This window comes from Nonomuraea cavernae (assembly GCF_014646355.1).
Classification (GTDB): Bacteria; Actinomycetota; Actinomycetes; order Streptosporangiales; family Streptosporangiaceae; genus Nonomuraea; species Nonomuraea cavernae.
Genome location: NZ_BMNH01000010.1, coordinates 57672 through 113596, shown reverse-complemented (window position 1 = coordinate 113596; position 55925 = coordinate 57672). Strand labels below are relative to the sequence as shown.

Genomic DNA, 55925 nt, shown 5'->3' with positions numbered 1-55925 from the left:
GTACTTCTGCTGGATGAATTCCTTGACCTTCGGGTCCTGGAGCAGCTTGCCGAGGGTCACGATGTTCGCGTCCTTCTCGTGCCCGGCCGGCACGACCAGCCCGTTGACGTACGGGTTGGCCTCGGTCTTCTCCAGCGCCAGGGCCTGCGACGCCGGCTTGAGACCGGCCTCGATGGCGTAGTTGCCGTTGATCACCGCGGCGTCGACGTCGTCCAGCGAGCGCGGCAGCTGGGCGGCCTCCAGGGGCTTGAAGACGAGCTTCTTCGGGTTGCCGGTCACGTCGCGCTCGGTCGCCGAGGTGCCGGCCCCCTCCTTCAGGGTGACCACGCCGTTGTCGGCGAGCAGCTTGAGCGAACGGCCCAGGTTGGTGGCGTCATTGGGCACGGCGACCGTGGCGCCCTCGGGCAGCGCGGCCAGGTCGGCGGCCTTCCTGGAGTAGAGGCCGAGCGGCTCCAGGTGGACGGGGGTGACGAAGCTCAGCTCGGTGCCCTTGGAGGCGTTGAAGTCGTCCAGGTAGGGCTTGTGCTGGAAGAAGTTGGCGGCCAGCCCGCCCTCGGCGAGCTGCACGTTCGGCTGCACGTAGTCGGTGAACTCGACGATCTCAAGCTTGAGCCCGGCGGCCGGGGCGAGGTCGTTCTTGACGAAGGTGAGGATCTCGGCGTGCGGTACCGGGCTGGCGCCCACCTTGAGCACGGTGTCCGCGGACTCCGCCGCCGGCGCGCCGGTGGCGGACTGCGACGCCCCGCACGCGGTGAGCGACACGGCAAGAGCGACAACTCCCGCGATGGCACGAAGTTTCATGATTTTTCCTTTACTTACTGTGTGATAGACGCCGGGCGACCGCGTCGCCCAAGCTCTGGATCAGCTGCACGATCACGACCAGCAGCACCACGGTCACGATCATGAGCAGGGTCTCGAACCGCTGGTAGCCGTACCTGACGGCCAGGTCGCCCAGCCCTCCCCCGCCGATGGTCCCGGCCATCGCCGAGTAGCCGATGAGCGCGACGACCGTGACGGTCAGCCCGGCCACCAGCCCGGGCATCGCCTCGGGCAGCAGCACCTTCCGGACGATCGCCGTACGGCTCGCCCCCATGGCCTGGGCGGCCTGCACCACGTCCGAGCCCACTTCACGCAGGGCGGTCTCGACGAGCCGGGCGAAGAACGGCACCGCGCCGACCGTGAGCGGCACGACCACGGCGGCGGTCCCGATGGTGGTGCCGACGACCAGCCGGGTGAACGGGATGATCGCGATCATCAGCACGATGAACGGCAGCGACCGGCCCACGTTCACGATGACGCCCAGCACGGACTTCAGCACCGGGAGGGGCCGCAGCCCGCCCCGGTCGAACACCACCAGCGCCACACCGATCGGCAGCCCGAACAGCACGGTGAACACGGTGGACCAGCCGACCATGAGGGCCGTCTGCCAGGTCGACTCCCACAGCAGGGGCGCCATCTCGTCCCAGGTCATCGGGCCACCTCCACCAGCAGGCCACGCTCGCGCAGGTAGGCCAGGGCGGGGGCGGCCTCCCCGGTGAGCGCGACGCGGAGGCGGCCGACGGCCCCTCCGGCGAGGTCCTCGATCGAGCCGCCGAGAATGCTGACCTCGACGTCGAACTCGCGCACCACCTCCGACACCACCGGACGCTGCGGGTCGCCGGTGAAGGTGAGGGTCACCGAACCCGCCGGAGCCGGCTCGGGCAGCGGGAAGATCTCCCTGGTCAGCCGCGAGCCGGGCGTCCTGATCAGGCCGGCGATGGAGCCCGACTCCTCGATCCGGCCGCCGGCCATGATGGCGACCGAGTCGCAGACGCTCTTGACGACGTTCATCTCGTGGGTGATCAGCAGGATGGTCAGGCCCAGCTCGGCGTTGAGCCGCTTGAGCAGGTCGAGGATCGACCGGGTGGTGGCCGGGTCGAGCGCCGAGGTGGCCTCGTCCGACAGCAGCACCGCGGGGTCGCCGGCGAGCGCCCGGGCGATGCCGACGCGCTGCTTCTGACCGCCGGACAGCTGGTGCGGCCGGTCACCGCCCCGTCCGCCGAGACCCACGAGGTCCAGCAACTCGGCGACCCTGCGCTCGCGCTCGGCCCGGGCGACGCCCATGACTTCGAGGGGAAAGGCCACGTTCGCCGCGACGGTGCGCGAGGACAGCAGCGCGAAGTGCTGGTGGATCATGCCGATGCGCCGGCGGGCGTGGTTCAGCTCGCCGCTGCGCAGCGCGGTCAGCTCCTGCCCGGCCACGGTGACCGTGCCGCGGCCGGGCCGTTCGAGCAGGTTGACGCAGCGCAGCAGGGTGCTCTTGCCCGCGCCGCTCCGGCCGAGCACGCCGTAGATCTCGCCTTCGCGTACGTGCAGGTCGACGCCGTCAAGAGCGACGGTTTCGCCGTACGACTTGTGCAGGCCGGATGCCTGGATCACGAAAAATCCCCATTTATGACAGCGGACACGCCGCTGGAAGCCGACAACGCCATCGTCGAGAGCCGGACGAGGTCAGTGCGTGCCCGGATGGAAGGGCAGATGGCTCAGCCTGCGCAGCACGAAAACAGGGGTGATCATGGGGGACCTATCGGAGGAGGAACGGGTCGGGGGTCGCTCAGCGGGCCTGACAGCCCATGGCGCACATTCGCCCCATACGCATGCGACAGCACATGACGCCACGGGCGCCCAGGTCGTTCGCGTATGCCTCGTTCACGCCCCTACTAACGATCGCCGCACCTGCCGCTATTCCGGACAGTGGGCGTGATCTGGCTCACCTGGCCTGGACGTAGGGATCGCGCAAGGGGGTCGCCCTGCCGGCGAACTCCGCCTTGATCTCGACCATGCGCGGGCCGGGGGCGTAGAAACGGCCCTTGGTCTCTCCGTAGGGCGACAGCCATCCCTTGGCGGCCAGGTCGCGCAGGTCCCGGGCCGCCTGTCCCTGGCTCAGGGACTCGTCGGCCTGATAGCGGCTCCGGCGCAGCCTCCGGGTGACGAAGACCTCGTACAGCGCCGACACCGTCCTGGTGTTGAGCCCGTCGGAGTCGACCTGCTTCTCCAGGAGCATCCAGATCTCGCCCGCCTCGGCGAGGCGCTGGCGTACGCGCTGGGCCTGCATGTGATGGGCGCGCAGACAGAACCGCACCCAGGCGAGCGTGTCGCCATGCGGGCTCCACTGCCGGCGGCCGACCTCTCCCAGGACGTCGTAGTAGGCGATGGTGGTGCGTTGCTGACCGAGCCATTCCTCGATAGAGCAGAACTCGGGCGTTGTGATCTGGTCCCGGCCCAGGACGAGCGTCTGCAGCGCCCTGGACATCCGGCCGTTGCCGTCTCGCCAGGGGTGGACCTTGACGAGGTTGAGGTGCGCCATGGCGGCTCTCACATAGCTCGGAACGCCCAGGTCACCGTCGTTGAGCCACTCGATCAGCTCATCCAGCAGCTTTGGCACCAGATCGGCGTCGGGCCCCTCGTAGACCACCGCGCCGGACACGGAGTCGCGAATGTAGATCCCGCCCGGGCGCACCACGCCCGGAGTCTTGTCGCGGTGGTGGCCGATCATCATGAAGTTCAGCGCGTTGAGCAGCCCCGTGTCGTAGCGGAACGCCGGAGCCCGTGAGAGCAGCTGGATGTAGGTCAGGGCCTGCTGGTAGCCGGCGATCTCGCGGGCCACGGACCCGGAGGTCTCCAGCGGCTCCTCCCCCGACATGATCGACTCGATGTCCTCGACACTGGCCCGGTAGCCCTCGATGGAGTTGGACCCCTGGATCGCGCGCGCCTGCAGCTGCCTGCGCAGCTGGCCGTCCCAGCGGTGGGTCTCGGCGAGCCGGTATTTCAGGTCGCGCCGCATGTCCTCGATCTCGGCGAGGACCGCCTGGTCGGCGGGGTCGAGCGAAGGCGTGGCGTAGAGCATGCCCTCATAGAAGCATGAACGAATCATCCGGTCAAAGCGATGAATGATTTGTCCATCTATGCGACTGCCCCGCCGTACCCCTGGAAGGGACACGGCGCGGCTGCCCCGCCGTACCCCTGAAAGGGACACGGCGGGGCAGGACGGAGATCAGGCCGCCGCCGTGGCGGCGACCTGCGCCGGGCTGAGGGCGATGTCGAGGACCTCGCGCACGTCGCTGACCGTGTGGATGGTCAGCTCGCCGCGCACCTCCTCGGGCACGTCGTCCAGGTCCGGCTCGTTGCGGGCCGGGATGAGCACCGTGGTGATGCCCGCCCGGTGCGCCGCCAGCAGCTTCTGCTTGACGCCGCCGATCGGCAGGACCCGCCCGGTGAGCGAGATCTCGCCGGTCATCGCCACGTCACCGCGGACCTGGCGGCCCGACAGGAGCGAGGCCAGCGCGGTGGTCAGCGTCACACCGGCCGAGGGTCCGTCCTTGGGCACGGCGCCCGCCGGGAAGTGGACGTGGATCGAGCGGTCCTTGAGCGCCGTGACGGGCAGCTCCAGCTCCGCTCCGTGGGAGCGCAGGTAGGACAGCGCGATCCGGGCCGACTCCTTCATGACGTCGCCCAGCTGGCCGGTCAGCGTGAGCCCGGTGTCACCGGTCTCGGGGTCGGCCAGCGACGCCTCCACGTAGAGCACGTCGCCGCCGGCGCCGGTGACCGCGAGGCCCGTGGCCACGCCCGGCACCGAGGTGCGCTGCTTGGCCTCGGGCAGCGACGACTCCGGCACGAACCGGGGCCGGCCGAGGTAGCCGGTCAGGTCGTCCTCGCCGACCGTGACGGGCAGCTCGCCGCCCGCAGCGATCTTGCGCAGCACCCGGGCGACCGAACGCTCCAGCGACCGGACCCCTGCCTCACGGGTGTATTCGGCGGCCAGCCTGCGCAGCGCGGCGTCCTCGACGGTGACCTCCTCGGCCGTGAAGCCGGCCTGCTCCAGCTGCCGGGGCAGCAGGTGGTCGCGGGCGATCGCCACCTTCTCGTCCTCGGTGTAGCCGTCGAGGGTGACGACCTCCATCCGGTCGAGCAGCGGCCCGGGGATGGCCTCCAGGACGTTGGCCGTGGCCAGGAAGAGCACGTCGGACAGGTCCAGCTCGACCTCGAGGTAGTGGTCGCGGAACGTGTGGTTCTGCGCCGGGTCGAGCACTTCGAGCAGCGCCGCGGTGGGGTCGCCGCGGTAGTCGGCGCCGACCTTGTCCACCTCGTCGAGCAGCACGACCGGGTTCATCGAGCCGGCCTCGCGGATCGCCCGGACGATGCGGCCGGGCAGCGCGCCGACGTAGGTGCGCCGGTGGCCGCGGATCTCGGCCTCGTCCCGGATGCCGCCCAGCGCGACCCGGACGAACTTCCGGCCCATGGCGCGGGCCACGGACTCGCCCAGCGACGTCTTGCCCACTCCGGGAGGGCCGGCGAGGGCCAGCACGGCGCCGCTGCGGCGGCCTCCCACCACGCCGAGCCCCTGGTCCTGGCGGCGCTTGCGCACGGCCAGGTGCTCGATGATGCGGTCCTTCACGTCAGCGAGGCCGGTGTGGTCGGCGTCGAGCACCGCCCGTGCGCCCGTGATGTCGTAGACGTCCTCGGTCCGCTCGTTCCAGGGGATGTCGAGGACCGTGTCGAGCCAGGTGCGGATCCAGCCGGTCTCCGGAGACTGGTCGGACGTCCGCTCCAGCTTGTCGACCTCCTTGAGCGCGGCCTCACGGACCTTCTCCGGCAGGTCGGCCGCCTCAACGCGGGCCCGGTAGTCCTCCTCCTCGGTCTCGGTGGAGTCACCGTTGAGCTCCTTGAGCTCCTTGCGGACCGCGGCGAGCTGCTGACGCAGCAGGAACTCCCGCTGCTGCTTCTCCATGCCCTCCTGGACGTCCTTGCGGATCGTCTCGGCCACGTCGAGCTCGGCGAGGTGGTCGCGCGACCACTCGATCAGCCTGGCCAGCCGGTCGGCCGGGTCGGCGGCCTCCAGCAGCTCGACCTTCTGGGCGGTGGTCAGCCAGGGGGTGTAGCCGGAGCTGTCGGCCAGCAGGGACGGGTCGTCGATCTGGTTGACCTGGTCGACCACCTGCCAGGCGCCGCGCTTCTGCAGAATCGTGGTGGCCAGGGCCTTGTACTCCTTGGCCAGCTCCTGGGCGCGCTCCCCCACGGCGACGGGCTCGATCGTGCTGGCCTCCACCCAGAGCGCGGCGCCGGGACCGGTCGTCCCGCTGCCCACGCGCACCCGGCTGACGCCGCGCACCACCGCGGCCGGCTCACCGCCGGGCAGCCTGCCGACCTGCTCCACGACGGCCTGCACGCCGATGGCGCCATAACGTCCGTCGATGCGGGGAACGAGAAGCACCCGCGGTTTGTTGAGCCCGGATGCCTGGGCGGCGTCGATCGCCGCGCGCACCTCGGAGTCGGACAGATCCAGCGGAACCACCATGCCGGGCAGGACGACCTCGTCGTCCAGCGGCAGCACCGGAAGGATCAAGCTTTCACTCATGCGAACTCCTCAAGGTTGAGTTATACAGACTCAATTCATTGGAGCCCATCGATGTTCCCTTCCCTGCCGGTGTTCGCTCACAGCGATCGTAATTTTGTAAGCTCGTACCTCTGATGGTCAGACCTGAGGAGGACGCCCGGCGAACCCCGCCCCCGTAGGCTGGTCGGGTGATCTCGGCCGTGGTGAGCCCCTTCGCGCTCGCGCTGTTACGGGGGGAGGCCGACCCGCCGTCGCCTCGTTCGCGGCGGCTCGACCTGCCCGTTCCGCGCCGGCTCCGCGTGATCGCGCCGTTCCAGAGGCTCGACCTCGTGGTGATGGCCGATCTGCTGCTGACCTGGGTCCTGTTCGGCGTCGTGACCGGCGACGTCATCGAGTGGAACGCGAGCGTCGGCGAGCCGTTGTGGGAGGGGCTGATCTACGTGGCCGCCGGCGCCGTGGTCGCGCCGGTCGCCCTGCGTGACCGGTGGCCGCTCGCGGCCTGGCGGACAGCCGTCGTGCTGGCGCCGTTCTGGATCCACGTGGGGTTCACGATCACCCCGGCGGGCGACATGCCCTACCCGGCCTGGGCGGCGATCATGTATCTCCTGGTGCTCTACTCCGTGTCCCTCCGCTGTGACCGGCGCATCACCTTCGCGGCCTGGACCATCACGGTCCTCGCTCTGTGGATCATCCAGCCCAACAGCATGATCGTCGGCACGGTGATGGTGACGGTGGCCGTCCTGTTCGGCTACAACGTGCGCGTGCGCCGCACCGCCACGGCCAAGCTGGTCGAGGAGGAGCACCGCACCCAGGTGGCCGAGAGCGCCCAGGCGGTGCTCGCCGAACGCGCCCGCATCGCGCGCGAGCTGCACGACATCGTCGCCCACCACATGTCGGTGATCGCCATCCAGGCCGAGGCGGTGCCGCTGGAGGCGGCCGGCGATCCCGCGCGGCTGGAGGCGGGCCTGGCCGAGATCCGCGCGCTGTCGCTGGCGGCCATCGCCGAGCTGCGCCAGGTGCTCGGCGTGCTGCGCGACCAGGACGGGCGCACCGACACCGCGCCGCTGCCCGGCCTCGACCGGATCGACGACCTGGTCGCCCACGCCCGCTCCGCCGGGCTGGCCGTGCTGATCAAGCGACCCGGCTCGCTCGACGGGCTGCCGCCCGCCGTCGGCCTGTCGGCCTACCGGATCCTGCAGGAGTCGCTCAGCAACGCGATGCGCCACGCGCCCGGCGCGACAGTCGCGGTCGACGTCGCCCGCGACGACCACGACCTGCGATTACGGGTCGCCAATGGGCCCGGCGAGACGCCCGGCGGCGCCCCGGGGGCCGGTCAGGGGCTGGCGGGCATGCGGGAGCGGGCGGCGCTGCTCGGCGGCGTCCTGGAGGCGGGGCCGACCAAGGAAGGCGGATTCCAGGTGACGGCCAGGCTGCCGATCGCGGGAGCGGAGGAGACGACGTGATCCGGGTGCTGATCGCCGACGACCAGGGCATGGTGCGGACCGGGTTCGGGGTGTTCCTGAGCGCGCAGCCCGACATCGAGGTCGTGGGAGAGGCGGCCGACGGCGCGCAGGCGATCCAGCGGGCCGCCGCCCTCGCCCCCGACGTGGTGCTGATGGACGTGCGGATGCCGGTCATGGACGGGCTGGAGGCGACCAGGCGGCTGCTGTCCGGCGGCGAGGGCCCCAAGGTGCTCATCCTCACCACCTTCGACCTCGACGACTACGTCTACGAGGCGCTGCGGGCAGGGGCCAGCGGATTCCTGCTCAAGGACGCCTCGGCCGCGCAACTGGCCGAGGCGGTGCGGGTCGTCGCGGCCGGCGACGCGCTGATCGCGCCGGCGGTCACCAGGCGGCTGATCCGCGAGTTCGCCCGGCTGGGCGGGCCTCGCGCTCCGGAGGCGCGGCGGCTGGCCGACCTGACGGAGCGCGAGACCGAGGTGCTCACCCTGGTCGCCCAGGCGATGTCCAACCAGGAGATCGCCGGCAAGCTGGTGGTGGCCGAGCAGACGGTCAAGTCACACGTGGGGCGGGTGCTGATGAAGCTCGGCCTGCGCGACCGGGCCCAGGCGATCGTCTACGCCTACGAGACGGGCTTGGTCCGGCCGGGCGAGTGACGCTTGTCGCCGGGCCGTCCCTGGGCGATCAGCACGATGTCGGTGCTGTCGATCGCCCCGTTCTCGATGGCGTGGCAGCCGAGCCTGGCCTGCAGCAGCCTCTCGTACGCCTCGACGGCCGCCGGGTGCACGGCCAGCTCCCTGGCCAGCCGGTCTCCCTGCCTCAGCTCCGCCCAGGCGGTCATCACGCGGGGCAGCTGCTGCCAGACGAGAGCCACGATCGCGAAGACGTAGCCGGCCGCCATCACCCCTCCGGCGTATTCCAGCGCCGCCGCCGACGGCGCGTCGAGCCAGACCTTGGCGGCGAGGCCCGAGCCGCCGCCCAGCGCGGTCGGCGAGACCAGCAGCCCGATCGCGGCGCCCCGGGATGAGCGCCCGACCCGCGTCCCTCGCGACGAGGCCATGCCGGCCGCCTACGCGGAGGAGTCGTCACCGTCGGCGGCCTCGTCCGTGTCGGGCTCGGGAGTTCGCGACACATGAGAGTGACCGAGCAGATACGCTGAGTAGCCGACAACGATTGGGATGACACCTGCCTCATTCGGGGTGACGAACATGGGGAATTGGTGTTGAGTCATGTCGAGTCGCCTTTGTTGTGCCTGACGGGGCGTCAACGGGACGAGGGGGACGACTCCTGCTGCAACAGGATGCCGTCGCCCCCCTCGTCCCACGAACGCACGAGTTGCCGTAATACGCATAACGGGCCTCCCGCTTTCCCTTTAAGGAACTCGAGAGACCCACGAGAAATGGATCTTAGATCCACTCCTCCTCCAGGTCGGGTGTTTCCCGAATAACAGCCGAACATGAAAGAGAATCTCGTTCACGTTCAGCTCAGAGGGCATGTTGGGCCCGCCTGACGGAAGAGTACATAACATCAAGTCCGCCTCGCTCGCGTACTCGTGAATCAAGCTCAGATCAATTCCGGCGCACATACCTCATTGATCACACTCCATTCCGCATCCCGCCATGTCCCCTCGATGCCATTACGGTCTGATGCGATATTTTCGGCGCGACGCGGGACACCGTCCGGAAAGTGCGCGATCGACGGGCAGGCCGTACGGTCGCCGACCGGTTCGAGGAGGTCAACATCGCCGTGGGCCTGGAGCGTCCTCCGCGGCTCAACAGCGAGTTCGCCCCCTGCGTGCCGGAGGCGCGGCGGATGCCGCCTCAGGAAGCAACCTGGACAGCGAAGTATGCATGGAAGAGATACGCGATTCGCGATGCAACGAGCGGTGGAGCGATCGGCGCCGCCGCCACACGAGGGGCCGCCTGCCGAGGCCACGGCCGAGGACGTCCTGGCCGAGCTGTTCCTGACTCAGCGGCTGGGCCTGGTCCGGTTGGCGTTCCTGCTGGTGGGCGATCAGGAGACAGCCGAGGACGTCGTCCAGGACGCCTTCGCGGCGCTCCATCGGCGATGGGGCTCGTTGACCGACCATGATCGGGTACTGCCCTACCTGCGGGCGAGTGTGGTGAACGGATGCCGCATGGTTCACCGGCGGCGATCCATCATGGGAAGGATCACCGGCGACCGGCAGACGCCGTTCTGGTCGGCTGAGGCGGCCACGCTGCTCGGAGAGACGCGCCGTGAGGTGTTCAAGGCGGTGCGCGGCTTACCCCGCCGCCAGCGAGAGGCCGTCGTGTTGCGTTACTACCTCGACCTGTCCGAGGCGGAGATCGCCGAGACCATGGGAATCAGCCGTGGAACGGTGAAGTCGACCGTCTTCCGAGCCCTGAAGGCACTCACCGTCGAACTGGAGGGAAACCGATGAGGCCATGGCTCGAAGACCAGCTCCGTGACGCCTTCAGCGCCGCCGCCGAGCAGGTCGGCCCGGAGACCTTGCGCCCCGCCGAAGAGGCGGTGCGAGCGAAACCCGGCTTCCTCACGCGCCGGTTCGCCCTGGCGGTTCCGCTGGCGGCCGCCCTTGTCGTCGTGGTCATCGGCACGGTCACCGCCATGGTGATCGGGGCGACGACTCCGGCCGGGCCCGCGGCGTACTCCCTCACCGGCCCGCGTTTCCTGCTGGTCGCCGACGGCGACGGCGTGACGGTCCGCGAGGCCCGCACGGGGAAGGTCGCGAGCCGGGTCGGGCTGCCCCCGGCCCCTGAGGGGAGCTTCCGGGAGCCCGGTGGATATCTGCTCGCGGGCGCCGGCGACGGTGAGACGTTCTACATCGCCCAGAGCGTGACGTCCCGCGAGACACAGGTGAGCAGCACGCGGTTCTACCGGGCGCGGGTCGACGAACGGGGGCGACCGGCCGAGTTGGTTCGCGACGTGATCCCCCAGGTGACCGGTACGACGGCGAGTTCCCTCTCCGTCACCGGTGACGGAACTCGGCTGGCGTACAGCCTCGACGGCACGGTGTGCGGTCAAGGGAGAACAGTGCGCTTCTGCCCCGGCGCCCAGCTCACGGTCGTCGATCTGCCCACGGGAACGACACGAACCTGGACGACGAACACCGCTGGACAGATCAAGAGCCTTTCCTGGGCGGCCGATCGCCGCCTGCTCGGCCTGGTGGTCAGCTCCGAGGCTCGGGTCCTGGACACGACCGCCCCCGGCGTCACGCTCGCGATCAGCCGGGTCGTGGCCCCGGGAGAGGAGGCCACCACTTCGGCGATCAGCCCGGACGGACGCAGCATGTTGATCGGCCACACCCGGCTGTCCGACGGCCGGCGACCCCACCGCTACGCCATCGACGAGTACTCCGTCACGGACGGGCGCAAGATCCGCACCTGGTTGAGCAGGGGCCGCGACGGCGACGTCATACCCCGGTGGGACCTGATCCGCTACGACGGTACCGGGCGCCATCTGCTGCTGGCGGGGAACTTCGATCCGCTGAGCAGGCTCGACGACGGACGGGTCACCTCCTTGATCCACCACGGATCTCCTGATCCGAAGCTCTTGGGGTCCCCGCCAGAGATCCGGGCGGCCTGGTGACCGGTCCCTGAACGGGCCGCATCGCCCCGTGTCCCCCTCCGGTACTACGGCGAGGTTCAACCCCTGCGGTGATGTGGGCGCACGGCCGCTCTTCGTACCTTCGAGCACATGTTTCGACACGTGGCGGCAGCGGGTCTGCTGGTGTTCGGCGCGGTCCTGGCGCTGCCCGGGCAGCAGAGCGGGCGTCTGGTGAGGGTGTACGGAGATCTGGCCACGGCCGAGCGGGTGGCGATCATCGTGCCCGGCGCCGACACCACGGTGGAGACGTTCGAGGAGGACACCAAGCGGCCGGGCGGCGCGGCGCGGGCGGTGCTGGCGGAAGCCGCCCGGGTGGCCCCCGGCGACCGCCTGGCCGTGGTCGCCTGGCTGGGCTACGACGCGCCGCCGACGTGGAGCCTGGGCGCCGTCACCGACGCGGCGGCCGGCCAGGGGGCCACGGCGCTCCGGCGCACCGTCCACGACCTGCGCACCCGGACGGCCGCGCCGATCGCGTTACTGTGCCACAGCTACGGGTCGGTGGTCTGCGCCAAGGCCGTCCCCGGGCTGCCGGTCGCCGACCTGGCGGTGTTCGGCAGCCCGGGCATCGGGCCGCTCCCGGCGACCGTACCGGCGACGACCATGCCCGAGCCGACGCCGAGCGCGAGGGTGCAGGCCGACGGCACGGAGACGGAGCGGGACAGGTCTAGGACGGCGCCGGTCGAGGCGACGGAGGCCGAGCAGTCTCCCGTCAGGTTGTGGGCGGGGCTGGGGGCGAACGACTGGATCAGATGGGTGGCCGGATTGAAGGCCGGGCCGCTCGGCTTCGACGGCGATCCCCTGAGCCAGAACACGAGGATCTTCGAGACCGGGGCCATCGGGCACAGCGACTACTTCGCCGTCGGCACAGCCTCATTACGCAACCTCACCCTGATCGCCCTCGGCCGCTCCAGCCAGGTGACCCCCGCTTGACCTGGCTCGCCGGTCCCGGCGCCTCGCGGGCCGGCGCGCGCCCGGCCCCCACATCCGCTCATGCCACCCGCGTCGCCGGTCCTCGTGTGACCGCCGTGATGCTGGGGAAGAGTTTAATGACGTAGTGTCGTCATCGGCTTGACGTCGTCGGCGAAGCTTTGTGACACTGTGTCATAAAACTACCGAACGCCCTGGGGTGAAGTGTGACGCCGTTCTCCGAAGCCTTGAAGCACGCCACCTGGAGCGACCACGAATCGGCCGAGGGCGAGAGCTACCTGACGGAGCTGATGGGCGGCCGGTTGAGCGCGCACGAGTACGGCGAGCTGGTCGCTCAGCACTATTTCGCCTATGTGGCGCTCGACGGCGTCTCCCGGACACTGGCCGATCATCCGGTGGCCGGGCCTTTCGTCTTCCCCGAGCTCTACCGTGAGCCGGCCCTGGTGCGAGACCTGATCACGATCTACGGCGAGGGCTGGCGTGACCGGATCACGCCGTCCAAGGCCACCCAGACCCTGGTCGCGCGGATTCACCAGGTCGCCGACTGGCCGGGCGGCTACATCGCGCATCACTACACCCGCTACATGGGCGACCTGTCGGGCGGCCAGTTCATCCGGATGGAGCTGCAGAAGATCTACGGCTACCAGAAGGGCGACGGCGGCGTCGACTTCTACGTGTTCGACGAGATCGGCAGCCTGCCCCGGTTCAAGAACGAGTACCGCGCCCGGCTCGACGCGCTGGAGCTCGACGAGCAGGAGCGGCAGCGGATCATCCGCGAGGTCAAGCTCGCCTACCAGCTCAACACCGAAGTGCTGACCGAGCTCCGGCACGTCCTCAACGCCGCCGCCTGAAACGTCGCCTAACGAGCCAGTCGCGACCGGACTGGCTCCCTGCTGGGAGAGCGACCGGCTTCGACGCCGAGCGCCACGAGAGGTGTCACGTGGCGGAACGCGCGGTCAACCGCCCCTCGACGGGACCCGGGTCATAGCAATCTCGCCAGAAGGGCGAGGGCGGTGACTGCCACCGCCCCCATGAGGGTCACCCCAAGGGCGTCCTTGTTTCGCCGGAAGAAGCCGGGCCGTTCTTGATCTGGCCCGTTGTAGATGTAGGCGTGGCAGACGACACGGCGCAGAATGAACTTGCAGGCAGGCACCAGGACCATGGTGGCGACCACGGTCGCGGGCAGGAGCCACCAGCTGAGTTTGGCACCCACAATCGCCGAGATGAGCAGGCTGGCGGCGGCGGCGATCAGCACCACGAAAACGTGTCCGACCACGGAACGCTCAAGCGCGAACCTGGTCCATTTCCGCGCGCGTGATCGGCTGATGCCGAGGATTTCCTCTGCGGCCTGAAGAACTTCTCCCGAGTCCTTGTTGTAGCGGAGTTGGGCACGTTCGCCGCAGAGCTCAACCGACAACGGCCGCGTACCGTCCTGGCGGACAGCGCACATGATGACGTGCTTTAGTTCCCGGCTTGCTGTTTGGTCCAGATTTATGAAGTCCTCATGCGAGGTCAGCCTGAACCAGTCGCCACGAGCGTCACGCACTCGGCAGTCGAGGTTGGCAACGCCGGAAACCGCTTTGCCCATCTCCATGAGCGCACTCTGGTCCAGCGCCACCGGCGGCAGGTCGCGCTTCTCCTGCAGCGAAAACTTCTTGATGCTCATTGATCACGTTCTCTTTTGAACTCCATGGCACCCGGTTAGGGTGCGGATCATTGATTCCGCCGGACGGGGGAAAGGTGCGCGTCTCCCGACGAATGGCCGCACTTCGGTATCATCACCGTGCAGCCCGACCTCGGAGCGCAGGACCTTCACAGAATCTCTTCTTCGTCACGGCTTAGCGGATCAGGTTACAGCTTCGTACTTAAGGTCAACTGCGGCCGGTCAGAACCGAGACGTCGACTCCTGATAGTTGTAGGCTTTTAAGTGCGGTCGACGACAGCCGGTGAACAGGTGACTCGAAACCTTCGTGAGTCGCGGCGAGGGCGGTGTAAGGGTGAAAGAGTCTGAGCTCTCAGCGGGCATGTGGCACAGGAGCAGCCACTGTGGCGCCACTGGGGCATGCGTTGAAGTAGCGATGCTGGACGACGACACCATCGCGATGCGGTCATCGAGGCATCCGGAACACCCAGTACTGATCTTCACCCCTGCCGAGTGGGCGACCTTTCTCGACAATCTCCGTGTTGATCATTAGCCGGCGGACATCCTCTCAATCAAGGAAGCGGACTCCTTGAGCGACAAGGCCATCGACTGGAGACTGCTGAAGACTCGCTCGTAGTCGGCGGTTCTGTCCACGTCGTCGAGCAGGTGTGACTCATTGAGATGCTCGAGATAGACGATTTTCGGTTCACTCGGGTCAGGAAAGCCGAGCATGACAAATGCCCGCCCCTCGGCCGGATGAAGGCCCACGTCGACGGAAATCACCTGAATGGAGATACCGGGCCGCGTGCCCATCTCAAGCAGTCGCCGGAGCTGCTCTCGCATCACCCAGCTATCGCCGACCGGCCTCTGAAGCACCTGCTCTTCGATGACGACCCGCAGCTGTGGCGGCGCGTCACCGGCTAAGATCGATTGACGCTGTTCACGCAGTGCGATTCTCTGCGCAGCCAGCGCAGGAGGCACCTTATACGCCTCCATGACCGCGCTCATGTACGACTCCGTCTGCAGCAGTCCTGGCACCAAGAACGGTTGATAGTCGCATATGACCGAGGCTTCGTCTTCGAGACTGATGAAGAACTCGTAGCCTTCGGCGATGACCTCCGCGTACGCTTTCCACCACCCTTTCTTTTCGCGGCTCTGCCGGACCAGCGCGAGCAGTGCCGCGCTGCGCGCACTGGACACCTCATACAACGAGAGCATTTCGCGAACGTCGATCGGGCGGACCGCCACTTGCCCCGTCTCGATTCTGCTCACCTTGGCCGGCGAACACTCTAGGTGCGCCGCGGCGTCTTCGAGGGTCTTGCCGCCCTCCTCTCGCAGTCTTCGTAACATCGCGCCGAGTTGGCGGCGATTCGCCGTCAACCTGTCCGTGACCACGCGGTCGGCTCCCTTCTGGCGGTTCGCCACCCCACTAGGTCCTCCCACACCTGGCGCTCGGAGCCCCAGTTCACGCCGGGGCAAAAGATATCAGAGCGCACGATATACCGAAATGCAAGTACTTGCACTTCGCGATGCTGTCGAGGTCCTGAATTACGGACGAGTCACCCAAAATCGAACTAATCGCCACAAATGGTTGTGTCGCTGATGATGCCTCCCCTGTGGATCCGGAGCGATGACCTGACGGGGCATCGCAGGTGAACCACGAGAACGACTCCTCAGCCGAGCGGCGTGGCTCCCTGGCGGGACAGGCGGTCGCGGCCGGAGGCGGATCGACGGCCGCGGCCCGGCCCTCCGGCCTACCATGGGCCTATGCCCCGCATCTCGGCCGCCACGATCGGCGAGCATCGCGCCCAGACGCGCGACCGCATCCTGCTGGCGGTCTCGCGCCTGTCGAGGGCGCAGGGGATCGACTCCATCTCGATGACCGACGTGGCCAGCGAGGCCGGCATCACCCGGACCGTCCTCTACAACTACTATCCGGACAAGGCGGCCCTGCTGCTCGCCTTCACCGAGCGGGTCACCCACTACTTCATCGAGAGCTACGAGCGGGAGCTGCCCGCCGGCGCCTCTCCCGCCGACCGGCTGCGCGCGTTCGTGCGGTTGCAGCTCGCGGGCCTGGTGGCGCACCCGCATCCGGGGGCGGCCGACCTGAGCGCGGCCCTCGGCCCCGACGCCTACCAGCGGCTGGCCGAGCACGTCGCGCCCATGCACCGCATCCTGGTGGAGATCCTGGAGGGTGGCGTGGCATCGGGTGACTTCCAGGTGGCCGAGGTGGCGGCCACAGCCCGCATGATCTTCGCGGTGATCGGCGCCGAGCGGCTGCCCCTGATCAACGGCACGGTCTCCGTCGAGAAGGCCGACGAGCTGGTGTCGGGCTTCGTGCTCAGGGCCCTCGGCAACGTCTCCTGAGCGCGGCGGCCGGGCGAAGGCGGGCCCGTTCCTGTCGTAGGACGGTGACAGGATGGGGCCCATGCGCAACGGGCAGGTCGAGCTCAGGTCGGCGCGGGGGCGGTGGATCCTGGCCGCCACGGTGCTCGGTTCCGGCATGGCCATGCTCGACGGCACGGTGGTCAACGTCGCCCTGCCGTTCCTGGGCGAGGAGCTCGGCGGCGGCATGGCCGGGCTGCAGTGGACGATCAACTCCTACACGCTCACGCTCGCCGGGCTGATCCTGCTGGGCGGCTCGCTCGGCGACCGCTACGGCAGGCGCAGGGTGTTCGTCATCGGCACGGTCTGGTTCGCTCTGGCCTCCGCGCTGTGCGCGCTGTCGCCGAACATCGAGTTCCTCATCGCCGCCCGCGCGTTGCAGGGGATCGGCGGCGCGCTGCTGACGCCGGGCTCGCTGGCGATCATCCAGGCGTCGTTCGTCCGGGGTGACCGGCCGCGGGCGGTCGGCGTCTGGTCCGGGCTGGGCGGGGTGGCCAGCGCCGTGGGCCCGCTGCTCGGCGGCTGGCTGGTGCAGACGGCGGGCTGGCGCTGGGCGTTCCTGATCAACCTGCCGTTCGCGCTGCTCGTGGTGCTGGTCACGGTGCGGCACGTGCCGGAGAGCCGCGACGAGCAGGCCGTCGGCCGTTTCGACGTGCTCGGGTCGGTGCTGGCCGCGCTGGCGCTGGCGGGGATCACCTACGGGCTGATCGAGGGGGGCGCGCCGGTGCCCCTGGTCGCCGGCGTGCTCCTGGGGGCGGCGTTCGTGGCGGTCGAGAGACGGCGGTCGCCCGACGCGCTGGTGCCCGTCGGGATCTTCCGCGACCGGGTCTTCACGGCCGTGAACATCGTCACGCTGATCATGTACGCCGCGATGGGCGTGGTGTTCTTCCTGCTGGTCGTGCAGCTGCAGGTGGTGTCGGGGTTCTCGCCGGTCGCGGCCGGGGCGGCGCTGCTGCCGGCGACCGTGCTGATGCTGCTGCTGTCACCTCGGGCCGGCGAGGTGGCCAAGCGGCACGGGCCGCGCTGGCCGATGACGGCCGGCATCCTGACGGCGGGGGTCGGCTTCCTGTGGATGAGCACGATCGGCCCCGGCGCGTCCTACCTGCTTCTGGTCATGCCCGCGGTGACCGTGTTCGGCCTGGGCCTGGCGGCGGCGGTGGCGCCGCTGACCGCCACCGTCCTGGCCAGCGCCGACGAGCGCTACGCGGGCACGGCGAGCGGCGTCAACAACGCGGTGGCGCGCACCGGCAGCCTGCTCGCGGTGGCCGCCGTGCCGCCACTGGTCGGCCTGGTGGGTGACGCGTTCAGGCAGCCGCAGGTGTTCGACGCGGGGTTCAAGGCCGCGATGCTGATCAGCGCGGCCATGATGCTCGTCTCCGCGGCGATCACGTTCTTCACGATCCGGGCCAACGTCCTCGCCCCGCAGGACCTGCCTGACCGGCCGCGCGTCGCCGACACGTAGGAGTCAGGTCGCGTGGCGAACAGGTCACGCGTGGCCTTCAGGTCGCGGACGCGTCGTGGTCAGGTCGTGGTCAGGTCGTGGTCAGAAGGTGAACGCCTGGCTGCGGACGCTGTTGTCGAAGTTGGACAGCAGCAGCTCGGGCTCACCGACCGAGCGGATGCCGGGCAGCCGGGTGAGCAGCTCACGGAACATCGTGCGCATCTCCTGCCTGGCCAGGTTTGCGCCCAGGCAGAAGTGGGGGCCCGGGCCGCCGAAGCCGACGTGGGGCTTGGTGTCGCGGGTGATGTCGAAGCTGTCGGCGTCGGGGAAGACGCTCTCGTCGCGGTTGGCCGAGCCGTAGAAGAGCACCACCTTGTCGCCCTTCTTCAGCTCCAGGCCGCGCAGGGAGTGGTCCTGCGTCACCGTACGGCGAAACTGCATGATGGGCGAGACGTAGCGGACCATCTCCTCGATGGTGTTGTTGATGTGCGCGTCGAAGTCGCTCGTCAGCAGCTCGCGCTGCGCGGGGTTGTCGGTGAGCAGCTTGATGCCGTGGGCCATCGTGTTGCGCGCGGTCTCGTTGCCCGCCACCAGCAGCAGCGCGAAGAACGAGCCGAGCTCCTTGTCGGTGAGCTTCTCGCCGTCGGGGTTGGCGGTGACCAGGAGCGAGATCAGGTCGCCCTGGGGGTCGGTGACGCGTTCGTGGCCGAGCTTGATGACCATGCGCTGGAGGGCGAGCAGGGCCAGCATGTTCTGGCCGGCCATCTGGACGCTGCGGGCGAGGCTCGGCCGCACGCCGGTGTAGGCGGTGGAGATGTCGACGTGCTGGTGGACCTTGGCGCGCAGCTCGTCGGGGATGGCCAGCATGTCGCAGATGACGTGGATCGGGAGCCGGGCCGCGACCTGGTCCACGAAGTCGCGCGGCCCGTCGTTCACGACGTCGTCGACGATCTGGGCGCACGCGGTCTCGATGTCGCTCTGCAGACCGGCCAGCATGCGGGGGCTGAACGAGCGGGTGACGATGCGGCGCAGCCTGGCGTGGCGCGGGTCGTCCATGTTGACCATCGACTCGCCGAACACCTGCTTGATCCAGCCCGGAGGTTCGGGGTTGGTGACGGCCGGCTCGCTGGAGAACACCTTGGCGTTGCGGCTGGCCTCGACCACGTCGGCATGGCGTACCAGGGCGTAGAAGCCCTTGCCCGAGCGCAGGAGCGGCACCTTCTTCTCCGGGAAGAACACCGGATGTTCCAGCTGTCTGAGCCGGGCGAACGCCTCGTGTCGCTCTTTAAGTGGTTTGCGCCAGAAATCTAGATCAGCGAGGTCGATGTCCACCCGCCTATCCTGGCACGTTCCCATGGAGTTCAGCCCAGGTTCGAGTAGGCGGTCGAGGTGCACTCCGGGCCGGACGGGCGCGCCGTCCGGATCGGGAGTGTCCGGGGCGGCGGCGTGTGGGTGAGGGCGTTGGTCACCAGGTCGCCCAGCACCTGCCCGAGCCGACGCCCACCCGTTCGACGAGGTAGCCGCAGGCCCGGCGGGCCACGTCACGGGACGGCGGGCCGCCGCGCCTGGTTGCTCAGACGGCCAGTGCCTCGCGCAGGGCCGCCGCCGAGGTGTAGTGGACGCCGGTCATGCCCGCCAGCCGGGCGCCCTCGATGTTCTCGGGGCGGTCGTCGATGAACACGACGTCGGCGGGATCGGTGTCGAGCTCGCGGGCCACCTCGTCGAAGATCTCCCGGTCCGGTTTCACCAGGCCCATCCGGCCGCTGTAGAAGCGCCGCTCGATGGCGGCGATCCACGGCAGCTCGTCCAGGCCGTCGGCGAGGCAGACGGGCGCGTTGGACAGCAGCGCCACGTCGCCTCCTCCGGCCAGCAGCTCGCCGAGCAGGGCGACGCTGCCCTCGTCGGGGTAGGCCCAGCTGGCCACGTCCATCGCGACCAGGCGGGCCAGCTCGCCGTGGGAGACGGGCCTGCCGAGCACCGCCGACCAGTAGCCGGCGGGTGTCAGCGAGCCGCGGTCGAACTCCAGCCGGTGCTCCCAGTAGCCGCGGCTGAACGCCGCGGGGTCGACGTCGACGGCCCTGGCCATCGCCTCGGCGTCACGGTCGGACTGGGGCAGGGAAAGGACGCTGCCGTAGTCGAAAATGAACCATGTCATGCCAGGTAGGGTCGCAGATGCGGCGGGATCGCGGGGCAGGCCAGATACTTCTCCACGGTGTGGAAGTCGATCCAGTCCAGGTTGACCAGCTCGGTGAGGTCGACGCCGGTGAAGCTGTCGCACAGATCGGGCGGGATGGCCGCGATGTCGTCCTTGTCGGCGATGTTCACCCAGCGCCTGACCCCGGCGGGGCGTCCGCCGCGGCCGTTGATCGGGGCGGGCAGCAGCCGCTCGAAGACGACGTTGCGCATGCCCAGCGGGCTGCCGAGGGTGAGCAGCAGGTCGATCCGCAGGTCGGGGTTGGCCCAGAGCGCCTCGTAGGTCACGACACTGCCCAGGGAATGGGCGACCACCACCTTAGGCTGATTTTTCCGGATGACCGCCGCGACGGTCTGGCGCGATCTCTCGCGCTTCACCGGGTCGGTGAGGTAGGCCGCCACCTCCGGCGCGAACAGCGTGGCGAACGCCGCCGACCGGCTGTCGAGCCTGGTCAGCAGCCATCCCGCGAACGTCTTGAGCGCCCCGGTGACGTGCTCGCCCACCCCGAGCTGCCCGGCCCACTCGACGAGGACCTTGTGGGCGGGGGCGTCCATGGCGGCGAGCGCCCGCGGCCCCTCGTCCGGCTTGCGGTCGTGCAGGTGATGGGCGAAGTAGGCGACCTCGCTGAAGCGGGGGCGGGGCTCTCCGCCGAGCGCCACCCCCAGGTAGCGGTCCCACTTCAGGCGCATGGCCTCCGCCGCCCCGGTCACCGAACCGCCGGCGTCGAGGTAGTACTTGTACTTGCCGATCCCGTGCACGCCGACGATGCCCGCCACAGCGCCTCCCCACTCACCCCGGATTGTCCAGGCGATATTGGCATACGCCGCCCGCGTTCGGCCGTCAACCATTCGAGCCACCTTTAGGCTTGCCTAAAGGTTTAGGCAGAGCTAAAGTAAAGGCATCTGAGCAACCGAGGCTGAGAGCGAGCCGAGATGGCCTTCCGCCGGAGCACGCGGGACGAGGGGGCGGGTCCGGGCGGCCTCGCCCAGGACGTCGTCGACGAGATCACCTGGTATATGCGCGAGCACAAGATAACCCGCGCCGACCTGGCCATGTCGATGGGCGTCTCGCCCGGCCGCGTGAGCCAGATCCTGTCCGGCGACGAGAACCTCACGCTCCGCACGCTCGGCGCCGTGGTCGCCGCGCTCGGCGCGCGGCTCGACCTCACCCTGAGCGACGCCGAGGACTCCGCCGACCTCGGCTCCGGTGCGCGGCTCACGGGTGCGGACTGACCGGCTCGATGACCGTACGCGACCGTGACGGCGGCACGTACCTGGGCAGCGACCGATGGCCGGCCCGGTAGGCCGAGGCGAGCAACCGCAGCAGATCGTTCTCGGCGTCGTGCCGCAGGATCCCGTGCAACCGGGTCAGATCGTGGAGATAGCGCTCGTACCTGGCCAGCTTCGTGTGCCGCGACCCGCCGAGGGCGGTGACCACCTTGGAGCGCGAGGCGCCGTCCTCGATCAGCGCCGCCACGTCCAGCCTGCGCTCGATCGCCTCCAGCCGGGCGTGCACCCGTTCCCTGCGACGCTGCTCAGGCGCGAGCCGGTCGCAGATGCGCTCGTGGTAGCGGATGGCGGCCAGGCTCAGCTCGTAGACGCTCCACGAGTCGTCCACCCGTCTCTCGCACCAGACCCGCTGGTCCTCGGCCATCGCCTGGTCCAGCCGGGCGAGCAGCGACACCAGCCAGAACGTCGCCATCTCCTTGCCCACCGTACGGCGCTCGGGCTCGCCGGCCCGGACCTGGCTGAACCACAGGCCGCTCGGCGCCACCGCGCCCAGCAGGGTGGACAGATACTGGTCGAGCACGATGCCGCCCACCAGCGCGACCGAAGCGGACACCAGCCCTGTCAGCATGACGATCGCCACCGCCAGCCGCCGGCCGGCGGGCCCGAACGGCCGCCCCTTGCCCTGGCAGCGCAGCAGCAGGAATCCGATGGCGGAGACCATGGCCAGCCCGACCGTGAGCCCCACCTGCCCGGGGGTGACCTCCTGCATGGAATCCGCCCTCCGTGCGGGATGTTGGATTCCATAGTCGCAGCGATGATGGGCAATGGAAATGCTGTTGCCTGTCACATATGTCCGCCAGATACGGTGAAACTCACATCACGCGCCTTCCACGACAGGAGCACGCCACCATGCCCGGGCCGCTGATCGTCAACGACTCGGTCGTCGTTCCCGACGCCGAGCTCGTCTGGCGTTTCTCGCGCTCGTCCGGTCCGGGCGGGCAGGGCGTCAACACCACCGACAGCCGGGTGGAGCTCACCTTCGACGTGGCGGCCAGCACCGCCCTGTCGCCGGCCCTGAAGGCCCGCGCGATCGAGCGCCTGGGCGCGCCGGTCATCACGATCGCCGCCTCGGAGCACCGCTCCCAGCTGCGCAACCGGGAGGCCGCCGAGCAGCGGCTGGCCCAGCGTCTGCGCGAGGCGATCGCCCCGCCCCCGAAGCGCCGGCGCCCCACCAAGCCGAGCCGGGGCGCCGTCGAGCGCCGCATCGTCGCCAAGAAGCACCGCGCCGACCTGAAGCGCCTGCGCCGCGACCCCTGATCCACACCGCGGGCGCCTCAGGCGAGTGGGGCCGCGCAGGTCACGTCCAGAGGCGCTTCGGGTCACCGGCGTTCAGGAGCTCGGTGACGTCGTCCAGCGGCGGGTAGATGCGTTCTTCCACGATGGTGCGTTTGAGGTCCTTGGCGCGGTCGCCGGTGAGCTTGACCGAGCGTTCCCATCCGGTGGTGAGGATGGCGCCGGCCGCCCCCAGGTCGAGACAGGTCACGTAGGGCTGGGGCGCGAACGCCAGGGAGGGACGCCCGAGCAGGTCGGCCGCGGCGTTGTGGCCGGCGTACCTGCCGAGCGGAATCGCGTACTGGCAGCTCTGCAGGGTCGGATGGTCGGAGTCCGCCATCGCGGCCGCGGTGTCTCCGGCGGCGAAAACCTCCGGTGACTCCGGCACCCGCAGGTGCCGATCGACGCGCAACCTGCCCAGGCCGTCATGGCTGCCCGGGATGTGCCGGGTGAGAGCGCTCGCCGCCATGCCGGCCGTCCACACGGCGGTGTGCGCGGAGAGCTCCGTCCCGTCGGTGAGGTGGACGTGGGTGGCGTCGAGCGACGCGACGCTCGAGTCGAGACGGACCTCGATGCCGAGTTCCTCCAGCGCGGCGCTGATGACGGGACGCGGCCCCGGGCCGAGCTCCGGCCCGAGCATGGCCGCTCGCTCCACCAGCACGACACGGACCTCGTGGGCGGCCGGTCCGGCGAGCGCGCGGAGCCGCCCCACCAGCTCGGTCGCCACCTCCAGGCCGGTGAAGCCGGCCCCGACGACCACGGCGGTGAACCGGCCGGATCCCTCGGGCCGGGCCGGCAGCGCGCGCAGATGGCTGTCGAGGGCGACCGCGCGGGCAAGGGTGTCGACGTCGAACAGATGCTCGCCGCCGGGCAGGTCCGGCCGGCGCAGGGCGCTTCCGCTGGCCAGGATGAGGCGGCGGTAGCCCAGCCGCTCCGTGCGCCCGTCGCCGTGCGTGACGGCGACCGACCGGTGTTCGCCGTCGATGGCCGTGGCGATCCCGGGCAGCCGGTTGACCCCCACAGGGTGCAGGATCCGTTCCAGCGGCACCCGCAGCGCCGCCGGGTCGGCTTCGTACAGGCGGGGGCGGATGACGAGATCGTCGCCCGGGGTGACCATGGTGATCGTCAGGTCGGCACCGTGCTCATCGCGTAACCGGGCGGCGGCCAGAGCGCTCCACACCCCGGCGAATCCGCCACCAATGATCAAAATATCTGACATCTCGCCTTACCTCCGTATACGCAGGATGGAAACGCATGCGGCCCAGGGCGGGGGCGTCGAACGACCCGCCGTGGTCGTCTCCACGTCGCTGACCAGCGCGACAAGGGGTGGGTCATTCCGGGGAGTCCTGGCCGAAGGTCCCGGTCACGCCGTGGCGGCGGAGCCGGACCATTCCTGATAGACCTCGGTAATCGTATAATGGGATCCTATTCATCCCCAACGAGGCCCGTCAACCGGCCGTTTTGACGTTATTGGATACAACTCCCGCTATCCCCCTGCGGAGGGGACTGTCCGTCTATCGCCGCACCGCCGTGGTTTCTGGCACCCTTCGTTACGGGAGAGGTCGCCGACGGCGGTCGAGCCAGCCCTTGGTGAGCGAATGTAGGATCCAATTATCCAAGGTGGCCGGGCTGCGGAGAGAACGGAGCGCGATGGCATCCGACGCGCAGGAGTGGCGGACACGGCGTCAGGCGGGCGAGTCGCTGAGCCACTTCGTCACGCGGGCGATCCGGGAGGCGATCGTCAGCGGACTGCTCGCTCCCGGCGAGCGCATCCCGCAGGAGCAGATCGCCGGCGTGCTCGACGTGAGCCGCATCCCCGTACGCGAGGCGCTCCGGCAGCTGGAGAGCGAGGGCCTGGTGCACCTGACGCCCAACAGCTTCGCCCGGGTCGCGAAACTCGACATCACCGAGGTCAGCGAGATCTACCTCATGCGCGAACGGCTCGAACCGCTCGCGATCGAGCTCAGCGCGCCCCGACTCGACGAGGCACAGCTCCGGCGGCTCCGCGACCTGCACACCGACATCGAGGCCGGCTGGGACAACCCCGAGACGGTCCTCCAGCTCGACCGCGAGTTCCACCTCGCCTGCTACCAGGGGGCCCCGCCCCGGCTGCGGCGGATCGTCAGCGACTTCTGGAACGCCACACAGCATGTACGCCGGGCGTACGCCGACACGGTCCGACCCGGCGACGACGAGCACGAGGTGATGCGCGCCGAGCACTACCTCATCTACATGGCACTGAAGGAGGGCGACGGCGACCGGGCCGGGGCGCTGCTGCGCGGCCACATCGCACGCACCCGGACGCGGCTCGAACGTGAGCCGTCCGGCGAGGCCCGCGCCTGAGTCAGGCCGAGAAGGCCGGCTCTCTGCGGGCGGAGTCCCCGAAGACCGGCTGGCCGACGGACACCGGGCAGAGCTGGCGGATCACATCGAGCACCTGGTCTCGGAGGTAGCACGCGACCAGCCGGCCCTTCTCGTCGAAGTGCGGGCAGACGGGCGAGAGCACCAGCTCACCGCCCATCACCACGGCTCCCGCGGCGGACAGCTCCTTGTACAGCTCGGCCTGCGCCCACATGGCGCCGCAGGCCCGCGCGCTGGCGCTCATCACGGCGGCGTGCTTGCCCGCGAGCGCCCCGAAGGCCGACAGCCAGCCCAGCGTGTGGGTCAGCTCGGCCGGCAGCAGGCTGTGCTCGGGCGCGGTCAGCACCAGCCCGTCGGCCTCGTCCAGCGACCGGAGCAGCCCCGCCACCGGCTCGGGCGGCGGCCCGGGAACGTAGGGCGGCACCTCGGCCAGGTGCCGCCAGCAGCCGAACCGCACCCCGGGCGGCAGCTCGCGGCCCACCGCCGTGAGCAGCCGGTTGACGAAGGACCCTGCGTGGAGGCTGGCGGCAATTCCAATGATTCGCACCCTCTACTCCCGCAGGGTCTCGATGTGTGCCCGATGTCGGAAACCTGCCCGATGTCGGGGATGACCAAGACCAGCCGCCGGTCAAGAGGCGACCGGGTTCATCAGGGCGCCGGCGACGACGCCCTCCGGTCAGCGCAGGGCGGCGCGCGCCTTTCGCTCCTCCCTGCGCGCGACGAACCTGGCGGCCGTGGTCTCGGTCTTGGCCAGGAACGCGGCCAGCTCCTCGCGGGCCCGCTCACCCTCGGCGTCGAGACCGGTCTTGTCGAAGACGGCCCACTGCCGCAGCACGGGCATGAGCACGTCGTCGAGGTGGAGGCGCAGGTCGTAGATGCCCTCATGGGCGATGATCATGGCCTTGCGGGTGAAGCCCTCGATGCTGGAGCCCGGCATCTGGAAGGTGGTGACGACGTCGGTCACGGCCCGCATGGTCTGGTTGGGGTCGAGCTCGAAGGCCGCCTTGAGCAGGTTGCGGTAGAAGAGCATGTGCAGGTTCTCGTCGGCGGCGATGCGGGCCAGCAGCCGCTCGCAGCCCTCGTCGCCCGAGGCCTTGCCGGTGTTGCGGTGCGCGATGCGGGTGGCCAGCTCCTGGAAGGAGACGTAGGCCAACTGCTGGAGCATGGTCCCGTAGTCGGTGATGTAGCCGGCTTCCATGTGGGTCATGCGGGCCCGCTCCAGCGCGACGGGGTCGACCGCGCGCGTCACGGTCAGGTAGTCGCGGATCGCCGTGCCGTGCCGGTCCTCCTCGGCGGTCCAGCGGTGCACCCACGTGCCCCACGCGCCGTCGCGGCCGAACGTCGTGGCGATCTCATGGTGGTAGCTGGGCAGATTGTCCTCGGTCAGGAGATTGACGATGAGCGAGACACGAGCGGCCTCGGGAATCTTGGAGTCGCTCTCCTGCCAGGCCTCGCCCTGGTAGAAGCCGTCGAAGTCACGGCCTTCGCTCCACGGGACGTACTCGTGCGGGAACCACTCCTTGGCCATCTGGTGATGACGGTCGAGCTCCCCTGCCACCACGGGCTCCAGCTCGTGCAGCAGCTCCGTCTGAGACATCGCCATAGAAGATCCTCTCCTTCAGGTTACGGCACCGTAGGTTAGGCTACCCGAGGACGGCCACCGTCCAATAAAGTGCCCCTATGCGACCGAGTGTCCGCGGTGTCCTGCTCGATCATGACGAACGCCTGATGATCTTCCGGCGCACCGTGCCCGGCCGCCAGGTCTACTGGTCGGTGCCGGGCGGTCACGTCGAGCCGGACGACGCCACGCTCGAGGACACCCTGCACAGGGAGCTCCTCGAGGAGCTGGGCGCCACCGTCTCCGGCGTCACCCCGCTGACCACGGTGAGTTACCCCTGGCAGGGCGGGATCAAAACCCAGCACGTGTACGGCTGCCGCCTGGTCACCCTGGATCCGGCGCTGCGCCACGGCCCGGAGCTGGAGGACCCCGCGCGCGGGCACTACGAGGTGGTCCGGCTGCCGCTGCGCCGCTCGGAGATCACCTCCCGGCACGTCGTGCCGGAGCCGGTCGCCTACTACCTGTCGGCCACCATCACGGCCCTCCCCGGCCTCATCCCTCCCGGCGGTCCTCGATCTCCCACAGGTGGTCGATGACGTGCCAGGCGAGTTTGCGCACGGCGTAGCGGGGCGGCCAGGCGGTGACCGCGGGCGGCTCCCAGGGGCGTGACAGCACCTCGGCGAGCTCGTCGCGCATCGCGTCACGGTCCTGGCGCGAGGTGTACGGCTTGTGCCGCACACCCACCTTGCGGGCGTAGGAGCGCTCGGCGTCGACGACGTGGTGATAGATCTTCGTCAGATCGCGCCCGCCCCCGCGTGGCCCCTTGCGCAGCTCTTCCGGCGAGACCGCCACGACCTCGTCGAACAGCTCCCACGCGGCCCGCAGCACGGCCACGTCACGCCCGGCCCGCTCGGCGTCGAGCGGCTCGTGGTCTGCCTCGGGCCTGGCCTCCGGCGCGCCGAAGTCGGTGCTCGTTCCGCCCGGCAGCCGTTCGACGATCTCCGGCGGGCCCGGCTCGAAGGTCAGCCCGGCCCGCTCGGCGATCACGCGGTAGCGCGGCACGTAGTCCGTGAGCAGGTCGACGGCCGGCTGCTCGCCCTTGGCCACCCGGCACCAGCCGGGCCAGTCCAGCGAGCAGGCGAAGACCTTCTTGGGGCCGAACTCCAGGTAGACGCGGTTCATGGGGCCAGCCTGCCACCCATACCCGTCAGCCGCCGTCAGGTATGGCGGCCAGGCTCAGACCAGGTCGATGAGATCGGCGACCGAGTCGACCACCAGCGAGGGCCGGAAGGGGAAGCGGTCGATCTGGTGCCGCCGCATGACGCCGGTGAGCACGAGGATGGTGTAGAGCCCGGCCTCCATGCCGCAGACGATGTCGGTGTCCATGCGGTCGCCGATCATGGCGGTGGTCTCGCTGTGACCCTCGATCTTGTTGAGGGCGCCGCGCATCATCCGGGGATTGGGCTTGCCGACGAAGTAGGGCTCGACGCCGGTCGCCTTGGTGATCAGCGCGGCGACGGCGCCGCAGGCGGGAAGGGAGCCCTCGGTGGACGGCCCCACCGGATCCGGATTTGTCGCGATGAATCGCGAGCCACCTTCGATGAGGCGGATCGCCCGGGTGATCTGGGTGAAGCTGTAGGTCCGGGTCTCGCCCAGCACCACGTAGTCGGGGTCGAGGTCGGTCAGCACGTAGCCGGCGTCGTGCAGGGCCGTGGTGAGCCCGGCCTCACCGATCACATAGGCGGAGCCGCCGGGCCGCTGGTCGTCCAGGAACTCGGCGGTGGCCAGCGCGGAGGTCCAGATCGACGAGGGCGGCACGTGGAGGCCAGCGGCGGCGAGCCGTACCGAAAGGTCGCGCTGGGTGTAGATCGAGTTGTTGGTCAGCACCCTGAACGGCTTGCCCGAGTCGCTCAGCCGCTTGATGAACTCGTCGGCGCCCGGGACCGGCCTGCCTTCGTGCACCAGAACGCCGTCCATGTCGGACAACCAGTAGTCGATCTGTTTACGCTCAGCCACCGCACCATCGTATCGATCGGGGGTTGCCTGTTCCGTACCCGGTATATGAACAATGTCCCCATGTCGTTCACCGAATCCGCCCATGACATGCGAGACGAGCTCGTCCGGCTGCGCCACTCGCTGCACACGACGCCCGAGGTCGGCCTCACCCTGCCGCGCACGCAGGAGAAGGTCCTCCAGGCACTCGACGGCCTCCCCCTGGAGATCACGACGGGGACGACGCTCAGCTCGGTCACGGCCGTGCTGCGCGGGGGCGCGGGCGGCGGCGCGGAGGCGCCCTCGGTCCTGCTGCGCGGCGACATGGACGCGCTGCCCGTCGCCGAGCGCAACGACCTGCCGTTCATCTCACGGATCGACGGTCAGATGCACGCCTGCGGCCACGACCTGCACACCGCGATGCTGGCGGGCGCGGCGCACCTGCTGAGCGCGCGGCGCGAGCGGCTCGCCGGCGACGTGATCTTCATGTTCCAGCCGGGCGAGGAAGGGCACGAGGGCGCCCGGCACATGATCGGCGAGGGCGTGCTCGACGCGGCGGGCGCCCGGCCCGTCGCCGCGTACGGCATGCACGTCGTCTCGGCGATGCTGCCGCCCGGCCTGTTCGCCTCACGGCCGGGGCCGATCATGGCGGCGGCCGACGTGTTCGCCGTCACGGTCAAGGGGCGCGGCGGCCACGGCTCCTCCCCGCACCGCGCGCTCGACCCGATCCAGGCCGGCTGCGAGATGGTGTCGGCGCTGCAGGCGATGGTCACCAGGACGTTCGACGTGTTCGATCCGGTGGTGGTGACCGTGGGCCAGTTCCACGCGGGTACCACGGACAACGTGATCCCCGACGAGGCGTACTTCGAGGCGACGGTCCGGACGTTCAGCCCGGACAACCGCAAGGCGGTGAAGCGGCGACTGGTCGAGCTGGTCGAGGGCATCGCCGCCGCCCACGGGCTGACCGTGGAGGCGTCGTTCGGCATGGGCTACCCGGTGACGGTCAACGACTCGGGCGAGGCCGGTTTCGCCGGGCGGACGGCCGACGAGCTGTTCGGCCCCGGCCGCTACTTCGTCACCCCGCAGCCGGTGATGGGCTCGGAGGACTTCTCGTACGTGCTGGAGCAGGTGCCGGGCGCGTTCGTCTTCCTGGGCGCCTGCCCGCCGGACCTCGACCCGGCCTCCGCCCCCTACAACCACTCGCCGGAGGCGCGGTTCGACGACTCCGTCCTGCCGGACGGCGCGGCGCTGTACGCGTCGCTGGCGATGTCGCGGCTGGCCGTTCCGTAGGCTGGGCTGGTGATCGATCGCGTCGCCGTCGACGGCCGCCCGGGAGACGCCGCCGACCTGGGGCTGGCCATGGCCGCGCGCTACGGCCACTTCACCGCGATGCAGGTGCGGCGGGGCCGGGTGCGCGGCCTCGACCTGCATCTCGACCGCCTGGAGGAAGCCAACGCCGAGCTGTTCGGCGTGCCCCTCGACCGCGAGCTGGTCCTGGCCTCGGTCCGGGCGGCGCTCGGCGGCGAGCCCGACGCGAGCGTGCGGGTCATCGTGGCCGAGCGGGGCGGCGTCCGCGTGATCGCCACCGCGACGCCCCCGGCCGAGGCGGCCACCACGCCGCGCGCCGTCGTCTCGGCCGCCTACCGGCGGTTCCTGCCGCACCTCAAGCACCTCGGCGGCTTCCCCCAGCTCCACCTGGGCGAGCGGGCCCGGGCGGCGGGCTATGACGAGGCGCTGCTCGTCGGTCCCGACGGCCGGATCTCCGAGGGCGCGATCACCAACCTGGGCTGCTTCGACGGCGAGCGGATCGTCTGGCCGGACGCGCCGATGCTGCGGGGCGTCACGATGCGGCTGCTGGAGCGCGGGCTGCCGAGCGTGCGCCGGCCGCTCACGGTCGCCGAGCTGCCGGCGCACCGGGCGGTGTTCCTGGCCAACTCGATCGGGGTCGTGCCGGTGGGCCGCGTCGACGACCTCACGCTGAAGGTGAACGAGGAGATCATGGCGCGGCTGATCGGAAGGTACGAGGAGACGCCGTGGGATCCGATCTGATGCGGGCGTGGGCAGTGGCCGAGCCGGGGCCGATGGCGACCGGGCCCCTGGTGATGGAGGAGCGGCCGATCCCCGAGCCCGGCCTGGGCGAGGTGCTGGTCAAGGTGGAGGCGTGCGGCGTGTGCCGTACCGACCTGCACCTGGCGGAGGGCGACCTGCCGCCGCGCCGGCCGCGCACCACGCCCGGCCACGAGGTCGTGGGGCGGGTGGTCGGCGGCGAGGGCCTGCCGCTGGGGTCGCGGGCCGGGGTCGCCTGGCTGAGGTCGACGTGCGGCGCGTGCCGCTACTGCCTGCGCGGGTCGGAGAACCTGTGCCCCTTCTCGGCCTACACCGGCTGGGACGCGGACGGCGGCTACGCCGAATACCTCACGGTCCCGGCCGCCTACGCCTACCCGCTGCCCGAGGACGTTCCGGCGGAGCGGCTGGCGCCGTTGCTCTGCGCCGGGATCATCGGCTACCGGGCGCTGCTCCGCTGCGAGCTGCCCGAGGGGGGACGGCTCGGCATCTACGGGTTCGGGGCGTCGGCGCACCTGACCGCGCAGGCCGCCATCGCCCAGGGCGCGACCGTGCATGTGGTGACCCGGGCCCCGGCCGCGCGGGAGCTCGCGCTGGAGCTCGGAGCCGCCTCCGCCGGCGCCACCGAGCCGCCCGAGCCGCTCGACGCGGCGATCCTGTTCGCGCCGGTGGGGACCCTCGTACCAGCTGCGCTCGAAGCACTCGAACGCGGGGGTACTCTGGCAGTCGCGGGGATCCATCTCACCGACATCCCTCAACTGAATTACCAGCGGCATCTGTTCCAAGAGCGGACCCTGCGGAGCGTGACCGCCAACACCCGTGACGACGGCCGGGCCTACCTCGACGTGGCGCTCACCCGTCCCCCACACGTGACGATCACGCCCTACCCGTTCGAATCCGCCGACCGGGCGCTGACCGACCTCGCCAACGACCGGGTCAGCGGCGCCGCCGTCCTGCTCTTTACCTGACCTCCCAGCACCGTGAAGCCGAGCGCCATTGTGCGAGGAGATGAAGGAAAGTTACATTAACCTCACAACGTCTGGAGATTATTGACGCACCCCTGGCGTGACCGTAGGGTCCGGTCAATCCCACAGATCTTTAACAGGTCCGACATCCCCCGGAGCGGCATTATGAAGCGACTAGCAGCGGCAGTGGCGTTGCTGGGCCTCGCCACCGTCACCGCGTGCAGCGGCGGCGGCACCACCAACAAGTCCTCTTCGGGCGGTGGCGGCGGGCTCTTCACCACGATCGACGTGAACAGGCCCGGCCTTGAGCAGTCGGCCCCGGCCAACCCGTACGCGCCCAAGGGCAACTCGTTCGTCGGCTACAACGCGATGAACATCGCCTGGGTCAAGAACCATCTGACGGATCCCAACCAGGCTCTCCCCGGCATCGCGGCGAGCTGGGAGATCGCCCCCGACAACTCCGCCATCACCCTCAAGCTCCAGCCGAACGCCAAGTGGTCCGACGGCAAGCCCGTCACCGCCGAGGACGTCAAGTTCTCCATCGGCGTCGCCTACACGCAGGGCAGCACGGCGTTCTCGATCACCCCCGGCGCGGCGGGAGCCGCCGCCGAGGTCACCGTCGTGGACGACGCGACCCTGAAGATCACGCAGGACATGGCCAACCCCAGCCCCAAGTTCGCCCGAGGCGTGTTCGACACCATCGTGCTGCCCGCGCACGTGTGGTCCAGCGTGCTGCCCGCCGACTTCTGGGACAAGCTCAAGGCCTCCCGAGGCGACGGCGCCGACGCCGAGAAGGCGCGCGAGGAGATCCTGGCCCTCGGCGAGAAGGTGCTCGCCTTCGCGCCGCCCAAGGACGTCTCGGCCGGCCCGTTCGTGCTGGAGCGGGTCAACCCGGGCGAGGCGCTGCTGGTCAAGAACAAGAACTTCTTCAACGCCGCCAACGTCGCCCCCGACCAGGTGAAGTTCCTCAACTACACCGGCAACGAGCAGATCTGGAACTACCTGACCGCCGGCAAGCTCGACCACTCGGCGTTCGTCGCCGCCCCGACCGACGTGATGAACCGGATCAAGGCCGCGCCGGGCAGCGACGTCATCAAGGGCTACTCGCCGGTGGCCGTGGGCCTGGCGTTCAACCAGTCCAAGAAGCCGTACGACAACGTGCACGTGCGCCGGGGCCTGGCCCACCTGATCAACCGCGAGGAGGTCACCAAGGTCGCCTCTCCCGAGGGCGGCACGGCGGCCGTCACGACCACCGGCATCCACCAGAAGGCCGCGCAGGCCTGGATCCCCGACACGCTGGGCGCGCTCGAGCCGTACAAGACCGACGTCGCGAAGGCCGAGGAGGAGTTCAAGACGGCCGGCCTGACGAAGAAGGACGGCAAGTGGACCCTGGCCGACGGCAAGCCGTGGAAGGTGTCCATGCACGCGCCGGCCGGCTTCTCCGACTGGCTGTCGGCCCAGGAGAACATCAAGAGCCAGCTGATCAAGGTCGGCATCGACGCGGAGGTCGTGACCACCGCCGACTTCCCGCTCTACCTTGAGGAGCTGGACGCGGGCAAGTACGACGCCGGCTTCTGGCTGATGGCGCTCGGCCCCGCGCCGTACGACATCTACCAGCGTCTGTACGGCCGCTCCAACGGCTGGAACAACATCGCGGGCAAGGTCTCGCACTCCCCCGCCGGCAAGAACGGCAACTGGATGGGCGGCCCCGAGGAGATCGAGGTCGACGGCACCAAGGTCAACCCCGGTGAGCTGACCGCCAAGCTCAACTCCTCCACCGAGGAGGAGGCCAAGCCGATCATGGCGCAGCTGGCCAAGGCGGCCAACCAGGACCTGCCGGTCATCCAGCTCTGGGACTACGTCAACAACCAGTTCGTCAACAACAGCCGCTTCACCGGCTGGCCCACGGACGACGAGATCCTCCGCTCCGGCGCCAAGGTGCTCCTGTCCGGCGTGTGGATCCAGACCGGCATGATCAAGTCGAAGTCGTAAACTTATGACGCTTATCGCACGCCGACTCGCGGGCCACCTGGCCCGCGGGTTCGTCATGATTCTCGTGGTCGCCACGATCAGCTTCTTCATCGTCAACAACATCCCCGGCGACCCCATGGCCGCCAGGTTCGAGAAGCTGGTCGAGGGGGGCATGTCGCCCGAGGCCGCGGCGCAGGCCGTCAAGGTGCTGTACGGGTTCCAGCCGGACACCTCGCTCTGGCAGCAGTACCTCGACTACATGGCCGGGCTCCTCCGTCTCGACCTCGGCGAATCCATCACGAGGCCGGGCACCCCCGTCCTGGACGTGCTCGCCGAGAAGACGAAGTGGACCGTTCTACCGGTGCTGGCCGGCACCCTGCTCAGCTTCCTCGTCGGGATCATCCTCGGCGTCTACGCGGCCATCAAGCGCAAGGGCAAACTGGGCGACCTGCTGGCGATCTCCGGCTCGCTGCTGCACGGCATCCCGCAGTACGTGCTGGCGATGCTGCTCGTGGTGATCTTCGCGACCCTGATCCCCATCCTGCCCGCCGACGGGCCGGTGGACATCCTGTTCGAGCCGGGCCTCAACGCCGGCTATCTCGGCTCGCTCGCCGAGCACGCCGTGCTCCCGGTGGTCACCTACGCCCTGTCGGCGTACGGAGGCTGGATCCTGGCGATGAAGTCCAGTGTGGTCACCGTGCTGGGCGACGACTTCATCCTGGCCTCCGAGCTGCGCGGGATGAAGCGGTCGATCGTCTTCCGCTACATCGCGCGCAACGCGATCCTGCCGCTGTTCACGATCCTCGCCCTCTCCCTGGGGCTGTTGCTCGGCGGCGCCGTCTTCATCGAGAAGATCTTCAACTACCCGGGGCTCGGGCTGCTGCTCATCGACAGCGTCAACGAACGCGACTACGCCACGATGAGCGGGGCCTTCCTGCTGATCACGGTCGCGATCATCATCGCGAACATCGTCGCCGACCTGTTCTACACCGTGATCGACCCGCGGGTGCGAAGCGGAGAGGAGGCGGCATGAGCGCCACGCTGATCCCCGAGACGGCGTCCGCCACCACCACCATGCGCCGTAACTTCTGGAGCGGCGTCTGGCGGGTGATGAAGCGCAAGCCCAGCCGGATGGCCGGGGTGGTCATCCTCGTGGGCTTCGCGTTCATGGGCGCCTTCGGGCCGATGTTCTTCCCCGACCACCTGCCCGGCGACGTCAACGCCCTCACCAAGCCGCCGAGCTGGGAGCACTGGTTCGGCACCGACCCGCAGGGCCGCGACGTGCTCGCGCTGGTCATCACCGGCTCCCGCTACGTGCTGCTCTGCGCCACGGTGACGGCCGTCATCACGGTCGTCCTCGGCACCGCTCTCGGCCTGTTCTCCGGCTTCAAGCGGGGCCGCTGGGACACCGTGCTCATGCGGATCACCGACATGAAGCTCACCATCCCCGGCCTGCCGCTGCTGCTGGTCCTGGCGACCGTGTGGAAGTTCAGCAGCCCGATCCAGATGGGCCTGGTGCTCGGCCTGCTGGGCTGGGGCGGCGTGGCGCGGGCGGTGCGCGCGCAGACGCTCTCGCTGCGCGAGCGCGGCTTCATCGAGGCGGCGCGCGGGCTCGGCCTGTCCACGTCGCACATCGTCGGCAGGGAACTGCTGCCGAGCATGGCCCCCTACATCGCGATGAACATGCTCATCTCGGTCACCGGCGCCGTCTACGCGCAGGTGGGCCTGTTCTTCCTCGGCGTGCTGCCCTACGAGTCGGACAACTGGGGCGTGATGCTCAACCTGGCGGTGTTCCAGGCCGGGGCGATGATCCAGCCGAACGCGCTCGGCTACCTGCTGGCGCCGCTGCTGGCGATCATGCTGCTCACGCTCGGCATCGTGCTCGTGGTCGACGCCATGGACGAGATCTTCAACCCCCGGCTGCGTGAGGAGTAACGGTGGCCCAGGCAACAACAGGGCAGGCGCCGGGCGTGCGCGTCGACGGCCTGACGGTCGTCTACAAGACGCCGGCCGGCGAGCTGCCCGCCGTGCGCGACGTCAGCCTGACGCTGGAGCCCGGCTCGATCACCGGCATCGTCGGCGAGTCCGGCTCCGGCAAGTCCACGCTGGCGCTGTCGCTGCTGAACGCGGTGCAGCCGCCCGGCCGGATCTCCGCGGGCAGCGTGGAGATCGACGGCCTGGGCGACGTCGTGGGCTTCGAGGGCGAACGGCTCCGCAAGGCCAGGGGCGCGCACATCGGGTACGTCTTCCAGGCCGCCCAGAACTCCCTCAACCCGCTCAAGACGGTCGGCAAGCAACTGCTCGACCTGGGCCGTTCGCACGGCGTCGAGGATCGGCGCGGTCTGCTCCGCGAGGCCCAGGAACTGCTCGGCCGGATGGGCCTCGACGGGGCCCGGGTGCTCGACTCCTACCAGCACGAGCTGTCCGGCGGCATGCGCCAGCGGGTCGGCATCATGCTGGCGCTGGTGCTCAACGCGCAGGTGGTCGTCCTCGACGAGCCGACCACCGCGCTGGACATGATCACGCAGGCCAACATCCTGAAGATCGTCCGTGAGGTGCACGCCGAGCGCGGGCTCACCACGCTGGTCATCACGCACGACATCGGCGTGGTCGCCGAGGTGGCCGACCGGCTCGCGGTCATGTACGGCGGGCGGCTGGTCGAGCAGGGCCCCACGCGGCAGGTGCTGGGCGACCCGCGCCACCCCTACACCAAGGGCCTGATCAAGGCGATCCCCCGGCTGGTCGGCGACATCGACCAGGCGCGGGCGCTGCCGGGCCGGCCGCCCACGCTGGCGACCGTTCCCAAGGCGGGGTGCGTGTTCAGGGAGCGGTGCGCGCTGCGGATGGACATCTGCGACACCGACGATCCGGCGGCGGTCGCGCACGGGCCGAGGATCGTGGCCTGCCATGCGGTGAAGGTGAAGGAGCACGCGTGATCACGGGCAACGGCATCGTCAAGACCTTCAAGCAGCGGGGCAACATGCTCGGCGCGCGGGAGGTGCGGGCGCTGCGGGGAGTGGACTTCTCGATCCCGAAGGGCGGCGCGGCGTCGTTCATCGGCGAGTCGGGCTGCGGCAAGACGACGCTCGGGCGGATCATCGCCGGGCTGGAGACGTACGACGACGGCGAGATCGTCATCGACGGCGTCCCGATGTCGTCGCTCACGCTCAAGCGGCGCCAGCCGCACTTCCGCAAGATCCAGATGATCCACCAGGACCCCTACTCGGCCCTGAACCCGACCCGCACGGTCCACCAGACCCTGCGCGCCCCGCTGGCGCTGCGGGCGAAGCAGACCGGGCGGTCCAAGGCGTGGATGGACGAGCGCGCGGCCGAGGTGCTGTCGCTGGTCGGCCTCGACCCGGCGACGGTGCTGGCCCGCTACCCGCACCAGCTGTCGGGCGGCATGCGCCAGCGCGTGGTCATCGCCAGGGCGCTGACCGTCGACCCCGAGATGCTCGTCGCCGACGAGGCGGTCTCGATGATCGACGTGTCGCTCCGGCTCGGCATCCTGGCGCTGCTGAAGGACCTGCGCGAGCGGCTCGGGGTCAGCGTGCTGTTCATCACGCACGACGTGGCCACGGCCCGCTACATCGGCGACGACGGCGACCTGTACGTCATCTACCGGGGTCAGGTCGTGGAGCGCGGCCCGGTCGACACGGTGATCGCGGACCCGGTGCACCCCTACACGCAGTCGCTGCTGTCGGCCATCCCGGTCCTGCACGGGCTGGAGCTGCCGGGCGAGCAGCCGGTGGTGCCGCTGGAGGCGCTGAACGCGGGACAGGACGACGTCGGCTGCCTGTTCGCGCCCCGCTGCCCGTTCCGCGGCGAACGGTGCGACACGGAGCGGCCGCTGCTTCAGCTGACGGAGGGGGTGCCGCAGGAGCACGCGTGCTTCCACCCCGAGCGCCGCAGCGTCATCGCCCGGCCGATGAGCGAGGTGTGATCCCGTGACCCACGCCGACGACGCCGTGGAACGTACCCGGCCCACGGCCGCCGGGGCGGCTCCCGGCACTCCCGGCACGGATCCGCCGGTGCCGGCCGCGGAGCTCGCCGTGGCGGCGGAGGTGGCGCGGGAGGCGCTCGTGCTCGACTCCGAGGAGGCGCCCGCGCTGGTCGCCCGGCTGGCCGACCCGCCCGCCGGCCGCAGGTGGACGGCGCTGGTGTCCGCAGGCGGGGTCGTCATGGCGTCCATGTCCACGCGCGATCCGCTGGTCGGGCACGTCGACCTGCTCGCCGTACATCCCCGGGAGCAGGGGCGCGGGCGCGGCCGGGAGCTGGTGCGCGCGGCCGAGGAGTGGCTGCGGGCACAGGGGGCCACGCAGGCGCGCTTCGCCGGCAACGCGCCGTGCTACGCCTGGCCGGGCATCGACGTGCGCTACACCGCCGCCGCCTGCCTGGCCGAGAGCCTCGGCTACGAGCGCTACCACGTGGCCTGGAACATGACGGCCGACCTGTCCCCCGGCCCGCCCACCGGCCAGGCCGCCGACGGCCCCGACTCCGAGCCGTCCGCCGATCGTCTCGCCACGGACGACGACGTGGCGCGGCTGGCGCGTGACGGGGTGAGCGTGCGCGCGGCAGGGGCCGATCGCGAGCGGGTCGTCGCGTTCGTCGACGAGCAGTGGAACGACCGCTGGGCCTGGGAGGCGGCCAACGCCGCCGGGCTGCACTACGCCGAGCGCGGGGGCGAGGTGCTGGCGTTCGCCGCCTGGGGCGCGCGACCGGCCTGGTTCGGCCCGATGGGCACCGCGCCCGCGGCACGCGGGCTGGGCCTGGGCGGCGTGCTGCTGCGCCGCTGCCTGGCCGAGCAGCGCGCCGCCGGGCAGCGCACCGCCCAGATCGGCTGGGTCGGGCCGCTGCGGTTCTACTCGCGCGCCGTGGGCGCGCGAGCCGAACGCGTCTTCTGGCTCTACCGGCGCGACCTTGCGTGAGATGTCAGGAATAGAGCAGGCGGCCTTCGGGGTGAGCGGGTTCGGGACACAGGGCCCGCGGGTCCTCCCCCGCGTCCAGGCACCGGGTGAGGGCGCCGGAACCCCACAGCTGGTCCAGTTGCAGCTCGGGCCCCCGCCAGGCGAATTCTCCGGCGTAGAGCTCGCGGGCCACGTGCAGCATCGACAGGCCCGTCAGCACCGGCCGGAACGCCACCGGGTCGTGCACGTGCGACTGGACCCCGCGCGCGGGGGCCCCCGCGTGCTTGTGGAACATCGGCGTGAACCACGTCTCACGGAACCGCACACCGGCAAGCCCGAGCGCGTTGAGCGCCGGGGCGAACCTCTCGTCCACGTACGGCGCGCCGACCAGCTCGAACGGCCGGGTGGTGCCGCGCCCCTCGGAGAACGTGGTGCCCTCGAACAGCCCGGTCCCCGGGTAGACGAGCGCGGTGTCGGGGGTCGGCATGTTGACCGACGGCATCACCCAGGGCAGGCCGGTGTCCGCGAAGGTCATCTCGCGCCGCCAGCCCTCCATCCTCACCACGTGCAGGTCCAGGTCGAAGCCGAAGAGCAGGGCCAGCTCCCCCGCCGTCCTGCCGTGCCGCAGCGGCAGCGGGAACCTGCCGACGAAGCTGGCGAACTCCGGGTCGAGCGGCGGTCCCTCCGTCACGGTGCCGCCGAGCGGGTTGGGGCGGTCGAGCACCACGAAGCGCAGCCCGAGCCGGGCGGCCGACGCCATCAGGTCGTACATGGTCCAGACGTAGGTGTAGAAGCGGGCGCCGACGTCGGCGATGTCGAAGACGAGCGTGTCGACGCCGGAGCGGGCCACCACCTCGTCCAGCGCCGCCCCGTCGATGGCGTGGGTGTCGAAGACCGGCAGGCCGGTCCCGGGGTCGGTGGTGTCGCCCTCGCCGAAGCCCGCCTGCGCGGTGCCGCGGATGCCGTGCTCGGGGCCGAACAGCGCGGTCAGCGGCACGCCGGCCGCCGTCAGCGCGTCCGGCGTGGGGGTGAGGTCGGGCAGGACGCCGGTGGGGTTCGTGATCAGGCCGAGCCGGTGGCCGGCCGCCAGTGCGGGATCCGCGGCCAGCCGTTCGGCGCCGGTTCTTACGTGCTTCATGAACCCATTGTCTGAAAGATATTTACAAGAGAGAAGTAAAGGGTGGAAATTAGCGTCATGATTGATCCACTACCTGAGCTGTCCACCGAACAGAGCGACCCCCGCTACAGCCAGATCGACCGGCTGCCGACCGAGCGCATCGCCCGTCTGATGAACCAGGCCGACGCCGCGGTGCCCGCCGCCGTCGCGGTGGTCATCCCGGCCATCTCCGCCGCCATCGACGCGATCGCCGCGCGGATGGGCACGGGCGGGCGGCTGCTGTACGTCGGCGCGGGCACGTCGGGCCGGCTGGCCGTGCTCGACGCCTCCGAGTGCCCGCCCACCTTCGGCACCGACCCCGAGCTGGTGCAGGGGATCATCGCGGGCGGCCCGGAGGCGCTCACGCGGTCGGTCGAGGGCGCGGAGGACGACGACGAGGCGGGCGGCGCCGCGATGGCCGGGCTGGACGTGGGGCCGCTCGACTCGGTGGTGGGCGTCTCGGCCAGCGGGCACGCGCCGTTCGTGCTGGGCGCCCTGGCGGAGGCGGGCCGGCGCGGCGCGCTCACCGTCGGGCTGTCGTGCAACGACCGCGCCCCCTTGTCGGCGGCCGCCGAGCACGCGATCGAGGTCGTCGTGGGCCCCGAGGTGGTGACCGGCTCCACCCGGCTGAAGGCGGGCACCGCCCAGAAACTGGTGCTCAACATGATCTCGACCATCTCGATGGTTCGGCTGGGCCGTACCTATGGGAACGAGATGATCGAGATGTCGGCGATGAACAGCAAGCTCGCGGGACGGGCGCTGCGCATGGTCAGGGACATCACCGGCGCCGACCACGAGACGGCGGCGCAGGCGCTGGACTCGGCGGGCGGGCAGGCCAAGACCGCGGTGGTGATGATCCAGCACGGGCTCGACGCCGCGGGGGCGCGCGCGCTGCTGGAGTCGCACGGTGAGCGGCTCAGCGACGCGCTGAGCGGCTGATCGCACAGGGGTGACACGGGGACGGGGAGGGGGACGATGTCCGACCGGTTGGACGCGATCCTGGCGGGCGCAGTGCCGGGGACGTGCTCGGCGGCGGTCGCGCTGATCGCCGTGGACGGAGCGGTCGTGGCGTCCTCGGCCACCGGCGAGCTGGTCCGTCACCTGGACGCGACGGGGACGCTCGCCGCCGACCGGCCGCCGGCGCGCCGCGACTCCATCTTCGACCTGGCCTCGATCAGCAAGCTGTTCACCACGGCCGTCGTGCTCTCCCTGGCCGAGGAGGGGCGGCTGGGCCTGGACGAGCCGGTGAGCGCCTGGCTCCCCGGGCGTGATCCGCGGATCACGCCGCGCCGCCTGCTCACCCACACGGCGGGGCTGCGGCCCACCCGCCGCGTCGATCTGGAGTTGCCCGGCGCCGGCCCGGCCGCCCGCCTGGCGGCCATCACGGACACGCCGGTCACCCGGCCCGTCGGCGGGCCCTACCTCTACACCGACGTCGGCATGGTCATGATGGGGCACGTCGCCGAGCTGGCCGGCGGCGCGCCGCTGGACGACCTGGTCCGTGACCGGGTGACCGGCGTGCTGGGGCTGGCCGACACCGGCTACCGTCCGGGACCGGAGGCGCTGACGCGCGTCGCCGCCACCGAGTGGAAGGCCGAACGCCCCGGGCCGGGCTGCGTGCGGGGCGAGGTGCACGACGAGACCTCCTACGCGCTCGGCGGCGTGGCGGGGCACGCGGGGCTGTTCGCCACGGCCGACGACGTGCTGACCTTCGGCGAGACCCTGCGGCTCGGCGGCGGCGCGATGCTGCGTCCCGGCACCGTGGCCGAGATGCTGCGCGACCAGGGGGCGTCGGGGGCGGAGTTCCGCCACGGGCTGGGCGTGCGGATCGGCGACCCGGCCATCGTCGGGCCGCTGACCGGCGCCTTCGGGCACTCGGGCTTCACCGGCACCTCGCTCGTCGTCGACCCCGTCCGCCGGCTGACCGTCGTGCTGCTGACCAACGCCGTGCACCCGGTGCGCGGGCGCGACGGCATCCGCGCCCTGCGCCACGCCGTCGCCGCCGAGGCCCTCCGCCTCGCCGCCCAGGCAGGCGGGTAGGCCGGCGCCCGGCCGCCTCAGCCGATGGGGCTCAGGGCCTCCAATGCCTCCTCGGCGCGGCGCATGGCCTCCTTGGCGTCGGCGGAGGCGATCTCCCGGTCGAAGTTCAGGTCGTGGAAGACGTCCGTCACGCCCTTGGCCGCCAGGTCGGCCACGTCCGCCCTGATGTCCTCGTAGGAGCCCGTGAGCGGGCGCCGGTCGTCGCCGCCGCCGGGCCGGACCTGGGTGACGCCCCGGCACACGAAGCGCAGCGCCGCCGGGTCGCGCCCGGCCCGCGCCGCAGCCTCCTTGACGGCGGCGACGCGCGGGGCGATGCCCGCCAGGTCCTCGCGGCTGGAGCTCACCCAGCCGTCGGCCAGCCGCCCGGCCCGGCGCAGCGCCACCTCGGCGGTGCCGCCCAGCAGGATCGGCGGCGCCGGCGACGGCTTGGGGTCGAGATGGGAGGGCGGGATCCGGTAGAACTCGCCGTGGTGCTCGACGACGTCGTCGGTCCAGGCCTTGCGCAGCACCTCGACGAACTCCTCGCCCCGGCGCCCACGACGTTCGAAACCCGCGCCCATGGCCTCGAACTCCTCGGGCAGCCAGCCCAGCCCCAGCCCGGCCGTCAGCCTGCCGCCCGAGACCGTCTGCAAGGTGGCGAGCTGCTTGGCCAGCAGCACCGGCGGGACGTAGGAGTTGATCACGGCCACGCCCAGCCGCACAGTGCTCGTCACCCCGGCCAGGTAGGAAAGTGTGACCACCGGGTCATGCACGCTGCGGTAGGTCGGCCCCATCGTGTGCCCGACGGGATAGAGCAGCCGCTGGAACGTCCACAGCTCGTGGTAGCCGAGCTCCTCGGCCCGCGTGGCGACGCGCCGCATGTTGTCCGGGGTGGCCCAGGCGCCCGACTGGGGCACGGCGAAACCGATTCTCATGCCCCCTAGTCTGTACGAGTGGATCTCGAGGGGGAACTCGCCCGCGTCGCGGGCGCGTACGGCGGTTCCGGCGACCCCGTGGTCCATCCCACGCGCACCGACGTGGTGGTCGTGCGCCGGGGCGAGGTCGTGGTCAAGGCCCACTCGCTCCGCGACGATCCCGACTCGCTGCGGTCCCGGCTGGCGGCCACCGCCTCGGCCGCGCTGAGCGGCGTGATGCTCGCCCCGCTGGATCCCGAGGTGCTGAAGGTGGGCGACCGGGCGGTCACCGTCTGGCCGGCCGGGCGGCCGGTCTCCCCCGACGATCCCGACTCGGCGCCCTGGGAGGAGGGGGCCAGGCTGCTGGCCAGGCTGCACGCCGTGCCTCTCACGCTGCTGCCGCCGCTGCCGGCGGCGCGCGGCCCGGAGCGGGCCGCGCGGGCGGTCCGCCGCATGCCCGGCGACGGACCCGTCGAACGACTGTTACGGCTGACGTTCGACCGGCTGCCCCCGCCGGAGCCGCGGCCCGGCCTGCTCACCCATGGCGACTGGCACCTGGGCCAGTTGGTCCGGCGCGACGGCTGGCTGCTCATCGACATCGACGACCTCGGCGTCGGCGACCCGGCCTGGGACCTGGCCAGGCCCGCCGCCTGGTACGCCGCCGGGCTGCTCGACCCGGCCGTCTGGGGCCGGTTCCTGGGCGCCTACCTGGCCTCGGGCGGGCCCGCGCTGGGCGCCGGCGACGACCCGTGGCGCCTGCTCGACCGGCCTGCCAGGGCGCTGACCGTGCAACTGGCCGCGGTGGCCGTGCTCAACGCCGCCCGGGATGGCCGGGAACTCGACGAGGTCGAGCATTCGTTGATCGAGGCGTGCAACAGAATCGTCAGAGCATGACGCCGTTGCGCGCGGTAGGTTTTCCTCACAGATCCCAGGCCAAGGAGACCGACTAGAGATGCAGTGCCCGAAGTGCCGCGGCAACATGCGGACCTATGAGCGCAATGGCGTCCACATCGAACAGTGCGACAACTGCCGGGGGATTTTCCTCGACTACGGCGAGCTCGAGTCGCTGACCCAGATGGAGTCCAGCTGGCACTCCACTCCCCCGCCTCCGGCTCCCGGCGGCCCCGCCTGGGGGGCGCCGCGTCACGGCGGCCCCCACTACGGCGGGCACCACCACCGGAAGAACAGCTGGGTGGGGATGCTGTTCTCGTCCTGACGTCATCCGGCGCCGGCTGCCGGCAGCTGACGCCGCCTGACGTCCTCTGATGGCGAGGGGCCGCACACACGGGGTGCGCGGCCCTTCGACACGCCCGGGGCGCGGGGTCAGCCGGGGAAGTCCTCGGGGTCCACGGCCGAGGTGCGGGCGTTGCCGCCGGAGATGGCGTGCAGCGTGATCCGCCAGTCGTGCCAGAGGATCTGCGTCGCGGTGAACGTCGTCTTGAACGTGACCGGCTTCGAGAAGCGCTCGAAACTGCACTGGCGGGTGAACGACCCGTTTCGGCCGTCCCAGTCGACGCCGTGCGTGAAGTAGATCTTGTACGTGCCGTCGCGGACGCCGCCGACCTTGAACTTCGCCTTCCTGCGCACGTAGACGCTGAACTCCTTGGTCTTGCCGCGCATGACGGTGACGACCGCGTCGCGGGTGCCGCCGTTGTGGATCTGCAGCGAGCTGCGGCCGTTCAGGGTGCCCCGGCGGATGTAGCTGCCGTTGCCGAGCCGCCGGGTCTTCTTGCTCGCGGCCTTCACCGTGACCACGTCGGCCGGGTAGTCGCCGGCCTTCTGGAGCGCCTCGCCCGCGTCGTCGAGCGCCTTGAGCCGGTCGTCGAGGTCGGTCAGCACGGCCGAGGAGGTGCACAGGTCGCGGCTGCCGACCCTGCCCGCCGTCGAGCCGAGCCCGGTGGCGAACTCACGCAGGCTGGCCACGTACGCCTCGTGCTGCGTCCGTACGTCCTCGGGCGGGGTGAGCGCGGCCAGCGTGTCGGCGCCGCCGGCCAGCGCCTCCTGGGCCCGGCCGACGCGCTGGTCGAGCGTCTTGACCGTGCGCGCGCCGACCATGGACTTGATCGCGCCGGTGACGGTCTTCCGCGTGGCGGCCAGCTCGGTCTTGTACGCCTCGGGGTCGAGCGCGGCGGCGGTGGGAGTGCCCGAGGGGGCGCCCGAGCCGGTGGACGCCGAGGTGTCGGGGACGGAGGTCAGGCCGCCGGCCACGCCGCTGGCCCTGGGCTCGCCGCCGGTCGGCGCCGACGGGGTCGCGGTGCACGCGGCCAGCGTCAGGGTCGCCAGGGCGAGTGCACAGGAGATTGATCGGGTGGCTGCCACCTGCCACACTATCGCCCGATTGATCCCCGGACGTCAATCTCACTCCAGCCAGCCCACCGCTACCACCTGGTGGTTTCGGGGGGATGGCGGGGTGACACCGGCGCCGTTCAGCGGGGCGTGGCCGTCCTGGCACGGTGGGCCGCGACGTTGACCCGGTTGGCGCAGGCCGGTGAGCAGAACCTGCGGCGTCCGTTGCGTGAGGTGTCGACGTAGACGGTGACGCAGCCCCGCCGGTCGCAGCGCCCGAGGCGGCGGCCGCCCGAGAACGACATGGCCAGGGCCAGACCGCCCGCGGTGGTGTCCTTGGTCCGGGAGACGATGTCGGCTTCGACGGAGAAGAAGTGCAGGTGCGGCTCACGGCCGTCGTGGGCGCTCACGTACGGCTTGGACGCGGTCTCGTCGAGCAGGTCGTTGATCAGTTTGATCTGGGTGTCCTGGTCGGTCTCCCCGAACACCGGCGCCAGCCGGCCCGCCCACGCCCGCAGCAGCCCCGCCTGGGCCGGCGTCAGCTCGGTGCGCAGCATCCCGTGCTCGGCCAGCATCGGCTCCAGCGCCTCCGGGCTGTGGTCGGTGGCGTTGACCAGGTCCGCCGCGAGCGCCGCCCCGTTGCCTCCGTAAGCGTTGAAATGCATAAGGCCATTACATCAGATTGGAATCATGCATGACAGCGCGCACGACCCCGCGACCCTCACCGTCGTCTCCTCGCACCCCACCTCCGAAGGCGTCGTCTCCTACCTCCGCTGCGCCTGCGGCGCCTGGGAGGTGCGCACGTCCGCTCCCCGGGATCTCGTCGCCAGAATTCCCACTGTGCTCGCAACGTGATGATCAGGACATCGACGGACACGGTGCGGTAGTCCTAGAGTCGGCAGCACCACTCCCAGGAGGACAGGCATGTCGAGCATTCCGTCCCTGCTGCGCGACCGGATCGCGGCAACCCCCGACGCCGAGGCCTATCGCACCCCTTCGGCCGACGGCTGGACCTCGCTGTCCTGGCGGGAGGTGGGCGAACGGGTCCGCGCGCTGGCGCTGGGCCTGGCCGGGCTCGGCGCGGGCTCCGGCACCCGGGTCTCCATCCTCAGCTCCACCAGGCTCGAATGGATCCTCGCCGACCTGGCGGTGCTGTCCACCGGCGCGGCCACCACCACGATCTACCCGTCCAACACGGCGGACGAGTCGGCGTTCGTCATCACCGACTCGGGCAGCACGATCGTCATCGCCGAGGACGACGACCAGGTGGCCAAGCTGAGGTCGGTGCAGAAGGAGCTGCCCGGCGTCACGCACGTCCTGGTGATCGACGGCACGCCCAGCGACGACGGCTGGGTGCTGCGCTTCGACTCGGTGAGCGGCGAGGGCGACTACGACGCGATGGTCGACGCCATCGCTCAGGACGACCTGGCCACGCTCATCTACACCTCCGGCACGACCGGCCGGCCCAAGGGCGTGGAGCTGACCCACGACAACTGGCTCTACGCGGGCGGCGCGGTGCGCGAGCTGGGCCTGCTGTCCGGCGACGACCTGCACTTCCTGTGGCTGCCGTTGTCCCACTCGTTCGGCAAGCTGCTCGAGGTCGTGATGATCGACAGCGGCGTGCCGACCGCGATCGACGGCCGCCTCGACAAGATCGCCGAGAACATGGGCGTGCTCCGGCCCACCTTCATGGCCGCCGCGCCGCGCATCTTCGAGAAGATCCACAACACCGTGGCCGCCACCCAGCAGCGCGAGGGCGGCGCCAAGCTGAAGATCTTCACCTGGGCGCGGGCGACCGGCATCCGGGTGGTGCGGGCCCGCCAGCACGGCAAGGCCATCCCGCTGACCACCCGCCTGGAATACGCCCTGGCCGACCGGCTGGTCTTCAGCAAGCTGCGGGCCCGCTTCGGCGGGCGGATCCGCTTCTTCATCTCGGGGGCGGCGCCGCTGTCCCAGGACATCGCCGAGTTCTTCGACGCCGCCGGCCTGACGATCCTGGAGGGCTACGGGCTCACCGAGTCGTCGGCGGGCAGCTTCCTCAACCGGCCCGACTCGGTGAAGTTCGGCACGGTCGGGCCGCCGCTGCCCGGCACGACGGTGCGCATCGCCGAGGACGGAGAGGTGCTGATCGGCGGGCGCGGCGTCATGCGCGGCTATCACGGCCTGCCCGAGGAGACCGCGGAGGCGCTGGAGGACGGCTGGCTGCGCACCGGCGACATCGGCGAGCTCGACGCCGAGGGCCGCCTGACGATCACCGACCGCAAGAAGGAGCTGATCAAGACCTCGGGCGGCAAGTACGTCGCCCCCTCCTATCTGGAGGGCCGGATCAAGGCGGCCTGCCCCTTCCTGTCGCACGTGTTCGTGCACGGCGACCGGCGCAACTACTGCACGGCGCTGGTGACCCTCGACATGGAGGTGGTCAGGCCGTGGGCCGAGGCCGAGGGACTGCCGGCCGACGCCGAGGCGCTGCGTGAGCACCCGCGGATGCTCGCCGAGGTCGAGAAGGCGGTCGCCCAGGTCAACGACGGAGAGGCCAGCTACTCCACGATCAAGAAGTTCGCCATCCTGACCGACGACTTCACGGTCGAGTCGGGCGAGCTCACGCCCAGCCTCAAGATCAAGCGCAAGGCGGTCGAGTCGCGCTACGGCGGCACGCTCGACTCCTTCTACGACACCTCCGCCTGACCTTCCCCCGTCGCGTCGCGGCGGGCGGGACGCTCGAAGGCGGCCAGCAGGCGGTCGGCGGCCAGGGCGGGGGTCAGGGTGCCCGCGAGCACCTCCTCCTCCACCTGCCCGCCGATGGCCCGCACCGCCGGGTCGTCGCGCAGCTCCGAGAGCAGCCGGTTGCGCACCAGGGTCCAGGTCCACTGCACCTGCTGACGGCGGCGCCTGGCCGCCAGGTCGAGGCTCTCCTGGTGGGCCAGGATCTGACGCCAGAGCTCGGGCAGGCCCGCGCCGGTGAGACCGCTGCAGGTGAGCACCGGGGGCGGCGTGCTGTCCGAGCGGAGCATCCGCAGCGCCCCGGCCAGCTCGCGCGCCGCCTTGCGCGCGGCGGGCTCGTGCTCGCCGTCGGCCTTGTTGACCGCGATGACGTCGGCCAGCTCCAGCACGCCCTTCTTGATGCCCTGCAGTTGGTCGCCGGTGCGGGCCAGGGTGAGCAGCAGGAACGTGTCGACCATGTCGGCGACCGAGGTCTCCGACTGGCCGACGCCCACGGTCTCGACCAGCACGACGTCGTAGCCGGCCGCCTCGACCACCACCATCGCCTCCCGGGTGGCCTTGGTGACGCCGCCGAGGGTGCCCGAGGTGGGCGAGGGCCGGATGAAGGCGGCCGGGTCGACCGACAGGCGCGACATGCGGGTCTTGTCGCCGAGGATGCTGCCGCCCGTCCTGGTGGACGAGGGATCGACGGCCAGGACGGCCACCCGGTGCCCCTGACCGGTCAGCAGGGTGCCGAGCGAGTCGACGAAGGTGGACTTGCCGGCCCCGGGCACGCCCGAGACGCCCACCCGGCGGGCCGCGCCGGACATCGGGGTGAGCTCGACGAGCAGCCGCTGGGCCAGCGCCATGTGGTCGGGCCTGGTCGACTCCACCAGGGTGATCGCGCGGGCGATCCAGGCGCGGGAGCCGTCCTTGACGCCCTGGACGTAGTCTTCGAGCGACCGCACCGGACTAGTGTCCCAGCCGGGCCGCAAGCTCCCGGAGCAGGTCGAGGGCCGCGTCGGCGATCACGGTGCCCGGCGGGAAGATCGCCGAGGCGCCCGCCGCGCGCAGCTCGTCGAAGTCTCCCGGCGGGATGACGCCGCCGACCACGATCATCACGTCCTCGGCGCCCAGCTCGGCCAGGGCCTGCCTGAGCGCGGGCACCAGCGTGAGGTGCCCGGCCGCCAGCGAGGAGACGCCGACGATGTGCACGTCGGCCTCGACGGCCTGGCGCGCGACCTCCTCGGGCGTCTGGAACAGCGGGCCGACGTCCACGTCGAAGCCGAGGTCGGCGAAGGCCGTGGCGATCACCTTCTGGCCGCGGTCGTGGCCGTCCTGGCCCATCTTGGCCACCAGGATGCGCGGGCGCCGGCCCTCGTCACGTTCGAAGTCGGCGCACGCCCGGCGCGCGCTCTCGATCCCGTCGGCGGGACCCGCCTCGTCGCGGTACACCCCCGAGATCGTACGGACCTGACCGGCGTGCCGGCCGAACACCCGCTCCAGCGCGTCGGAGATCTCGCCCACCGTGGCCTTGGCGCGGGCGGCGTCGACCGCGAGCTTGAGCAGGTTGTGGTCGAGCCCGGGGGTGGGGTTGTCGGCGGCCTTGGTGAGAGCGTCGAGCGCGCGGCCGACGGCGGCGTCGTCGCGTTCGGCGCGCAGCCGGCGCAGCTTGTCGAGCTGCTGGGCGCGGACGGCGCTGTTGTCGACCTTGAGCACGTCGATCGGCTCGTCGGCGTCGGGACGGTACTTGTTGACGCCGATCACCGGCTGCCGCCCGGAGTCGATGCGGGCCTGGGCGCGGGCCGCGGCCTCCTCGATGCGCAGCTTGGGCAGGCCGGCCTCGATGGCCTGGGCCATCCCGCCTGCGGCCTCGACCTCCTCGATGTGGGCCCAGGCGCGTTCGGCCAGGTCGTGGGTGAGGCGCTCGACGTAGTAGGAGCCGCCCCACGGGTCGATCACCTGGGTGGTGCCCGACTCCTGCTGCAGCAGCAGCTGGGTGTTGCGGGCGATGCGCGCGGAGAAGTCGGTGGGCAGCGCCAGCGCCTCGTCCAGGGCGTTGGTGTGCAGCGACTGGGTGTGGCCCTGGGTGGCGGCCATGGCCTCGACGCAGGTGCGGGCGACGTTGTTGAAGACGTCCTGGGCGGTGAGCGACCAGCCGGACGTCTGCGAGTGCGTACGCAGCGACAGCGACTTGGGGTTCTTCGCGCCGAACCCGGAGACCAGCCTGGCCCACAGCAGCCGCGCGGCGCGCAGCTTGGCGACCTCCATGAAGAAGTTCATGCCGATGCACCAGAAGAACGACAGGCGGGGCGCGAACCGGTCGATGTCCATCCCGGCGGCGACGCCCGCCCGGAGGTACTCGACGCCGTCGGCCAGCGTGTAGGCCAGCTCCAGGTCGAGCGTGGCCCCGGCCTCCTGGATGTGGTAGCCGGAGATGCTGATCGAGTTGAACTTCGGCATCTTTTCGCTCGTATAAGCGAAAATATCCGAAATTATGCGCATCGATGGGGCGGGCGGATAGATGTAGGTGTTGCGGACCATGAACTCCTTGAGGATGTCGTTCTGGATGGTCCCGGCCAGCTGCTCCGGCGCCACCCCCTGTTCCTCGGCCGCCACGATGTAGAGCGCCAGGATCGGCAGCACGGCGCCGTTCATGGTCATCGACACCGACATCCGGTCGAGCGGGATCCCGTCGAACAGCTGCCGCATGTCGTAGATCGAGTCGATCGCCACCCCCGCCATGCCCACGTCGCCCGCGACGCGCGGGTGGTCGGAGTCGTAGCCCCGGTGCGTGGCCAGGTCGAAGGCCACCGAGAGCCCCTTCTGCCCGGCCGCGAGGTTGCGCCGGTAGAAGGCGTTGGAGTCCTCGGCCGTGGAGAAGCCGGCGTACTGGCGGATGGTCCACGGCTGGTTGACGTACATGGTCGGGTAGGGGCCCCGCAGGAACGGGGCGGCACCCGGATAGGTCTCCAGGAAGTCGAGCCCGTCCAGGTCGCCGGCCGTGTAGAGCGGCTTGACCCCGATGCCCTCGGGCGTCTCCCACACCTCACCCTCGGGACCCTCGGGACCCTCGGAGCCCTCGGGCGCGTCCCGCGGCCCCGCCGGGGCGCGGCCGTCCAGCGGGATGCCGGTGAAGTCGGGGATCATCGGGCAACCTCCAGGTCGTCGAAGGTCGTGCGGAGCACGTCGAGCACGTCGCAGCCGGCGTGCAGGCGGGCGTCCACACCGTCGTAGTCACCCTTCCCCGCCAGCCAGATCCTGTGCGCGCCCGCCCGTCTCAGCGCGGCCGCTACCGCCTCGGCGTGCTGGGCGTAGAGCTTGTCGCTGGAGCACAGGCAGGCGACCGTGGTGCCGCTGACGGCGAAGGCGGTGGCGATCTGCTCGGGGTCGACCCCGGGCCCGGCGGTCTCGGTGGCCAGGCCGCCCGCCTGGAACAGGTTGGCGGCGAACGAGGCGCGCGCGGTGTGGGCGGCGACCGGGCCGATCGTGGCCAGGAACACCTTGGGCCGCTCGGGCCGCGCGTCGGCGAGGTCGCGCAGCCGCTCGAACTCCTCGGCGTAGGTGATGCGCGGCAGACCGGACGCCGGCCCTCCGGACTCGGCGGGCCCTCCGGACTCGACGGGCCCTCCGGACTCGACGGGCGCGGCCGACCCGGCCTGCGCGGAGGTTCCGGCCTGCGCGGTGGGACGGCTGAGCGGTTTCTCCCCGAGGTCGGGGAACTCGCTCACGCCGGTGATCGGGAACCGGCGGTGCGCGATGTCAGCGGCCCGGCGCTCCCTGGTCGCGGCGACCCGCTCGGCCACCAGCGGCCCGGCCGCCTCCATGCCGCCCGCGGCCTCGATCTCCTGGAACCACGCCCAGGCCCGCTCGGCCAGGTCGGCGGTGCGCCGCTCGACGTACCAGGAGCCGCCCGCCGGGTCGATCACCCTGCCGACCCCCGACTCCTCCAGCAGCAGCGCCTGGGTGTTGCGGGCGATCCGGCGGGAGAACGCGTCGGGCAGGCGGAGCCGGGCGTCGAACGGCTGCACGGTCACCGCGTCGGCGCCGCCCACGCCGGCGGCGAAGCAGGCCAGGGTGGTGCGCAGCATGTTCACGTAGGGGTCGCGCGCGGTCATCATGGCCGAGCTGGTCACCGCGTGCTGCAGCTGCTCGCCCTGGCCCCCGCACGCCTCGGCGACCCGTGCCCACAGCTTGCGCGCCGCGCGCAACTTGGCGATGGTGGCGAACTGGTCGGCGGTGGCGGCGTAGCGGAACTCCAGCTGACCGAGCGCCTGCCCGACGGTGAGCCCCGCCTCGGTCAGTGCCCGCAGGTGGCCGACGGCCAGCGCGATCGAGCAGCCGAGCTCGTCGGCGTCGCTCCCGCCCGCGTCGTGGTAGGGGGTGGCGTCGACGGTGATGGCCCGCAGCCCCGGGAACTCGGCCACGCACCGCAGGGCCAGCGCGGTCGCCACGTCGGGCCGGGCGGCACCGGCCCCGAGGTTGCCCGAGGGCGGGGTGCCACGCTCGGCGGCCAGTGCGAACAGGATCTCCGCGGCCTCGGCGGTGGCGGCGCCGGCGTCGAGGACGACCGGCGCCAGGTCGAGGTAGACGCCCCGCAGCACCCTGGACAGCTCGCCCACCGGGATCGCGCCGTCACCGGCCACCAGCCAGAGCGACGTCACGCCGTTGTCCAGGTCGGCCAGCACCGCCTCGGGGTCGGCCACGGCGTGCCGCTGGCGTACGTCCCAGCCCGTGGTGGTCCGCGCGCCTCTCGCGAACGGCGGCGCGCCGGGCAGGTCGGCGGCGTCGTAGAGCGGCGCGAGGGTCACCCCGTCGTAGGTCGGAGTGGACAGCGCGCGCTCCGGCGACTCGGTTTCGACCCCGGACTTGCGCAGGACCCCGAGCGCGAGCGCCCGCCAGTCGTCGCGAGTGGTGGAAGGGAAATCCGCTGCCAGATCCATGAAACGGATAGTAAGCGGCGACTGGCAGCCGACGGGAACCGGGGGTGGCCCCAGGTCAAGCGCCGGCCAAGATCAGGGCATCGGCGCTTCCCAGGACAGCCGCCAGGTGGTGGGGCCCACGATGCCGTCGGCCTGGACGCGCTGCTGGCGCTGGAACCGGCGGCACACGTCGCGCGAGCCGGGCCCGTAGGCGCCGTCGGCCTCCAGCTCCCAGCCACGCGTGCGCATCTGGGCCTGCCAGGTGCGGACGTCCTCACCGCGCATGATCGGCGGGTACTTCAGCAGTCTGCCGGGAAAAGGGGGCGTCTCCGGCGGGGTGGTGCCACCGCCGCCGGGCCTCGGCGCGCCCCGGCGCACCCAGGCGTACAGCGCCTCGCCCGGGCAGTCGGTCGCGTAGCCGTCGCGGTGTCCCTTGATCTCCTTGCCGGCGTCGCCGCGCTCGCGCACGTGGTCGATCGCGTCGAGGATGCCGTGCAGCATCCCGTCGGGCGGCTGCACCAGCCCGGCGTTGCCGACCAGCCCAAGCACCGCGTAGTGGCCGACGTTGAGCCCGGCGCCGTTGGCCGCCGGTAAATGGTGCAATCCCCTGCCCACGAAGACCTTCCGGTGTGGACAAGCCACGAAAGAATAGCCTATGTCCATCCAGCCGTTGCCGTCCATGTGACCGCGCTGGATCGACTGCACCAGAGAGACGCAGCCGTTGTGGTCTCCGACGATGCCAGGGTCGACCCTGCCTCCGGTGTAGTGGACTTTGACGCCTCTGGTCGAGTCGAGCTGTGTGTAGTCACCGCGAGGCGCGCGGGCGTTCCAGTCACGCCGGGATACGAGGTCGGCCACCGTATGCTCTCCGGGGGTCGGGATTGTGACGACTGAGCGTAACGCGGCCTGTGCGGAGTGGTCCCGGAATTCAGCTATTTCGTCTACGGTCTGATGACCCGTTTGTCGGTGATGATCGCCGTGATCAGGTCGTGCGGCGTCACGTCGAACGCCGGATTCGCCGCATCGGTGCCCTCCGGCGTGAGCCGTACGCCTCTGATCGTGACGACCTCGGCGGGGCCTCTGTCCTCGATCTCGATCTGCTCGCCGGTCGGCGTGGCGAAGTCGATCGTCGTCTCGGGCGCGACCACGTAGAACGGCACTCCGGCACGCTGCGCGCCGAGCGCGAGCGAGTAGGAGCCGATCTTGTTGGCGGTGTCGCCGTTGGCGGCGATCCGGTCGGCGCCGATGAGCACCGCGTCGACGCCGCCCCTGGCCAGGAGGTACGGTCCCGCCGAGTCGGCGACGAGCCGGTGCGGCACCCCCATCCTGCCGAGCTCCCAGGTGGTCAGCCTGGCCCCCTGCAGCAGCGGCCGGGTCTCCAGGGCGAGCACCTCGGCCATCCGCCCGCGCTCGTGCAGTGTCTGGACGACGCCGAGCGCGGTGCCCCGCTCGACGGCGGCCAGCCCGCCGGTGTTGCAGAGCGTCATGATCCGCAGCCGGTCGCCCTCGAGGAGGTCGGCGCCGCGCTCGCCCATGGCCACGCAGGCGGCGATGTCCTCGTCGCGGATGCGCAGCGCGGTCTCCAGCACCGCCTCGGGGCCCTGGCGCAGCCAGGCGGCGGCCTGGTCGACGCCCCAGGCGAGGTTCACGGCCGTGGGCCTGGCGGCTCGCAACCTGGCGATGGCGTCCTGGTCGTCTCCGGCCAGCACGACGCCGAGCGCGCCCGCGACGCCGAGCGCGGGCGCCCCTCGCACGGCCAGCCGCCGGATCGCGTCGATCAGCTCGTCGACGGTGGAGATCCTGACCGTGACGTACTCGTCGGGCAGCCGCGTCTGGTCGACCAGCTCGATCGCTCCGTCCACCCAGTCAATGGTCCGCACTCGATCAACGCTAATCGATCCGTGCGAAACCGCCACTATTCGTACGAATCTGTCATGGCCTGGTCAGTGCGGCGTTACCGCTGTGTCAGGCGTACCAGGAGGAGACGTGAGCGATCGGGCCTGTCGTCGTACCGGGTGAAGACCGATAACGTGGCGCCATGGTGATCCCCCTGACGCCTGACGATCCGGCGGCACTGGGCGCCTACCGCCTGGCCGGACGCCTCGGCGAGGGCGGTCAGGGCGTCGTCTACCTGGCCCACGGGCCCGACGGCGAGCCGGTCGCGGTCAAGCTGCTGAGCACGGGCGACGCCGAGACCCGGGCCCGGCTCGCGCGCGAGCTCGACGCGCTGGAGAGCGTCGCCTCCTTCTGCACGGCCCGCGTGCTCGACGCCTCGACGGACGGGCCGCGCCCGTACGTGGTGAGCGAGTTCGTCGACGGCCCGTCGCTGGCCGGCCGGGTGAGCGAGCGCGGGCCGCTCCGCGGCGGCGAGCTCGAACGTCTGGTGGTGGGCACCGCGACCGCGCTGGCCGCCATCCACGCCGCCGAGGTCGTGCACCGCGACTTCAAGCCGGCGAACGTGCTGCTCGGCCCCGACGGGCCGCGCGTGGTGGATTTCGGCATCGCCAGAGCGGAAGGCGCGGCGACGCTCACCTCGGGGCTGATCGGCACCCCGGCCTACCTGGCGCCGGAGCAGATCGGCGGCTCCCCTGCCTCGGCGGCCTCCGACGTGTTCGCGTGGGCGTCGACGATGGTGTTCGCCGCCACGGGCCGGTCCCCGTTCGGGGCCGACACGGTGCCCGCGGTGCTGCACCGGGTCCTGCACACCGAGCCCGACCTGTCCTCGCTGCCGCCGCGCCTGCGTGACCCGATCGCGGCGTCCCTGTCCAAGGACCCGTCCCGCCGTCCCTCGGCCCGCGACCTGATGGTCACCCTGGTCCACCCCACTCCCGGCGGAACCGGCGGCACCCCGATCGCGGCCTTTCCGTCCGCTCCCACCGGCCCGCGCCTGGGCGAGAGGCCAGGACTGCCGGGCACCGGGTCCGGCCATCCGGCAGGCGCCGGCCGACCGTCAGGGCGGGCGCGTGGCGTGCTGATCGGCGTGCTGGCGGTCGTGGTGGCCCTGGCGGCGGGCGGCGCGATCCTCTGGTTCGGCCGCGGCTCGCTCCTTCCTGCCGCGTGGACGACCGCCGAGCCCTCGACCTCCACCTCGGCCGACCCGGCGGATCAAGGGGCTTCGGCTGCCTCGACGGCTCCGGCGAGCCCGCCGACGACGGGCCCCGGCGACCGGGGCTCCGCCTCGCCCCCGGCTTCGACGGCCGCCGAGGGCGCGGTGCGGATCCCGGCCGCGTTCGCGGGCACCTGGAAGGGCACGGCCGACGGGGACGTCCTCGGCACCGAGTTCGACGACGAACCCGTCACGATCACCCTGCGGCAGGGCGACACCACGGGGGTCTGGGACTCCCCCGGCGAGGATCCCGCCTGCGCGAAGGGCACACTCACGACGAAGGGCCTGTCCGGCCCGACCCTGACGTTCGGCCTCTCCGGGCTGGGCGGCACGTGCGCGATCATCGAGTCCGCGGGCGGCATCACCGTGTCGCTGAAGCACAAGGACGACGACAGGGCCGACTACGAGCTGACCA

General features: G+C 70.8%; 56 protein-coding genes (2 of these 56 cut by a window edge). 29 read left to right on the top strand and 27 right to left on the bottom strand.

Going from position 1 to position 55925, the window contains the following annotated elements; genetic code table 11:
- The 5 genes from IEY82_RS18375 to lon form a co-directional block, all read right to left on the bottom strand.
- Positions 1-801, bottom strand: partial view of a MetQ/NlpA family ABC transporter substrate-binding protein gene (locus IEY82_RS18375; RefSeq protein WP_189125369.1) — the 5' portion only. Its footprint begins 27 nt before the window's first position; the window shows 801 of its 828 coding nt (coding positions 1-801); its start codon is at positions 799-801; its stop codon lies beyond the left edge, outside the window.
- Between the two features lie 10 nt (positions 802-811).
- Positions 812-1471 carry a methionine ABC transporter permease gene (locus IEY82_RS18370; protein ID WP_189125368.1) on the bottom strand — a complete coding sequence of 220 codons (660 nt, stop codon included), beginning with the start codon at positions 1469-1471 and terminating at the stop codon, positions 812-814.
- Positions 1468-2418 (bottom strand): methionine ABC transporter ATP-binding protein, encoded by a 951-nt coding sequence (locus IEY82_RS18365; RefSeq protein WP_189125367.1) that lies wholly within the window; start codon positions 2416-2418, stop codon positions 1468-1470. Before IEY82_RS18365 ends, IEY82_RS18370 begins: the two co-directional genes overlap by 4 nt.
- A gap of 331 nt (positions 2419-2749) precedes the next feature.
- On the bottom strand, positions 2750-3886 hold the full coding sequence (locus IEY82_RS18360) for a Fic family protein (RefSeq protein WP_189125366.1): 1137 nt from the start codon (positions 3884-3886) through the stop codon (positions 2750-2752).
- 147 nt (positions 3887-4033) lie between these two features.
- Entirely contained in the window at positions 4034-6394 is a 2361-nt protein-coding gene (gene lon, locus IEY82_RS18355; RefSeq protein WP_189125365.1) for an endopeptidase La, read from the bottom strand.
- 167 nt (positions 6395-6561) lie between these two features.
- Here lon and IEY82_RS18350 point away from each other — a divergent pair, with 167 nt between their 5' ends.
- A complete protein-coding gene (locus IEY82_RS18350; protein ID WP_189125364.1) occupies positions 6562-7836 on the top strand; it encodes a sensor histidine kinase in 1275 nt (424 codons plus the stop codon).
- Positions 7833-8489, top strand: coding sequence for a response regulator (locus IEY82_RS18345; protein WP_189125363.1), 657 nt, complete (start codon positions 7833-7835; stop codon positions 8487-8489). Before IEY82_RS18350 ends, IEY82_RS18345 begins: the two co-directional genes overlap by 4 nt.
- Here the strand turns inward: IEY82_RS18345 and IEY82_RS18340 are convergent.
- Positions 8456-8893 (bottom strand): hypothetical protein, encoded by a 438-nt coding sequence (locus IEY82_RS18340; protein WP_189125362.1) that lies wholly within the window; start codon positions 8891-8893, stop codon positions 8456-8458. The genes IEY82_RS18345 and IEY82_RS18340 overlap by 34 nt on opposite strands.
- Before the next feature lie 813 nt (positions 8894-9706).
- On the opposite strand from IEY82_RS18340, the gene IEY82_RS18335 reads away from it, so the two are divergent.
- The 4 genes from IEY82_RS18335 (at position 9707) to IEY82_RS18320 (ending at position 13217) form a co-directional block, all read left to right on the top strand.
- Positions 9707-10255, top strand: a complete 549-nt coding sequence (locus IEY82_RS18335) for a SigE family RNA polymerase sigma factor (protein ID WP_189125361.1) — start codon at positions 9707-9709, stop codon at positions 10253-10255.
- Complete coding sequence (locus IEY82_RS18330) at positions 10252-11421, top strand: hypothetical protein (RefSeq protein WP_189125360.1); 1170 nt, start codon at positions 10252-10254, stop codon at positions 11419-11421. Before IEY82_RS18335 ends, IEY82_RS18330 begins: the two co-directional genes overlap by 4 nt.
- Before the next feature lie 108 nt (positions 11422-11529).
- Positions 11530-12369 carry an alpha/beta hydrolase gene (locus IEY82_RS18325; RefSeq protein WP_189125359.1) on the top strand — a complete coding sequence of 280 codons (840 nt, stop codon included), beginning with the start codon at positions 11530-11532 and terminating at the stop codon, positions 12367-12369.
- 203 nt (positions 12370-12572) lie between these two features.
- Positions 12573-13217, top strand: a complete 645-nt coding sequence (locus tag IEY82_RS18320) for a biliverdin-producing heme oxygenase (RefSeq protein WP_189125358.1) — start codon at positions 12573-12575, stop codon at positions 13215-13217.
- A 131-nt stretch (positions 13218-13348) separates the two neighbouring features.
- Here IEY82_RS18320 and IEY82_RS18315 read toward each other — a convergent pair whose 3' ends face one another.
- Positions 13349-14032 carry a hypothetical protein gene (locus tag IEY82_RS18315; RefSeq protein WP_189125357.1) on the bottom strand — a complete coding sequence of 228 codons (684 nt, stop codon included), beginning with the start codon at positions 14030-14032 and terminating at the stop codon, positions 13349-13351.
- A 358-nt stretch (positions 14033-14390) separates the two neighbouring features.
- Here IEY82_RS18315 and IEY82_RS18310 point away from each other — a divergent pair, with 358 nt between their 5' ends.
- Positions 14391-14561, top strand: a complete 171-nt coding sequence (locus tag IEY82_RS18310; protein WP_189125463.1) for a DUF397 domain-containing protein — start codon at positions 14391-14393, stop codon at positions 14559-14561.
- On the opposite strand, the gene IEY82_RS18305 is transcribed toward IEY82_RS18310, so the two are convergent.
- The gene (locus tag IEY82_RS18305) at positions 14558-15433 is read right to left on the bottom strand and encodes a helix-turn-helix domain-containing protein (RefSeq protein ID WP_189125356.1); all 876 of its coding nucleotides are present in this window, start codon (positions 15431-15433) and stop codon (positions 14558-14560) included. The genes IEY82_RS18310 and IEY82_RS18305 overlap by 4 nt on opposite strands.
- A 342-nt stretch (positions 15434-15775) precedes the next feature.
- Between IEY82_RS18305 and IEY82_RS18300 the strand changes: the two genes are divergently transcribed.
- Positions 15776-16375, top strand: a complete 600-nt coding sequence (locus tag IEY82_RS18300) for a TetR/AcrR family transcriptional regulator (RefSeq protein ID WP_189125355.1) — start codon at positions 15776-15778, stop codon at positions 16373-16375.
- 61 nt (positions 16376-16436) lie between these two features.
- The gene (locus IEY82_RS18295) at positions 16437-17855 is read left to right on the top strand and encodes an MFS transporter (protein ID WP_225262949.1); all 1419 of its coding nucleotides are present in this window, start codon (positions 16437-16439) and stop codon (positions 17853-17855) included.
- An 81-nt stretch (positions 17856-17936) separates the two neighbouring features.
- Here the strand turns inward: IEY82_RS18295 and IEY82_RS18290 are convergent, their stop codons facing one another.
- From IEY82_RS18290 to IEY82_RS18280, 4 genes are all read right to left on the bottom strand, one after another.
- Positions 17937-19166, bottom strand: a complete 1230-nt coding sequence (locus tag IEY82_RS18290; protein ID WP_225262947.1) for a cytochrome P450 — start codon at positions 19164-19166, stop codon at positions 17937-17939.
- Positions 19167-19195: 29 nt separating this feature from the next.
- Positions 19196-19318 (bottom strand): hypothetical protein, encoded by a 123-nt coding sequence (locus tag IEY82_RS39915; RefSeq protein ID WP_263647999.1) that lies wholly within the window; start codon positions 19316-19318, stop codon positions 19196-19198.
- Between the two features lie 89 nt (positions 19319-19407).
- Positions 19408-19989 (bottom strand): HAD family hydrolase, encoded by a 582-nt coding sequence (locus tag IEY82_RS18285; RefSeq protein ID WP_189125352.1) that lies wholly within the window; start codon positions 19987-19989, stop codon positions 19408-19410.
- Complete coding sequence (locus IEY82_RS18280) at positions 19986-20804, bottom strand: hypothetical protein (RefSeq protein ID WP_189125351.1); 819 nt, start codon at positions 20802-20804, stop codon at positions 19986-19988. The genes IEY82_RS18285 and IEY82_RS18280 overlap by 4 nt, the downstream gene beginning before the upstream one ends.
- A 156-nt stretch (positions 20805-20960) precedes the next feature.
- On the opposite strand from IEY82_RS18280, the gene IEY82_RS18275 reads away from it, so the two are divergent.
- Positions 20961-21260 (top strand): helix-turn-helix domain-containing protein, encoded by a 300-nt coding sequence (locus IEY82_RS18275; RefSeq protein WP_189125350.1) that lies wholly within the window; start codon positions 20961-20963, stop codon positions 21258-21260.
- Here IEY82_RS18275 and IEY82_RS18270 read toward each other — a convergent pair.
- Positions 21244-22026, bottom strand: coding sequence for a hypothetical protein (locus IEY82_RS18270; RefSeq protein WP_189125349.1), 783 nt, complete (start codon positions 22024-22026; stop codon positions 21244-21246). The genes IEY82_RS18275 and IEY82_RS18270 overlap by 17 nt on opposite strands.
- 140 nt (positions 22027-22166) lie before the next feature.
- On the opposite strand from IEY82_RS18270, the gene arfB reads away from it, so the two are divergent.
- Complete coding sequence (gene arfB, locus IEY82_RS18265) at positions 22167-22574, top strand: alternative ribosome rescue aminoacyl-tRNA hydrolase ArfB (RefSeq protein ID WP_189125348.1); 408 nt, start codon at positions 22167-22169, stop codon at positions 22572-22574.
- Between the two features lie 40 nt (positions 22575-22614).
- Here arfB and IEY82_RS18260 read toward each other — a convergent pair whose 3' ends face one another.
- A complete protein-coding gene (locus tag IEY82_RS18260; RefSeq protein WP_189125347.1) occupies positions 22615-23808 on the bottom strand; it encodes an NAD(P)/FAD-dependent oxidoreductase in 1194 nt (397 codons plus the stop codon).
- 431 nt (positions 23809-24239) lie between these two features.
- On the opposite strand from IEY82_RS18260, the gene IEY82_RS18255 reads away from it, so the two are divergent.
- Complete coding sequence (locus IEY82_RS18255; protein WP_189125346.1) at positions 24240-24932, top strand: GntR family transcriptional regulator; 693 nt, start codon at positions 24240-24242, stop codon at positions 24930-24932.
- Between the two features lies 1 nt (position 24933).
- Here IEY82_RS18255 and IEY82_RS18250 read toward each other — a convergent pair whose 3' ends face one another.
- Positions 24934-25497 carry an NADPH-dependent FMN reductase gene (locus IEY82_RS18250; protein ID WP_189125345.1) on the bottom strand — a complete coding sequence of 188 codons (564 nt, stop codon included), beginning with the start codon at positions 25495-25497 and terminating at the stop codon, positions 24934-24936.
- 129 nt (positions 25498-25626) lie between these two features.
- Positions 25627-26553 carry an acyl-ACP desaturase gene (locus tag IEY82_RS18245; protein WP_189125344.1) on the bottom strand — a complete coding sequence of 309 codons (927 nt, stop codon included), beginning with the start codon at positions 26551-26553 and terminating at the stop codon, positions 25627-25629.
- Between the two features lie 77 nt (positions 26554-26630).
- Between IEY82_RS18245 and IEY82_RS18240 the strand changes: the two genes are divergently transcribed.
- Positions 26631-27104, top strand: a complete 474-nt coding sequence (locus IEY82_RS18240; RefSeq protein ID WP_189125343.1) for an NUDIX domain-containing protein — start codon at positions 26631-26633, stop codon at positions 27102-27104.
- Here the strand turns inward: IEY82_RS18240 and IEY82_RS18235 are convergent.
- Both IEY82_RS18235 and IEY82_RS18230 read right to left on the bottom strand, forming a co-directional pair.
- Complete coding sequence (locus tag IEY82_RS18235; protein WP_189125342.1) at positions 27061-27690, bottom strand: DinB family protein; 630 nt, start codon at positions 27688-27690, stop codon at positions 27061-27063. The two genes, IEY82_RS18240 and IEY82_RS18235, sit on opposite strands and share 44 nt — an antisense overlap.
- 54 nt (positions 27691-27744) lie before the next feature.
- Positions 27745-28524, bottom strand: coding sequence for an HAD-IIA family hydrolase (locus IEY82_RS18230; protein WP_189125341.1), 780 nt, complete (start codon positions 28522-28524; stop codon positions 27745-27747).
- A gap of 60 nt (positions 28525-28584) precedes the next feature.
- Between IEY82_RS18230 and IEY82_RS18225 the strand changes: the two genes are divergently transcribed.
- The 9 genes from IEY82_RS18225 to IEY82_RS18185 all read left to right on the top strand — a co-directional run bounded on the left by IEY82_RS18225 (position 28585) and on the right by IEY82_RS18185 (position 38428).
- A complete protein-coding gene (locus IEY82_RS18225; RefSeq protein ID WP_189125340.1) occupies positions 28585-29790 on the top strand; it encodes a M20 metallopeptidase family protein in 1206 nt (401 codons plus the stop codon).
- A gap of 9 nt (positions 29791-29799) precedes the next feature.
- The gene (locus IEY82_RS18220) at positions 29800-30549 is read left to right on the top strand and encodes an aminotransferase class IV (RefSeq protein ID WP_225262945.1); all 750 of its coding nucleotides are present in this window, start codon (positions 29800-29802) and stop codon (positions 30547-30549) included.
- Complete coding sequence (locus tag IEY82_RS18215; protein WP_372459712.1) at positions 30534-31532, top strand: zinc-dependent alcohol dehydrogenase family protein; 999 nt, start codon at positions 30534-30536, stop codon at positions 31530-31532. Before IEY82_RS18220 ends, IEY82_RS18215 begins: the two co-directional genes overlap by 16 nt.
- A gap of 162 nt (positions 31533-31694) precedes the next feature.
- Positions 31695-33521: an ABC transporter substrate-binding protein gene (locus IEY82_RS18210; RefSeq protein WP_189125339.1), complete on the top strand. Its 1827-nt coding sequence runs from the start codon at positions 31695-31697 to the stop codon at positions 33519-33521.
- Positions 33522-33525: 4 nt separating this feature from the next.
- Entirely contained in the window at positions 33526-34533 is a 1008-nt protein-coding gene (locus IEY82_RS18205; protein ID WP_189125338.1) for an ABC transporter permease, read from the top strand.
- Complete coding sequence (locus IEY82_RS18200; RefSeq protein WP_189125337.1) at positions 34530-35435, top strand: ABC transporter permease; 906 nt, start codon at positions 34530-34532, stop codon at positions 35433-35435. The genes IEY82_RS18205 and IEY82_RS18200 overlap by 4 nt, the downstream gene beginning before the upstream one ends.
- A 2-nt stretch (positions 35436-35437) precedes the next feature.
- The gene (locus IEY82_RS18195; protein ID WP_225262942.1) at positions 35438-36436 is read left to right on the top strand and encodes an ABC transporter ATP-binding protein; all 999 of its coding nucleotides are present in this window, start codon (positions 35438-35440) and stop codon (positions 36434-36436) included.
- Positions 36433-37443: an ABC transporter ATP-binding protein gene (locus IEY82_RS18190; protein ID WP_189125336.1), complete on the top strand. Its 1011-nt coding sequence runs from the start codon at positions 36433-36435 to the stop codon at positions 37441-37443. The genes IEY82_RS18195 and IEY82_RS18190 overlap by 4 nt, the downstream gene beginning before the upstream one ends.
- A 4-nt stretch (positions 37444-37447) precedes the next feature.
- Positions 37448-38428 carry a GNAT family N-acetyltransferase gene (locus tag IEY82_RS18185; protein ID WP_225262941.1) on the top strand — a complete coding sequence of 327 codons (981 nt, stop codon included), beginning with the start codon at positions 37448-37450 and terminating at the stop codon, positions 38426-38428.
- A 4-nt stretch (positions 38429-38432) separates the two neighbouring features.
- On the opposite strand, the gene IEY82_RS18180 is transcribed toward IEY82_RS18185, so the two are convergent.
- The gene (locus IEY82_RS18180; protein WP_189125335.1) at positions 38433-39545 is read right to left on the bottom strand and encodes an exo-beta-N-acetylmuramidase NamZ family protein; all 1113 of its coding nucleotides are present in this window, start codon (positions 39543-39545) and stop codon (positions 38433-38435) included.
- A 57-nt stretch (positions 39546-39602) separates the two neighbouring features.
- Between IEY82_RS18180 and murQ the strand changes: the two genes are divergently transcribed.
- Together murQ and IEY82_RS18170 are read left to right on the top strand one after the other, a co-directional pair.
- Positions 39603-40502, top strand: coding sequence for an N-acetylmuramic acid 6-phosphate etherase (gene murQ / locus IEY82_RS18175; RefSeq protein ID WP_189125334.1), 900 nt, complete (start codon positions 39603-39605; stop codon positions 40500-40502).
- Between the two features lie 36 nt (positions 40503-40538).
- Positions 40539-41603: a serine hydrolase domain-containing protein gene (locus tag IEY82_RS18170; protein ID WP_189125333.1), complete on the top strand. Its 1065-nt coding sequence runs from the start codon at positions 40539-40541 to the stop codon at positions 41601-41603.
- 17 nt (positions 41604-41620) lie between these two features.
- Here IEY82_RS18170 and IEY82_RS18165 read toward each other — a convergent pair whose 3' ends face one another.
- Positions 41621-42517: a TIGR03619 family F420-dependent LLM class oxidoreductase gene (locus IEY82_RS18165; protein WP_189125332.1), complete on the bottom strand. Its 897-nt coding sequence runs from the start codon at positions 42515-42517 to the stop codon at positions 41621-41623.
- Between the two features lie 18 nt (positions 42518-42535).
- Here IEY82_RS18165 and IEY82_RS18160 point away from each other — a divergent pair, with 18 nt between their 5' ends.
- Positions 42536-43390, top strand: coding sequence for a phosphotransferase family protein (locus IEY82_RS18160; RefSeq protein WP_189125331.1), 855 nt, complete (start codon positions 42536-42538; stop codon positions 43388-43390).
- 58 nt (positions 43391-43448) lie between these two features.
- On the top strand, positions 43449-43712 hold the full coding sequence (locus IEY82_RS18155; RefSeq protein WP_189125330.1) for a TFIIB-type zinc ribbon-containing protein: 264 nt from the start codon (positions 43449-43451) through the stop codon (positions 43710-43712).
- Positions 43713-43819: 107 nt separating this feature from the next.
- On the opposite strand, the gene IEY82_RS18150 is transcribed toward IEY82_RS18155, so the two are convergent.
- Both IEY82_RS18150 and IEY82_RS18145 read right to left on the bottom strand, forming a co-directional pair.
- Positions 43820-44815: a hypothetical protein gene (locus tag IEY82_RS18150; protein WP_189125329.1), complete on the bottom strand. Its 996-nt coding sequence runs from the start codon at positions 44813-44815 to the stop codon at positions 43820-43822.
- 107 nt (positions 44816-44922) lie between these two features.
- Positions 44923-45447 carry a CGNR zinc finger domain-containing protein gene (locus tag IEY82_RS18145; protein ID WP_189125328.1) on the bottom strand — a complete coding sequence of 175 codons (525 nt, stop codon included), beginning with the start codon at positions 45445-45447 and terminating at the stop codon, positions 44923-44925.
- A gap of 25 nt (positions 45448-45472) precedes the next feature.
- On the opposite strand from IEY82_RS18145, the gene IEY82_RS18140 reads away from it, so the two are divergent.
- Entirely contained in the window at positions 45473-45637 is a 165-nt protein-coding gene (locus IEY82_RS18140; protein ID WP_189125327.1) for a hypothetical protein, read from the top strand.
- Positions 45638-45706: 69 nt separating this feature from the next.
- Positions 45707-47467, top strand: a complete 1761-nt coding sequence (locus IEY82_RS18135; RefSeq protein WP_189125326.1) for an AMP-dependent synthetase/ligase — start codon at positions 45707-45709, stop codon at positions 47465-47467.
- Here IEY82_RS18135 and meaB read toward each other — a convergent pair.
- The 5 genes from meaB to mtnA form a co-directional block, all read right to left on the bottom strand.
- Positions 47449-48450, bottom strand: coding sequence for a methylmalonyl Co-A mutase-associated GTPase MeaB (meaB, locus tag IEY82_RS18130; protein ID WP_189125325.1), 1002 nt, complete (start codon positions 48448-48450; stop codon positions 47449-47451). The two genes, IEY82_RS18135 and meaB, sit on opposite strands and share 19 nt — an antisense overlap.
- A gap of 4 nt (positions 48451-48454) precedes the next feature.
- Positions 48455-50632 (bottom strand): methylmalonyl-CoA mutase, encoded by a 2178-nt coding sequence (gene scpA / locus IEY82_RS18125; protein WP_189125324.1) that lies wholly within the window; start codon positions 50630-50632, stop codon positions 48455-48457.
- The gene (locus IEY82_RS18120) at positions 50629-52425 is read right to left on the bottom strand and encodes a methylmalonyl-CoA mutase family protein (protein ID WP_189125323.1); all 1797 of its coding nucleotides are present in this window, start codon (positions 52423-52425) and stop codon (positions 50629-50631) included. The genes scpA and IEY82_RS18120 overlap by 4 nt, the downstream gene beginning before the upstream one ends.
- A gap of 72 nt (positions 52426-52497) precedes the next feature.
- Positions 52498-53262 carry a peptidoglycan recognition protein family protein gene (locus tag IEY82_RS18115; protein ID WP_189125322.1) on the bottom strand — a complete coding sequence of 255 codons (765 nt, stop codon included), beginning with the start codon at positions 53260-53262 and terminating at the stop codon, positions 52498-52500.
- Between the two features lie 83 nt (positions 53263-53345).
- Positions 53346-54284: an S-methyl-5-thioribose-1-phosphate isomerase gene (mtnA, locus tag IEY82_RS18110; protein ID WP_189125321.1), complete on the bottom strand. Its 939-nt coding sequence runs from the start codon at positions 54282-54284 to the stop codon at positions 53346-53348.
- A 158-nt stretch (positions 54285-54442) separates the two neighbouring features.
- Here mtnA and IEY82_RS18105 point away from each other — a divergent pair, with 158 nt between their 5' ends.
- Positions 54443-55925: the 5' portion of a serine/threonine protein kinase gene (locus IEY82_RS18105; protein WP_189125320.1), read on the top strand. Its footprint extends 62 nt past the window's final position; 1483 of the gene's 1545 nt are visible here — the first part of the coding sequence; the start codon lies at positions 54443-54445; its stop codon lies off the right edge, out of view.

What these genes read in the sequence shown, in the direction of transcription:
- IEY82_RS18370 (WP_189125368.1), bottom strand. Translation starts at nt 1,471, where the DNA reads ATGACCTGGGACGAGATGGCGCCCCTGCTGTGGGAGTCGACCTGGCAG.
- IEY82_RS18360 (WP_189125366.1), bottom strand. Translation starts at nt 3,886, where the DNA reads ATGCTCTACGCCACGCCTTCGCTCGACCCCGCCGACCAGGCGGTCCTC.
- lon (WP_189125365.1), bottom strand. Translation starts at nt 6,394, where the DNA reads ATGAGTGAAAGCTTGATCCTTCCGGTGCTGCCGCTGGACGACGAGGTC.
- IEY82_RS18340 (WP_189125362.1), bottom strand. Translation starts at nt 8,893, where the DNA reads ATGGCCTCGTCGCGAGGGACGCGGGTCGGGCGCTCATCCCGGGGCGCC.
- IEY82_RS18335 (WP_189125361.1), top strand. Translation starts at nt 9,707, where the DNA reads ATGCAACGAGCGGTGGAGCGATCGGCGCCGCCGCCACACGAGGGGCCG.
- IEY82_RS18330 (WP_189125360.1), top strand. Translation starts at nt 10,252, where the DNA reads ATGAGGCCATGGCTCGAAGACCAGCTCCGTGACGCCTTCAGCGCCGCC.
- IEY82_RS18325 (WP_189125359.1), top strand. Translation starts at nt 11,530, where the DNA reads ATGTTTCGACACGTGGCGGCAGCGGGTCTGCTGGTGTTCGGCGCGGTC.
- IEY82_RS18315 (WP_189125357.1), bottom strand. Translation starts at nt 14,032, where the DNA reads ATGAGCATCAAGAAGTTTTCGCTGCAGGAGAAGCGCGACCTGCCGCCG.
- IEY82_RS18310 (WP_189125463.1), top strand. Translation starts at nt 14,391, where the DNA reads ATGTGGCACAGGAGCAGCCACTGTGGCGCCACTGGGGCATGCGTTGAA.
- IEY82_RS18300 (WP_189125355.1), top strand. Translation starts at nt 15,776, where the DNA reads ATGCCCCGCATCTCGGCCGCCACGATCGGCGAGCATCGCGCCCAGACG.
- IEY82_RS18295 (WP_225262949.1), top strand. Translation starts at nt 16,437, where the DNA reads ATGCGCAACGGGCAGGTCGAGCTCAGGTCGGCGCGGGGGCGGTGGATC.
- IEY82_RS18285 (WP_189125352.1), bottom strand. Translation starts at nt 19,989, where the DNA reads ATGACATGGTTCATTTTCGACTACGGCAGCGTCCTTTCCCTGCCCCAG.
- IEY82_RS18275 (WP_189125350.1), top strand. Translation starts at nt 20,961, where the DNA reads ATGGCCTTCCGCCGGAGCACGCGGGACGAGGGGGCGGGTCCGGGCGGC.
- IEY82_RS18270 (WP_189125349.1), bottom strand. Translation starts at nt 22,026, where the DNA reads ATGCAGGAGGTCACCCCCGGGCAGGTGGGGCTCACGGTCGGGCTGGCC.
- arfB (WP_189125348.1), top strand. Translation starts at nt 22,167, where the DNA reads ATGCCCGGGCCGCTGATCGTCAACGACTCGGTCGTCGTTCCCGACGCC.
- IEY82_RS18260 (WP_189125347.1), bottom strand. Translation starts at nt 23,808, where the DNA reads ATGTCAGATATTTTGATCATTGGTGGCGGATTCGCCGGGGTGTGGAGC.
- IEY82_RS18255 (WP_189125346.1), top strand. Translation starts at nt 24,240, where the DNA reads ATGGCATCCGACGCGCAGGAGTGGCGGACACGGCGTCAGGCGGGCGAG.
- IEY82_RS18245 (WP_189125344.1), bottom strand. Translation starts at nt 26,553, where the DNA reads ATGGCGATGTCTCAGACGGAGCTGCTGCACGAGCTGGAGCCCGTGGTG.
- IEY82_RS18240 (WP_189125343.1), top strand. Translation starts at nt 26,631, where the DNA reads ATGCGACCGAGTGTCCGCGGTGTCCTGCTCGATCATGACGAACGCCTG.
- IEY82_RS18235 (WP_189125342.1), bottom strand. Translation starts at nt 27,690, where the DNA reads ATGAACCGCGTCTACCTGGAGTTCGGCCCCAAGAAGGTCTTCGCCTGC.
- IEY82_RS18225 (WP_189125340.1), top strand. Translation starts at nt 28,585, where the DNA reads ATGTCGTTCACCGAATCCGCCCATGACATGCGAGACGAGCTCGTCCGG.
- IEY82_RS18210 (WP_189125339.1), top strand. Translation starts at nt 31,695, where the DNA reads ATGAAGCGACTAGCAGCGGCAGTGGCGTTGCTGGGCCTCGCCACCGTC.
- IEY82_RS18205 (WP_189125338.1), top strand. Translation starts at nt 33,526, where the DNA reads ATGACGCTTATCGCACGCCGACTCGCGGGCCACCTGGCCCGCGGGTTC.
- IEY82_RS18200 (WP_189125337.1), top strand. Translation starts at nt 34,530, where the DNA reads ATGAGCGCCACGCTGATCCCCGAGACGGCGTCCGCCACCACCACCATG.
- IEY82_RS18180 (WP_189125335.1), bottom strand. Translation starts at nt 39,545, where the DNA reads ATGAAGCACGTAAGAACCGGCGCCGAACGGCTGGCCGCGGATCCCGCA.
- murQ (WP_189125334.1), top strand. Translation starts at nt 39,603, where the DNA reads ATGATTGATCCACTACCTGAGCTGTCCACCGAACAGAGCGACCCCCGC.
- IEY82_RS18170 (WP_189125333.1), top strand. Translation starts at nt 40,539, where the DNA reads ATGTCCGACCGGTTGGACGCGATCCTGGCGGGCGCAGTGCCGGGGACG.
- IEY82_RS18165 (WP_189125332.1), bottom strand. Translation starts at nt 42,517, where the DNA reads ATGAGAATCGGTTTCGCCGTGCCCCAGTCGGGCGCCTGGGCCACCCCG.
- IEY82_RS18155 (WP_189125330.1), top strand. Translation starts at nt 43,449, where the DNA reads ATGCAGTGCCCGAAGTGCCGCGGCAACATGCGGACCTATGAGCGCAAT.
- IEY82_RS18145 (WP_189125328.1), bottom strand. Translation starts at nt 45,447, where the DNA reads ATGCATTTCAACGCTTACGGAGGCAACGGGGCGGCGCTCGCGGCGGAC.
- IEY82_RS18140 (WP_189125327.1), top strand. Translation starts at nt 45,473, where the DNA reads ATGCATGACAGCGCGCACGACCCCGCGACCCTCACCGTCGTCTCCTCG.
- IEY82_RS18135 (WP_189125326.1), top strand. Translation starts at nt 45,707, where the DNA reads ATGTCGAGCATTCCGTCCCTGCTGCGCGACCGGATCGCGGCAACCCCC.
- scpA (WP_189125324.1), bottom strand. Translation starts at nt 50,632, where the DNA reads ATGATCCCCGACTTCACCGGCATCCCGCTGGACGGCCGCGCCCCGGCG.
- IEY82_RS18120 (WP_189125323.1), bottom strand. Translation starts at nt 52,425, where the DNA reads ATGGATCTGGCAGCGGATTTCCCTTCCACCACTCGCGACGACTGGCGG.